Source organism: Shewanella kaireitica (genome assembly GCF_023284045.1).
Taxonomy (GTDB): domain Bacteria; phylum Pseudomonadota; class Gammaproteobacteria; order Enterobacterales; family Shewanellaceae; genus Shewanella; species Shewanella kaireitica.
The window spans coordinates 1-57,671 of the sequence record NZ_JAKIKQ010000007.1 but is presented as its reverse complement, the minus strand read 5'-3'; the positions used below and the strand labels follow the sequence as shown (position 1 = coordinate 57,671).

The 57,671-nt window shown below is 42.0% G+C and carries 43 protein-coding genes and 2 tRNA genes (1 of these 45 running past the window's edge); 34 read left to right on the top strand and 11 right to left on the bottom strand.

Translation table 11 applies throughout. The features are described 5' to 3' along the window. Both L2730_RS11015 and L2730_RS11010 read right to left on the bottom strand, forming a co-directional pair. Positions 1-1,359 carry the 5' portion of an acetolactate synthase 3 large subunit gene (locus L2730_RS11015; RefSeq protein ID WP_248974642.1) on the bottom strand. The gene continues 363 nt to the left of window position 1, outside the view, so only the first 1,359 of its 1,722 coding nucleotides appear in the window; the start codon lies at positions 1,357-1,359; its stop codon lies off the left edge, out of view. A 360-nt stretch (positions 1,360-1,719) separates the two neighbouring features. Continuing rightward, positions 1,720-2,931: a multidrug effflux MFS transporter gene (locus L2730_RS11010; protein WP_248974641.1), complete on the bottom strand. Its 1,212-nt coding sequence runs from the start codon at positions 2,929-2,931 to the stop codon at positions 1,720-1,722. Positions 2,932-3,340: 409 nt separating this feature from the next. On the opposite strand from L2730_RS11010, the gene L2730_RS11005 reads away from it, so the two are divergent. Then, positions 3,341-5,215 carry a choice-of-anchor I family protein gene (locus tag L2730_RS11005; RefSeq protein WP_248974640.1) on the top strand — a complete coding sequence of 625 codons (1,875 nt, stop codon included), beginning with the start codon at positions 3,341-3,343 and terminating at the stop codon, positions 5,213-5,215. Between the two features lie 176 nt (positions 5,216-5,391). On the opposite strand, the gene L2730_RS11000 is transcribed toward L2730_RS11005, so the two are convergent. Beyond that, entirely contained in the window at positions 5,392-5,733 is a 342-nt protein-coding gene (locus tag L2730_RS11000; RefSeq protein WP_248974639.1) for a hypothetical protein, read from the bottom strand. Between the two features lie 293 nt (positions 5,734-6,026). Between L2730_RS11000 and L2730_RS10995 the strand changes: the two genes are divergently transcribed. Beyond that, positions 6,027-6,779, top strand: a complete 753-nt coding sequence (locus L2730_RS10995; RefSeq protein ID WP_248974638.1) for a Nif3-like dinuclear metal center hexameric protein — start codon at positions 6,027-6,029, stop codon at positions 6,777-6,779. A gap of 89 nt (positions 6,780-6,868) precedes the next feature. Here the strand turns inward: L2730_RS10995 and metG are convergent, their stop codons facing one another. Beyond that, entirely contained in the window at positions 6,869-8,905 is a 2,037-nt protein-coding gene (metG, locus tag L2730_RS10990; RefSeq protein ID WP_248974637.1) for a methionine--tRNA ligase, read from the bottom strand. Between the two features lie 160 nt (positions 8,906-9,065). Here metG and apbC point away from each other — a divergent pair, with 160 nt between their 5' ends. The 8 genes from apbC to L2730_RS10950 all read left to right on the top strand — a co-directional run bounded on the left by apbC (position 9,066) and on the right by L2730_RS10950 (position 15,510). Beyond that, positions 9,066-10,181, top strand: coding sequence for an iron-sulfur cluster carrier protein ApbC (gene apbC / locus L2730_RS10985; RefSeq protein ID WP_248974636.1), 1,116 nt, complete (start codon positions 9,066-9,068; stop codon positions 10,179-10,181). 10 nt (positions 10,182-10,191) lie between these two features. Further along, positions 10,192-10,830, top strand: a complete 639-nt coding sequence (gene udk / locus L2730_RS10980; RefSeq protein ID WP_248974635.1) for a uridine kinase — start codon at positions 10,192-10,194, stop codon at positions 10,828-10,830. Positions 10,831-10,961: 131 nt separating this feature from the next. Continuing rightward, positions 10,962-11,780 carry an aminodeoxychorismate lyase gene (pabC, locus tag L2730_RS10975; RefSeq protein WP_248974634.1) on the top strand — a complete coding sequence of 273 codons (819 nt, stop codon included), beginning with the start codon at positions 10,962-10,964 and terminating at the stop codon, positions 11,778-11,780. After that, positions 11,777-12,787 (top strand): endolytic transglycosylase MltG, encoded by a 1,011-nt coding sequence (gene mltG, locus L2730_RS10970; RefSeq protein WP_248974633.1) that lies wholly within the window; start codon positions 11,777-11,779, stop codon positions 12,785-12,787. The genes pabC and mltG overlap by 4 nt, the downstream gene beginning before the upstream one ends. Beyond that, the gene (gene tmk, locus L2730_RS10965) at positions 12,784-13,428 is read left to right on the top strand and encodes a dTMP kinase (protein WP_248974632.1); all 645 of its coding nucleotides are present in this window, start codon (positions 12,784-12,786) and stop codon (positions 13,426-13,428) included. The genes mltG and tmk overlap by 4 nt, the downstream gene beginning before the upstream one ends. 1 nt (position 13,429) lies before the next feature. Beyond that, complete coding sequence (holB, locus tag L2730_RS10960; protein WP_248974631.1) at positions 13,430-14,347, top strand: DNA polymerase III subunit delta'; 918 nt, start codon at positions 13,430-13,432, stop codon at positions 14,345-14,347. Between the two features lie 6 nt (positions 14,348-14,353). After that, positions 14,354-14,680, top strand: a complete 327-nt coding sequence (locus tag L2730_RS10955; protein WP_248974630.1) for a PilZ domain-containing protein — start codon at positions 14,354-14,356, stop codon at positions 14,678-14,680. A gap of 41 nt (positions 14,681-14,721) precedes the next feature. Beyond that, entirely contained in the window at positions 14,722-15,510 is a 789-nt protein-coding gene (locus L2730_RS10950; protein ID WP_248974629.1) for a TatD family hydrolase, read from the top strand. A 256-nt stretch (positions 15,511-15,766) separates the two neighbouring features. On the opposite strand, the gene rsmF is transcribed toward L2730_RS10950, so the two are convergent. Next, a complete protein-coding gene (gene rsmF / locus L2730_RS10945) occupies positions 15,767-17,191 on the bottom strand; it encodes a 16S rRNA (cytosine(1407)-C(5))-methyltransferase RsmF (RefSeq protein ID WP_248974628.1) in 1,425 nt (474 codons plus the stop codon). 111 nt (positions 17,192-17,302) lie between these two features. Between rsmF and L2730_RS10940 the strand changes: the two genes are divergently transcribed. Then, positions 17,303-18,529 (top strand): nucleoside recognition domain-containing protein, encoded by a 1,227-nt coding sequence (locus tag L2730_RS10940; RefSeq protein WP_248974627.1) that lies wholly within the window; start codon positions 17,303-17,305, stop codon positions 18,527-18,529. A 79-nt stretch (positions 18,530-18,608) separates the two neighbouring features. On the opposite strand, the gene L2730_RS10935 is transcribed toward L2730_RS10940, so the two are convergent. Genes L2730_RS10935 through L2730_RS10925 form a run of 3 tightly spaced genes read right to left on the bottom strand, consistent with a single transcriptional unit; the run spans position 18,609 to position 22,474 of the window. Next, entirely contained in the window at positions 18,609-21,236 is a 2,628-nt protein-coding gene (locus L2730_RS10935) for a PqiB family protein (protein WP_248974626.1), read from the bottom strand. After that, positions 21,214-21,858, bottom strand: coding sequence for a paraquat-inducible protein A (locus tag L2730_RS10930; protein ID WP_020912903.1), 645 nt, complete (start codon positions 21,856-21,858; stop codon positions 21,214-21,216). Before L2730_RS10930 ends, L2730_RS10935 begins: the two co-directional genes overlap by 23 nt. After that, on the bottom strand, positions 21,848-22,474 hold the full coding sequence (locus L2730_RS10925) for a paraquat-inducible protein A (protein WP_248974739.1): 627 nt from the start codon (positions 22,472-22,474) through the stop codon (positions 21,848-21,850). The genes L2730_RS10930 and L2730_RS10925 overlap by 11 nt, the downstream gene beginning before the upstream one ends. A gap of 196 nt (positions 22,475-22,670) precedes the next feature. On the opposite strand from L2730_RS10925, the gene L2730_RS10920 reads away from it, so the two are divergent. The 13 genes from L2730_RS10920 to L2730_RS10860 all read left to right on the top strand — a co-directional run bounded on the left by L2730_RS10920 (position 22,671) and on the right by L2730_RS10860 (position 43,487). Next, positions 22,671-22,952: a YebG family protein gene (locus L2730_RS10920; RefSeq protein ID WP_248974625.1), complete on the top strand. Its 282-nt coding sequence runs from the start codon at positions 22,671-22,673 to the stop codon at positions 22,950-22,952. Between the two features lie 95 nt (positions 22,953-23,047). Beyond that, entirely contained in the window at positions 23,048-23,506 is a 459-nt protein-coding gene (locus L2730_RS10915; protein ID WP_248974624.1) for a GAF domain-containing protein, read from the top strand. 285 nt (positions 23,507-23,791) lie between these two features. After that, entirely contained in the window at positions 23,792-24,430 is a 639-nt protein-coding gene (proQ, locus tag L2730_RS10910) for an RNA chaperone ProQ (protein ID WP_248974623.1), read from the top strand. A 34-nt stretch (positions 24,431-24,464) separates the two neighbouring features. After that, on the top strand, positions 24,465-26,507 hold the full coding sequence (prc, locus tag L2730_RS10905) for a carboxy terminal-processing peptidase (protein WP_248974622.1): 2,043 nt from the start codon (positions 24,465-24,467) through the stop codon (positions 26,505-26,507). A 74-nt stretch (positions 26,508-26,581) separates the two neighbouring features. Further along, the gene (pepN, locus tag L2730_RS10900; RefSeq protein WP_248974621.1) at positions 26,582-29,143 is read left to right on the top strand and encodes an aminopeptidase N; all 2,562 of its coding nucleotides are present in this window, start codon (positions 26,582-26,584) and stop codon (positions 29,141-29,143) included. 85 nt (positions 29,144-29,228) lie between these two features. Beyond that, on the top strand, positions 29,229-29,459 hold the full coding sequence (locus L2730_RS10895; RefSeq protein WP_248974620.1) for a DUF2835 domain-containing protein: 231 nt from the start codon (positions 29,229-29,231) through the stop codon (positions 29,457-29,459). A gap of 318 nt (positions 29,460-29,777) precedes the next feature. Then, positions 29,778-31,826: a DUF1302 domain-containing protein gene (locus tag L2730_RS10890; RefSeq protein WP_020912895.1), complete on the top strand. Its 2,049-nt coding sequence runs from the start codon at positions 29,778-29,780 to the stop codon at positions 31,824-31,826. An 18-nt stretch (positions 31,827-31,844) separates the two neighbouring features. After that, a complete protein-coding gene (locus tag L2730_RS10885) occupies positions 31,845-33,209 on the top strand; it encodes a DUF1329 domain-containing protein (RefSeq protein ID WP_248974619.1) in 1,365 nt (454 codons plus the stop codon). 50 nt (positions 33,210-33,259) lie between these two features. Continuing rightward, positions 33,260-34,276, top strand: a complete 1,017-nt coding sequence (locus L2730_RS10880; RefSeq protein ID WP_248974618.1) for a WD40/YVTN/BNR-like repeat-containing protein — start codon at positions 33,260-33,262, stop codon at positions 34,274-34,276. Between the two features lie 13 nt (positions 34,277-34,289). Further along, on the top strand, positions 34,290-36,593 hold the full coding sequence (locus tag L2730_RS10875) for an efflux RND transporter permease subunit (protein WP_248974617.1): 2,304 nt from the start codon (positions 34,290-34,292) through the stop codon (positions 36,591-36,593). Between the two features lie 262 nt (positions 36,594-36,855). Further along, positions 36,856-41,700: an NAD-glutamate dehydrogenase gene (locus L2730_RS10870; protein ID WP_248974616.1), complete on the top strand. Its 4,845-nt coding sequence runs from the start codon at positions 36,856-36,858 to the stop codon at positions 41,698-41,700. A gap of 59 nt (positions 41,701-41,759) precedes the next feature. Continuing rightward, positions 41,760-42,779, top strand: a complete 1,020-nt coding sequence (gene pyrD / locus L2730_RS10865; protein WP_248974615.1) for a quinone-dependent dihydroorotate dehydrogenase — start codon at positions 41,760-41,762, stop codon at positions 42,777-42,779. A 174-nt stretch (positions 42,780-42,953) separates the two neighbouring features. Next, on the top strand, positions 42,954-43,487 hold the full coding sequence (locus L2730_RS10860; protein ID WP_248974614.1) for a cell division protein ZapC: 534 nt from the start codon (positions 42,954-42,956) through the stop codon (positions 43,485-43,487). 376 nt (positions 43,488-43,863) lie between these two features. Here L2730_RS10860 and L2730_RS10855 read toward each other — a convergent pair whose 3' ends face one another. Then, a complete protein-coding gene (locus tag L2730_RS10855) occupies positions 43,864-44,481 on the bottom strand; it encodes a peptidylprolyl isomerase (protein WP_248974613.1) in 618 nt (205 codons plus the stop codon). A 416-nt stretch (positions 44,482-44,897) separates the two neighbouring features. Between L2730_RS10855 and rlmKL the strand changes: the two genes are divergently transcribed. The 5 genes from rlmKL to rmf all read left to right on the top strand — a co-directional run bounded on the left by rlmKL (position 44,898) and on the right by rmf (position 51,450). After that, entirely contained in the window at positions 44,898-47,033 is a 2,136-nt protein-coding gene (rlmKL, locus tag L2730_RS10850; RefSeq protein ID WP_248974612.1) for a bifunctional 23S rRNA (guanine(2069)-N(7))-methyltransferase RlmK/23S rRNA (guanine(2445)-N(2))-methyltransferase RlmL, read from the top strand. Further along, on the top strand, positions 47,023-47,259 hold the full coding sequence (locus L2730_RS10845; protein WP_248974611.1) for a glutaredoxin family protein: 237 nt from the start codon (positions 47,023-47,025) through the stop codon (positions 47,257-47,259). Before rlmKL ends, L2730_RS10845 begins: the two co-directional genes overlap by 11 nt. 1 nt (position 47,260) lies before the next feature. Then, positions 47,261-49,171 (top strand): ABC transporter ATP-binding protein, encoded by a 1,911-nt coding sequence (locus tag L2730_RS10840; protein WP_248974610.1) that lies wholly within the window; start codon positions 47,261-47,263, stop codon positions 49,169-49,171. Positions 49,172-49,200: 29 nt separating this feature from the next. After that, on the top strand, positions 49,201-51,081 hold the full coding sequence (locus tag L2730_RS10835; RefSeq protein WP_248974609.1) for a DUF3466 family protein: 1,881 nt from the start codon (positions 49,201-49,203) through the stop codon (positions 51,079-51,081). A 192-nt stretch (positions 51,082-51,273) separates the two neighbouring features. After that, complete coding sequence (rmf, locus tag L2730_RS10830; protein WP_012155190.1) at positions 51,274-51,450, top strand: ribosome modulation factor; 177 nt, start codon at positions 51,274-51,276, stop codon at positions 51,448-51,450. A 60-nt stretch (positions 51,451-51,510) separates the two neighbouring features. Here rmf and fabA read toward each other — a convergent pair whose 3' ends face one another. Continuing rightward, positions 51,511-52,026, bottom strand: a complete 516-nt coding sequence (gene fabA, locus L2730_RS10825; RefSeq protein WP_020912882.1) for a bifunctional 3-hydroxydecanoyl-ACP dehydratase/trans-2-decenoyl-ACP isomerase — start codon at positions 52,024-52,026, stop codon at positions 51,511-51,513. A 67-nt stretch (positions 52,027-52,093) separates the two neighbouring features. Next, entirely contained in the window at positions 52,094-53,797 is a 1,704-nt protein-coding gene (locus L2730_RS10820) for a S16 family serine protease (protein ID WP_248974608.1), read from the bottom strand. Positions 53,798-54,028: 231 nt separating this feature from the next. Between L2730_RS10820 and L2730_RS10815 the strand changes: the two genes are divergently transcribed. From L2730_RS10815 to L2730_RS10795, 5 genes are all read left to right on the top strand, one after another. Next, positions 54,029-54,119, top strand: a tRNA-Ser gene (locus L2730_RS10815). A 199-nt stretch (positions 54,120-54,318) separates the two neighbouring features. Continuing rightward, the gene (gene uvrY / locus L2730_RS10810) at positions 54,319-54,963 is read left to right on the top strand and encodes a UvrY/SirA/GacA family response regulator transcription factor (RefSeq protein WP_220740379.1); all 645 of its coding nucleotides are present in this window, start codon (positions 54,319-54,321) and stop codon (positions 54,961-54,963) included. A 33-nt stretch (positions 54,964-54,996) separates the two neighbouring features. Next, positions 54,997-56,826 (top strand): excinuclease ABC subunit UvrC, encoded by a 1,830-nt coding sequence (gene uvrC / locus L2730_RS10805; RefSeq protein WP_248974607.1) that lies wholly within the window; start codon positions 54,997-54,999, stop codon positions 56,824-56,826. A gap of 47 nt (positions 56,827-56,873) precedes the next feature. Then, positions 56,874-57,422 carry a CDP-diacylglycerol--glycerol-3-phosphate 3-phosphatidyltransferase gene (pgsA, locus tag L2730_RS10800; protein WP_248974606.1) on the top strand — a complete coding sequence of 183 codons (549 nt, stop codon included), beginning with the start codon at positions 56,874-56,876 and terminating at the stop codon, positions 57,420-57,422. Between the two features lie 152 nt (positions 57,423-57,574). Then, positions 57,575-57,650 (top strand) — tRNA-Gly (locus L2730_RS10795). The last annotated feature ends 21 nt before the right edge of the window (positions 57,651-57,671 follow it).

The following is a 57,671-nucleotide window of genomic DNA, read 5'->3' as shown; positions in this document are numbered from 1 at the left end:
TTGTATAGAACCATCGCCTGTTACACAGATAACGGTTTCATCAGGTTTGGCAAGCTTTACACCCATAGCGGCCGGTAGACCAAAGCCCATGGTGCCGAGTCCGCCAGAGTTTATCCAACGACGTGGCTTATTAAACGGGTAATATAGTGCGGCAAACATCTGGTGCTGACCTACATCGGAAGCAACATATGCATCACCATTTGTGAGCTTATGCATCACTTCAATGACTTGTTGTGGCTTAATTTTCTCTTTAGATGTTTGGTAATCTAAACTTTTACGGCCACACCATTGTGCGATATCGCTCCACCAATGGTCGTTGGCTGCTGGATCACTAATGCCAAGACTATTAGCTTCTATTTGCGCAAGCATCTCGTCTAATACTTTATCGGCTGAGCCAACAATTGGGATATCAACTTTAATCGTTTTTGAAATTGAAGAGGGATCAATATCAATATGCAAGATGGTCGCGTTAGGGCAGTACTTTTCAACATTATTGGTCGTTCTATCGTCAAAACGAACGCCAATACCAAAAATAAGATCGCTATTGTGCATGGTCATGTTGGCTTCATAGCAGCCGTGCATGCCTAGCATACCTACGCTATTCGGGTGAGTGCCTGGAAATGCACCAAGCCCCATCAATGTGCTTACTACTGGGATCCCCAGCTTTTCTGATAGGGCTAAAATTTGGCTATCACAACCTGAAATAACAGCACCACCACCTACATAAAGAACCGGTTTCTTAGCTGCTAATAACGCTTTTAAGCCTCTACGGATCTGGCCTTTATGGCCTGTAGTAGTCGGGTTGTATGAGCGCATTGAGATATCTTCAGGATACTGATATTCATGCAGGATTTCAGGATTCATGCAATCTTTAGGCACATCTACAACCACTGGGCCTGGACGTCCGCTAGCTGCGATGAAAAACGCCTTTTTGATAATCGCAGGAATGTCTCGAGGATCTGTGACTAAAAAGCTGTGCTTAACAACGGGTCTTGAGATACCTATCATGTCGCACTCTTGGAATGCGTCATTACCAATTAGACTGCTGTGTACTTGACCTGAAATGACCACCATCGGAATCGAATCCATATAGGCCGTTGCGATTCCAGTAATGGTATTGGTAGCCCCTGGACCAGAGGTGACCAACACAACACCGACATCGCCGGTTGCACGTGCGTAACCATCTGCCATGTGTACAGCTGCTTGTTCGTGTCTTACAAGGATATGTTCGATGTTGGATTTTTCATGCAGAGCGTCATAAATATCTAAAACTGATCCGCCTGGATAGCCAAAAATATGTTTAACGCCTTCGTCGATAAGAGAACGGACAACCATACTGGCGCCTGATAGCTTCTCCATAATATTTCCTTTCTAAGTTACCGCTACGGTATGCAGTATCTAGCTACAGCGACGGTAATCGCTCTAATAATTAAGCTTGGACGGTGATCCTTGCTCTCGATAGGCTGTATTTTTCAAAAAGAAAAATTATCACAGGGTCTCTGTGCAGCACTGGCTTTTTAAGCCAAGTTCATCATATAAAATACCCATATGATTTCAAGCATAGAATGCGATTAAATCGTTCTAAATGAAGAATTTTCAATATCGTTTACAGAAAAGCAGGCAGAAAAGTAAAATAACTTGAGCGTGAAACAATAAAAAGTTGTACATGGAAGGATAAAAAGACTCGGTGGCTTAATCCAAGCTGAGTCTCAATGTCATTTACGCACTTGGTTCGCGCTTACTCAGTAGTTGGCATAAACCAACCAGAATAACAGCAGCGAGCATTAAGGCTGAAAATGGTACCGCAGTGCCAGTATAAAACAGCGCTAATAGCGGCCCAGCTAAAGCACCAAAACCGAATCTGAGAGTACCTATTACAGCTGTAGCTGTGCCGGTTTCTTGTTGAAACTTCATCAATACAATAGCGTCTGCATTGACAGACATTACACCTAAACATGCCATAAGTGGCAACAACATGATGACGGTAAACAGATAGTTAAGATCTAGCATATTAACCAACAGCAAGCCGCTTGCTGCGAAAACGCCCATGATGGTTGAGGCTCGCAGCATTCTTTTTGAACCGTAACGTCCAACTATCTTGCTGTTGATGACATTAGCAAGCATCAATGCGCCAACATTGGTGCTAAAAAGAATGGCAAACAGTGACTTATCTAAAGCAAAGACTTCCATATAGACAAATGGCGACGCCGTTAAGTAGCAGAAGAAGGCAAATGACGTTAGTACACCACAGGCAATATTGAGCTTAACGCCGGGCTTAGTAAAAACCGTCGCATAAGCACCAAAAAAGGATTTGCTACTGCGGCTCGTTGAGTCTGAGTCACTTGGCATTTTTAGTTTGAGAGATACTAATATCAATAATCCACAAGCATAGAAGGCCAGTATGAAGAAGATCAGGTGCCATTCCCCTAGCTCTAGTATTAGGCTACCAATGCTTGGAGCGATTAGCGGTGCTAACATCATTATCAAGCTCACATAAGACATGCCTTTGGCTGTATTATTGCCGTATACCTCTTTGATATAGCCAGGAACCACAACAGTCGCTGCTGCGCCAATAAAGGCTTGAAAGAACCTGAGTGTTAAAAAGGCTTCTATTGATTGCACAAATGCCAATGCAAGACTGGTTAGCATAAAGCCTGTCAGTCCTATAATGACCATTTTTCGGCGACCATATCTGTCTGCCAATGGGCCAAAACATAGCATTCCTAAAGCATAACCAGCTAGGTATAAACTGAGGGACTGCTGAACAAGAGTTATACCTGTATCAAAACTGCTGGCAAGTGTTGCCATAGCTGGCAGATACATATCGATAGCGAGCGGCGTAATCGCGACAATCGCTGCGAGCATAGGAATAAGCAGAGCTAAGTTCGGTATTTTAACGTGGCTAGTGTGCTTTTCAGGCGCGTTTTTCAATTCTACCTCTTTGATTTTGCGGGTTATACGATGATTAAAGCTGGAACAAACTTACTCGTAAGTCGATAAGATTAGACTGTATTAAAGACAAGAGTTGTCGGTGCTACTGGCTAGGATTATCCCTGCTTAAATCCATAGCTGGATAATAGAGCGGGTAACGTCATTATAGTATCGTTTTCAAAACATTTAACCAATCAAAAATCAGTGTTAATCGTTCTAAAAAGCGACTCTATTTGTAAGCATCTATTTAGAGATCAATAGTCGTATATATCTACAATTACGTTGTTACTCTCCAGTCATAAAACTGTTTTTTTTCTGTCATCTCAGCGACTTTATAAAGCCTTAAGTTGAGCACTTTTATAGGAACGTCTTAAAACGAAAGGCGTACAAAGGCTCGAAAGGGAAAGAGATGAATAATCAAAACAAACTGCTAATGCTAATAATATCTGCATTATTAATGTCAGCGTGTGCCGATGATGGTAACGAAGGAGCGACTGGTGACAATGGTAGTAATGCGCTTGTGAGTATTACTGCCTTAGAGATAGGCAATGATCAATGTGTTATGGGCGGTAAGCAACTAAATACCGGCTTGGATCTTAATGCCAATGGTGTACTAGATGAAAATGAGATTGATGATACTCAGTCACAAGTGATTTGTAATGGACAATCTTCGCAACTAAAACCACAGCTTGTTGGGCGCTATCAAAGTGGTATTTACGGATTAAGTGCAGCTGAAATTGTGGATTTTCATCCTCGTTCAAAACAGATTTTTGTCATTAACGCTAAAAGTGGCAGAGTGGACGTGTTAAATGTAGCCGACATTTCGCTTGATGATGCTGTCACCGGTAGTGGTGCAATAGCGTTAGATAATATAGCAAAAACTACCGATATCGATATAGTTACTGACGTTAATCTTACAGGTTTAGGTGGTGTTAATAGTCTAAGTATTTATCAAGATTTGTTAGCTGTAGCGATAGAGCGAGCAGATACTCTGGGTAATAGCAAACAAGGCAATGGCGTGGTTGCTTTTTATCGAATCAATAATGCTGGCGAAGCGCTGTATCTTCATGCTGTAGAAGTTGGTGCGCTGCCAGATAATCTAACTTTCAATAAAGATGGTTCGCTCTTGGTTGTTGCAAATGAGGGGGAACCCAACGGGGGTTATACAGTTGATCCAGAAGGTAGCTTGTCGTTGATAACAATCACAGACAGTGTACCTGCTACATCCTCAACTAATATAGACTTTGCTGACTTTAATCTTGATGGAATTCGAGCTAATGAACTTGATTCTAAGATTAAAATAAATGGGCCCAATGCATCGGTTGCTCAAGATCTGGAGCCTGAGTACATCGCAATAAGCGAAGATAATTTAAAAGCGTACGTATCATTACAAGAGAACAATGCCATTGCTGTGTTAGATCTTAATAGCAAGGAGATTACAGCCATTTTACCTCTTGGCCTTAAGGACTACGGTTTATATGAAAATCGAATTGATGCGAGTGATAAAGACGGCAAAGTTCACTTTAGTGCCTATGCTGAGGTTTACGGTATGTATCAACCTGACACCATTAGTAGTTATCAGTGGCAGAGTAGTAATTTTATCGTTACTGCAAATGAAGGTGATGCAAGAGACTATGATGGCTTTTCTGAAGAAGCGAGAGCACAAGACTTACTCTTGGATGCCGCACATCCACAGCTATTTGCAGCAAAGGACAAAACACAACTCGGTCGTTTAAAGGTAACGACAAGCATGGGTGACACTGATAAAGACGGCGATATTGATCAAATTATCAGTTATGGCGCCCGTTCATTTTCAATTTGGGATGAAAATGGCAACCAAGTTTTCGATAGCGGTTCCGATTTTTCACGGATCACAGCAGCAGTTCTGGGCACAAACTTCAACAATAATAACGACGAGAACAAAGGTGATAGCCGCAGTGACGATAAAGCGGGCGAGCCAGAAGCGCTAGCGATTGGCAAGATAGCTGAACAATATTATGCTTTTATTGGTTTGGAGCGTACTGGTGGAGTGATGATTTATAACATCACTAACCCCTTTGCTGTCAGCTTTGTCGACTATATCGTTAATCGTGATTTTAGCACCGATTTTGAAATTAATACTGATACTGGCGAAGTCGAAGGCGATGCCAGTCTGGCTGGCGATTTAGGCCCTGAAGGGATGAAGTTTATTAGTGCTGAAAATAGCCCAACGTCCGAACCGTTGTTGGTTATCGGAAATGAAGTCAGCGGCACGACAAGTGTTTATGCACTTAGTTTTAACTAGAGTGTATAACATCTCTGTTTAAGTTCGGATAATACAGGCTGTTAAAATAAAAAACTCCGCTACTATTTCAGTAACGGAGTTTTTAGTTTCGATATGTATGTTTATATGAGTGCTGAAGTTAGCGCTTATACAAACTAAGCAATAAACGAAGAATGCTAATTGCTTAAACGATTACCTTAGAAACCGCGAGGTAGTTGACCTTTACCGGCTAATTTTTCACGCCAAAGTTCTTTTGGTGTTTTGCCACCGCTCTTTGCTGCAGGTTTCGCAGCCTTTTTAGCTGGTGTTTTTTTAGCGGCAGGTTTCGCAACTACTTTTTTCTCGGCTTTAGCTGCTATTGGGGCACTATCGCCATCTATTTCAGCTAACATCGCTTCTAAATCGCTGAAGCGTAATGATTTACCGCCATCGATTTTGTACCAGCTACCTTTCTGTTCAATTTTAACAGCTTGGCCTTCTTGCTTTGCAAGTGCAGCCTCAAGTGTGCTGATAACCTCTTCTTTGGTCAGTTTTGACATAATAATAACCTGTTTGTTTTTGTGTGTTACATGAAGGTTTGATGTGATTTTATCGTTTAATGCACTAAAAAGTCCAATTTTCACCACAAATGGCTTCATTTATATGATGATTTAGACATTTAATAGCAATTAAGTGAGTCAAAATGGGTTCTATTTGGGAGAGCTGGATTATATTGTCAGCACTATTCTAGCTTTGTGTTGCTTCATACTCAGCGTTGGCAAACTTGTGTTGGCTTGTTTGAGAAGAAAAAGCGAGAATAGGGCGAGAATTTAATGATTGTTTAGGTGCACTAATGACACAAACAGAATTAAGCCAGTATTTGGCGGAGTATCTTCAAGTAGCAAATTTTAAGGATTACGCACCAAATGGGTTACAAGTTGAAGGTCGAAAAGAGATCGGTACTATCGTCACTGGAGTTACCGCTTGCCAAGCATTGATCGATGAAGCCATTAAGTTAGATGCCGATGCTATTTTGGTTCACCACGGATTCTTTTGGAAAAACGAACCTGAAATTATAGTTGGCATGAAGCAGAAACGGATCAAAGCCTTACTGACTAATGATATCAATCTATTTGGTTATCATCTGCCCTTAGATGCTCATCCGGAAGTGGGCAATAACGCACAACTTGGCAAAGTACTGGGTATTGATAATGCAAGAGTTATTGAGGGACAGGCTCAAGGATTGATCTGGCGTGGTGAGCTAAGTGTTCCCGTTATAGCGAAAGAGTTAACACAAGCAATATCACACACTTTATCGCGCGAATGCTTACACCTTGGTGATGAGTCAAGCTTGGTGGAAACAATTGCTTGGTGCACCGGGGGGGCTCAAGATTATATTGATGTGGCTGCATCTCTTGGCATTGATGCGTTCATTAGCGGTGAAGCGTCTGAGAGAACCTATCACTGCGCAGTAGAGCAGAATGTTCAGTATTATGGCGCAGGACATCATGCTACTGAACTTTATGGCATTCAGGCGTTAGGCAAGCATTTAGCCACTAAGTTTGGTTTAATCCATCACTTCGTTGATATCAATAACCCTGTTTAGTGGTTATTGATAAACACATTCTAGGACGAGCCAAGCAGATACAAAAAAGCCGCTCATTTTAGAGCGGCTTTTTAATGAGAGTGTGACAGCTACATCACTCGCATGCCAGGTTTAGCACCTGCATGTGGCTCTAGGATCCAGATATCTTTACCGCCAGGACCTGCGGCTAATACCATACCTTCTGATTCACCGAACTTCATCTTACGTGGCGCTAAGTTTGCCACCATCACGGTATGCTTACCAATCAAATCCTCTGGTGCATAAGCAGATTTTATGCCTGCGAAAACTTGTTTCGTTTCGCCGCCTAAATCTAGCTCTAAACGCAGTAGTTTGTTGGCTTTCTCAATATGCTCAGCTTTAGTAATAAGTGCTATTCGCAGATCAATTTTGGCAAAGTCATCAAAGCTAATCTCGGCAGCTAACGGCTCTTTTTCGAGTTCCGTTTGTTCAGCTTTTGGAGCTTCAGCTGCGGCCACTTGAAGGTTCTCAGTCGAAGCTTCAATAATCGCCTCAATGCTCTTCATCTCAATACGTTGCATAAGTGCTTTAAATTTAGCAATTTCGTGACCAGCTAAATCGGCATTGATGTTGTCCCAAGTCAGTTCCATTTTAAGGAATGTTTCAACATCTGCTGCAAGCTTAGGCAATACCGGCTTTAGGTAAGTGACTAAGATACGGAACAAGTTAAGCGCATTACTACACACTTGATGGGCTTCTTCTTGTTTAGCCTCGTCTTTAATTAGCTGCCAAGGCGCGGCATCAGCAACATAAGCGTTAGCCACATCGGCAAGTGCCATGATTTCACGCATCGCTTTACCGTATTCACGTGTCTCGTATAGGTTAGCAATAATTTCTTGTTTGGCGATAAAGCTATCACTTAAACTGCTATCGGAAACTTTAGCCAGCTTGCCGTCAAAGCGCTTACTGATGAAGCCCGCAGTACGTGAAGCAAGGTTAACCAATTTACCTACAAGATCGGAGTTAACCCGTTGAGCAAAGTCTTCTAGGTTGAGATCTAGGTCATCAATCCTACTGCTTAGCTTAGCTGCGTAGTAATAACGCAAGTATTCAGGGTCTAGGTTGTCAAGGTAAGTACGAGCTTTAATAAACGTCCCTTTAGACTTAGACATTTTTGCGCCGTTTACTGTGACATAACCATGGGCATAAACACTGGTAGGTTTACGCAGGCCTGCACCTTCTAGCATTGCTGGCCAGAATAAGCTGTGGAAGTAAACAATGTCTTTACCGATGAAGTGATACACTTCAGCAGTCGAGTCCTTACTCCAAAAATCATCGAAGTTTAAGTCATCGCGCTTATCACATAGATTCTTAAATGAGCCCATGTAACCGATGGGGGCATCTAACCATACATAGAAGAATTTACCTGGAGCATCCGGGATCTCGAAACCAAAGTAAGGAGCATCACGAGAGATATCCCACTGTTGCAAGCCTTGTTCAAACCATTCGCTAAGCTTGTTGGCCATCTCTTGCTGTAAAGAACCAGAGTTAATCCACTCTTTTAACATACCTTCAAAAGCGGGTAGGTCGAAAAAGAAGTGCTCGGTATCTTTCATCACTGGAGTCGCGCCAGAAACGGCAGAATACGGGTTTAATAGGTCTGTAGTACTGTATGTGGCACCACAGTTGTCGCAGTTATCGCCGTATTGATCTTCACTCTTACATTTCGGGCAAGTGCCTTTAACGAAACGATCTGGTAGGAACATCGATTTTTCAGGATCGAACAACTGTGAAATAGTTTTGGTTTTTATATAACCTGAATCACGTAACTTGACATAGATTTCACTGGCGAGCTCACGGTTTTCTTCGCTGTGAGTGCTATGGAAATTGTCAAATTGAATGTTGAAATCAGCAAAATCTTTTTCATGCTCTTTTTGAACTTGAGCAATCATCTCCTCTGGCGCAATGCCCATTTGCTGAGCTTTAAGCATAATAGGAGTGCCATGAGCATCATCGGCGCAGATATAGTGACATTCGTGTCCACGTAACTTTTGGAAGCGTGACCAAATATCGGTTTGAATGTACTCAAGCATATGGCCTAAATGAATTGGACCATTAGCATATGGAAGTGCACTAGTGACTAAGATTTTACGTTGTGAATTTGACATCTTTTCTCGAAATCGCTGGGAACCTAAATAGAATGGAATAGATACTAACCGATCCAATGCATAGTTTCATTAAATCCTAGCGTAACTGTGGTAAATCTAGACTAATGTTTGCTTTAATTTCTGGTACAATTGCGCAAATCATATTTAGGGGGTCTCCATTTTGTCTTCAACTCATCCAAACTATCATCTCAGTGATGATCTTCTCAGTCCTGTTTTAGCCATTCTTGATACGTTCCAAGATCCATATTTAAACAAAAGCTTTTTAAGCGCTGGCATGGTGACTAAGCTTGCGATTGAAGGCAAACGCCTGCAATTGGGCTTGTGCTATTCATACCCATGTCAAACGCAGTATCAAGACATTGTTATGGCAGTAACCAAAGAACTTGCAGTACTGGATGCAATTGATGAAGTTGAATGTGAAATTGATTTTCAACCTGAGACCGTTTCGGCAATCAGTGCGGTAGAGCCATTGCCGAATATTAGACAAATTATTGCAGTTGCTTCAGGCAAAGGCGGTGTGGGCAAGTCAACCACTGCAGTTAACCTTGCATTAGCACTGGCTGCTGAAGGGGCGCGTGTCGGTATTTTAGATGCTGATATTTACGGTCCATCAATTCCGATGATGTTAGGTGTTGAGGATTTCAAACCGGTTTCGCCTGATGGAAAGATAATGACGGCCGCAGATGCACATGGTATTGCAGCGCAGTCAATTGGTTTTATGTTAGATGGTGACCAAGCCGCGGTATGGCGTGGTCCAATGGCTGCAGGTGCTTTGGTACAGTTGCTTACTGAAACCGAGTGGCCAGAGCTTGATTACATGGTGATTGATATGCCACCAGGGACCGGTGATATTCAACTAACCTTATCGCAAAAAGTGCCTGTTAGTGGTGCTGTTATTGTGACTACCCCACAAGATATCGCGCTTGCTGATGCTAAAAAAGGTGTCAGCATGTTCCAGAAAGTTAATATCCCAGTATTGGGTATTGTCGAAAATATGAGTTTCCACCTGTGCCCAGAGTGCGGTCATAAAGACCACCCATTTGGTGCTGATGGCGGAGAAAAAATGGCAACCCGTTACAATGTTCCTTTATTAGGGCAGCTACCGCTACAATTGAATATCCGCGAAGACGTTGATAAGGGGACGCCAACTGTTATTGCAGATAGTGAATGCCAAGTTTCTAATATTTATCGAGAAATCGCTAGAAAAGTGGGCGCTCAACTTGCGTTATGCCAAGCGCAATCTAAAGTATCTATAAGCATATCTGACGACGAGTAAGGTTTTAAAAATGAATTCAAAACAATGTGTTGTTATCGGAATTGCGGGTGCGTCTGCGTCAGGTAAAAGCCTTATTGCTAAAACGATTTATGAAGAGCTATGTCGTGATCTTGGCACTGACCAAATCGGTGTGATTGCAGAAGATGCCTACTATCGTGACCAAGGCCACTTGTCGATGGACGAGCGAGTGCTAACCAATTACGATCATCCAAAAGCGCTAGACCATGAGCTTTTGTGTAAACATCTTCAAGCACTTAAAGATGGTAACCCGGTTGATATTCCTGTTTACAGTTACACAGAACATACCCGTACTGATGAAAAAGTAAACTTGACCCCGAAGAAAGTCATTATTCTTGAGGGGATCTTACTACTGACAGATCCAGCTCTTCGCGATCAAATGGATGCGAGTGTGTTTATGGATACACCGCTCGATATCTGTTTCATGCGCAGACTATCTCGCGATGTGGCAGAACGTGGCAGAACGATGGAATCTGTTATGTCTCAGTATACTGAAACTGTGCGTCCAATGTTTTTACAGTTCATTGAACCGTCTAAACAATATGCGGATATTATTGTTCCGCGTGGTGGTAAGAACCGTATCGCGACCGATATTCTTAAAGCGCGTATACAGCACCTGTTAGCAAAATAAGTTAACGATGGTTACTATGTGTTTAACGACAGTAGAGCAGCCTATTGAAAGCGGTTCTCTATCTAGGATGCATAGTGCCATTTCAAAAGTTCAACGAGTCGCCGAGCAGGCAAAATTAGTTAGGATAGCTAATGTCGACAATTTGGGTTAATGGACAACCTGATGGCACGATTAACCCTCTAGATAGGGGGTTAGCCTATGGTGATGGGCTATTTGCAACGATGCGAGTAAACAAAAGTGAGATTCAATTCGTTGAATCTCACTTTCTGCGATTAACTCAAGGCGCAGAGCGCTTGGGTTTTGACTGGCAGCCGTCCCAGAGTCTTCGTGCATTATTGTTAGAGTGTGCCCAACAAAATCCCCAGTCGTGCCTTAAAGTGTTGTTATCTCGTGGTGTTGGGGGGCGAGGATATACGCCACCCAATAGCAATCAATCTATTAATGAAGTTGTATCGGTTCATCCATTTCCTGATGTTTACCAAAGCTGGCAAAGCCAAGGGCTTAGCTTGCAATCTTCAGATGTTTTATTGGCAAGACAACCTCGTTTAGCCGGAATTAAACATTGTAATCGATTGGAGCAGGTACTGATAAAATCGGAGCCACTTGCTGATGGGTATGACGACTGGTTAGTACTCGATAGCAAGCGCAATATAATTGAATCATCGATGGCAAATCTGTTTTTTGAAACCGAGGTTGGCATAGTGACTCCAAAACTTGCTTATGCTGGTGTGGCTGGCATGATGAGAGAGCAGGTCATCTATCAACTACTGGAAATGAACTTAACGGTTTCAATCACTGAGATGAATCTGAGTAATCTGTTTAATGTTAAACATGCATTTATGACCAACAGTTTACTTGGCGTTGTTGATATCAATTTAATAGACCAGCATATTTTGCAAAAAGCACCTTTTACATCCCTATTAAGAGAGCGACTTAATCTGACATTATGAAGAAATTTTTAATTGGTTTTTTAGCGACGGGTTTTACGCTACTTACTATTGCTGCGCTTGGGGGATACTGGGGTTACCAAACGTTAACTCAGTTTGCCCAATCACCGCTAAAGATAGACGCAACTCAGGAGTTAGAGATCCAAAGAGGCACCTCATTTAACCAGTTTAGTCAGCTTCTTAGGCAGCAAAGTATTATTGAAGATGATGGTTGGAAGCTAAAATGGTTAGTACGATTTAATCCTGAGTTAGCACAGATAAAATCTGGACTCTATGATGTTAAGCCTGAGGATACGGTGACTAGCTTACTGGAAAAAATTGTCTCAGGGAGGGAGAAATCTTTTGCGCTTACCTTACTAGAAGGGCAAACGGTCAAAGAGTGGCAACAGCTGTTACTAGAGCAACCCAAGCTTAGATTTGATGAAGGGCTGTTTGCGCAAATATTGCTTGATAATGGCGATAATTCAGGATTAGTTGAAGGTAAGTTTTTCCCCGACACTTATCATTACAGAGCGAATAATTCAGCCTTGTCATTATTGCAAGAAAGTTATCGGAAAATGCAAGTTGAATTGGAGAATGCTTGGAATAATCGTCAAGAAGGGCTGCCTTTAAAATCTTCATATGAATTACTGATCCTAGCATCAATAATTGAAAAGGAGACAGGTAAAGCAAGCGAACGTCCTTGGATTTCCGCTGTATTTATTAATCGACTAAATGAAGGCATGCGTTTACAAACAGATCCTACTGTTATTTACGGCATGGGTGAACGCTATGAAGGCAATATTACCCGCAAAGATCTAAGAGAAAAAACAGCATTTAATACATATCGAATTAATGGCTTACCACCTACGCCCATCGCGGCGCCGAGTCTTGCAGCAATTCAAGCCGCAGCAAACCCAGCGGATGTGGATTATTTTTATTTTGTCTCTCGAAATGATGGCAGCCATGTATTTTCAAGAACATTGCAAGAACATAATCGAGCAGTGAACAAATATCAGAGAAATCGATGACTATAGAATCAACCAAGGTTAGAAACTCAAAATTCATTGTTATAGAGGGTTTAGAGGGAGCGGGTAAATCGAGCGCCATAGCATTAGTTCGTGATTTTATTGAAAAGCATACAGGGCAAGCGCCTGTATGTACCCGTGAACCCGGTGGCACACCACTCGCGGAGCAGATGCGTGACTTAGTGAAGGTTGCCAATGAATCTGATCCATTGTGTGATGAAGCAGAATGTTTAATTTTCTATGCAGCTAGAGCGCAGTTAGTCGCCAATGTGATTAAGCCATCACTTGCAGAAGGTAAATGGGTTTTAGGTGATAGACATAATTTGTCGTCACTAGCCTACCAAGGTGGAGGCCGTGGGCTAATGCCGCTCGTTTCATCAATTAGCGAAGCGACCCTAAAAGGATTCAAACCTGATTTGACACTTTACCTCGATATTGACCCAAAGCTGGGCTTAGCACGAGCGGCGAATCGTGGTGAGCTAGACCGTATTGAGCAACAAGAGTTAGCATTCTTTAATCGCACCCGTGCGACATTTTTGTCATACGCAGATAATGATGATTCAATCATGATCATCGATGCAAGCCAAAGTATGGCTGCTGTGCATAAAGATATTATCGCCGTTTTACAAGATCAGGCTTGGTAGCATGCAACAGTTACCTTGGTTGCAAAGTGCGAGTGATACATTTAATGCACAGTTAAAGCGACAACAAGTTGCACATGCTTATCTTATCGGCTTAGATGCTGGTTATGGCGGTGAAATTCTCGCTCTGGATCTGGCAAAAGCGGCACTATGTAGCCAGGTTGGCCAAGCAGGTGCCTGCGGTTTTTGTAAAGCATGTCAGCTAGTAGAGGCTAATAGTCATCCAGACTTTTATCAAATAGAGGCTGATGGCGCGCAGATAAAAGTCGATCAGATAAGAGCCTTGTGCCAGAAACTAACCACGACTGCTCAGCAGGGCGGTCGACGTGTCGCTGTGATATTAAATTGTGAGCGACTCAATCAGGCTTCAGCGAATGCCTTACTTAAAACACTTGAAGAACCAGGTAAAGAAACGATATTGCTGTTGCAAGCTAACTCGCCAAGCCGATTGATGGCAACGATAAGTAGTCGCTGCCAGCGAGTCCAGGTGAAACTTCCAACTAGAATTGAAGTAAAGGCTTGGCTCAACGATGAATTAAAAACATCTACGGATTATAGCTGGAGCTTGCCAGTCGTTGGTGGACCGCTAGCCATTGTGTCGGCTATTGAGACTGACCGCTACCAAAGCCTCCTAGCGTTTAGAAAAGGTTGGATTGAAAGTTTGTCGTCAAAGCAGCTCTGTGCTAGTTTACAAAATGTAAATGAAAAGCAAGTTTCTGACGCGATTAAAGTTTTATATCTCGTACTGCATAGAAAATTGGTTACAGACTGCACTATTGAGCCGTTAAAACGCTCATCGATTGTCACATTTGCCGCTAAAATCATGCAGCAAGAAACACGGCTTTCAGTAATGCCAACAATTAATGTACTCGGCTTATTTGAAAGCATTGTGCTGGAATATACTCAATTAATGGAGCGCTAATTTTCTATGACAAATCTTGTTGTTAATTTTGACACTTTGCACCAGCTATATCGGGCTTATATGCCTTTTATTAAGCCAGCGGGGTTATTTATTGGCAGCACTGATAGCTTTGTTTTAGGGCAATCATTGTCAGTGGTTTATCGATTGCCTGGAACGACTGAAAAGATGCAGTTTGAGGGCTCTGTTGTTTGGATAAACCCTCTCGGTGCTCCTGGTGGCCGCCCGGCTGGCATAGGCGTTAAAATTGTTTCTGAACCTGATATGCATAAACACCATATCGAACAGTTATTGTCACATGAACTATCCTCTTCAGATTTGACCTGCACTATGTAGCTCGGTAGACTTGCTCTCCTTTTTGCTTGTTGGACTTACCCGTGCTTATCGATTCACATTGCCATCTAGATCGCCTTAAAACGGCGCCAGATCAAGACTCACTAAAAAATATCATAAGTGCTGCCAAAGCACGTGATATTGCTTACTTCCTTTGCGTAAACGTTAGGCAACAAGGCTTTATTGAGATGAAGCAGAAAATGGCGTCGTTTGACGAAGTTTTTCTATCAGCAGGCGTGCACCCATTAGATGTCCAAGATGGCCTTAATGTTGAAGAAATAGAGCAATTCGCCCGTGATGAAAAGGTGGTTGCTATTGGTGAAACCGGGCTTGATTATTTTTATGCCAATGAGACAAAAGCATTGCAGCAATCTTGTTTTGAACAGCAAATTGATTTGGCCGTTAAAGTGAAAAAGCCTCTAATCATTCATACCCGTGATGCTCGAGAAGATACGCTTAACTTTTTAAAGCGCGGCAATGCGGATAGCGTTGGTGGCGTATTACACTGTTTTACCGAAAGCTGGGAAATGGCGAAAGCTGCTATTGATATGGGGTTTTATATTTCAGTTTCAGGCATTGTGACGTTTAAGAATGCTGGCGAACTACGTAGTGTGATTAGAAAGGTCCCAAAAGATAGATTGCTGGTTGAAACCGACTCACCCTATTTAGCACCTGTTCCCCATCGTGGTAAAGAGAACCAGCCTGCATTTGTTCGTGATGTCGCCGAGTTTGTTGCAGAGCTTCGAGGTGAAAAATACCCTGATGTGGCTGAGTATACAACTGAAAACTTCTTCAACTTGTTCAAAGATGCTGCACACCTAGCCGGTAGATAATGCTTATTTATCCGTTATAGCTTTGGAAGTTGTAACCTAGTAAAAAACAGGCAAAAAAAGACCCAAAACTATTCCAATTGTTCTGGGTCTAGGGGAATGGCTCTCAAGGAGCCGTGCGCTACTGGTGTTAACCACTTAAGGTTAAAATCTGCTAATTGCTCAATCTCTGTTCAAACTAGTGTTATTGAGTGTAGTAGAGCTTTCCCATTTAGGCCTAATTTTTTTTAATTACGTCCAGTCTATATGTAACTAAAGATTACGGCTGTTTGTAGCGCGCAATCTTATCTTTAACTAAGTCTCTGGGAAGATTGTTTTTTAACTTATTGCCTAGGTGTTTAACCACTCCCAAAGATACTCCCGCATAACTGACAATGGTCTCACCTTGAGGTTTCACTTTTTTACTCAAGGTAATATCTCTACCCATTAAAAATACTTGTGCCTCATCATCGGTGAGCTCGATAGTATCCGGTGACGCTAACGCCAATACCGCTTCATGCTTGACTTTAAACCCTTTTTTAAGCACATCAGCTAATTTCATTCCAATACGTTGAAAACGCATTTTACCGATGAGTTTATGGAAGGCTTCAGGGAAAAGCCAAACTTCTGTGTCTCGAACGTAGATATCGTTTTCACTTGGTAACACGATATCAAATGATGTTTTTAGATATTCGACTATCTCGGCAATTTTTTTAGCAGACGCCTTTTCAAATGGAAAATTCTTTTGTTTTTTGGGTTCAGGCAATGCTCGCTCTATCGAAGTGACTTTCTTAATTTTGGCAACAAAGAAACCTTCGCTGTCATATATTTGTGGCCACACATGCAAGAAACCCTCTTCGGTACAAGACTTATCTGCGCCAGGAAACAGTGAAGATAGATTCACGAACTCTACAGCATCGGGGTAGCGTTGCTTTAAATAGTCACAAACATTCTGGTTCTCTTGTCGGCTTAGTGCACAGGTTGAATAAACCAGTTCACCGCCAGTTTTTAATGATTGAAAAGCTGAGTCAATGAGCGCCTTTTGGGTATCAACAATTCCCTTTACATCATTATTGTCCCAATTCTTTAATGCGTCAGGATCTTTTCTTATGGTGCCTTCACCGCTACAAGGCGCATCGAGCAATATAGAATCAAATATTTCGAACATATACTCGCCAAATACACGAGCATCAAAGTGTGTTAGCGCACAGTTTGCTACGCCCATGCGGGCGATATTTGCATGTAGCACTTTAATGCGACTGGCGGAGTATTCGTTTGCTACAAGTAAGCCTTTATTGGCCATTAAAGCGGCAATTTGTGTCGTCTTAGAACCGGGGGCCGACGCCATGTCTAACACACAGTGCTGAGTACCAGTTTGCTCTATTGAAAGGAGTGCAGTTGGCGGTAACATTGAGCTGGCTTCTTGAATATAAAACAGTCCTTGTAGGTGCTCTATGGTATTACCGAGTTGGACATCTTGGTCTAATTCAATCCAGTAACCATTTTCACACCAAGGAACGGGATCAAAATGCCAACCTTTAGGCGCCATTAGCTTGATAAAATCATTGCTTGAAATCTTTAGTGTATTTACACGTATAGAGGGTCGCAGCGGCTTACTGCTAAAGCAGATAAAATCTTCCATAGAGAGGTGAGAAGGAAGATCTTGTTCGATGCTATTGATAAAATTTTGATTAAAATGAGCCATATGCTGAAGGTAATGCGATAAAGTAATCTGATTATATACTGAAATATAGATATAGTGGGAGCACATGTATGGAAGAGTGCAGCGTTGCACTAGATCGCGAGAGGGAAGTGAGTGTTAAATAAGATTTGGTTTAGTTTTTTTGCCGTTGCATTGTCTGCCATCTTTATACAACTCCTAAGTGGCAACTTTGACGTACTAAGCGAAAGTGTTGCAGCCATTTTTTCCAGTGCTAAATTAGCCGCAGAGATAGCGTTAGGCCTTATTGGTGTACTTTGTTTGTGGATGGGGCTTATGCGGGTCGGCGAAAAGGCTGGGGTCGTTGCGTTCTTTTCCCGTGCTTTTGAGCCGTTATTATCACGTCTGATGCCCGAGGTGCCAAGAGGGCACCCCGCCTACGGCAGTGTTACCATGAACCTAACCGCTAATATGCTAGGTTTAGACAATGCAGCCACTCCGCTTGGCTTAAAAGCGATGCAAGACCTACAGTCTTTAAATCCAGTAAAGCACACCGCGACTAATGCGCAAATTTTGTTTTTAGTCCTCAATACCTCTTCTATTACGTTGGTGCCAGTTACTGTATTTCTTTATCGTGCACAGCAAGGAGCGGCAGCGCCTGCTGATATATTTCTACCTATCTTATTGGCTACGTCAGCATCGACGTTAGCGGGCGTACTGGCCGTGGCTATTGTGCAGCGTTTATCAGTTTTAAATACGGTGGTCATGGCTTATGCTGCCGGAGTTATGGTTACGTTAACGGCTTTGATGTTCTACTTGTCTACCCTTACAGTGGCAGCAATCGGTGATGTGAGTACCGCAATGGGGAACGGTATTCTATTGTTACTCATTTTCAGCTTTGTACTGGTTGCCGGCCTGCGTAAAATTGCTGTGTATGATGAGTTTATTGAAGGAGCGAAAGAGGGCTTTGCCCAATCCATAAAGCTTATCCCTTATCTTCTTGCTATGTTATTAGCTATTGCGTTGCTGCGTGCTTCCGGTGCGCTTGATTATCTACTAAATATATTGGCGGGTGTTGTCGCATTTGCAGGCGGCGACACTCGCTTCGTTGATGCCATGCCTACCGCTATTATGAAACCATTTAGTGGCTCTGGTGCAAGAGCGATGATGCTTGAGACTATGCAATACTATGGCGTTGATTCTTTTGCTGGACGTCTTGCGGCAATATTGCAAGGCAGTACAGAAACGACGTTTTATGTGTTGGCGGTGTATTTTGGTGCCGTTGGAATACGCAATGGTAGGCATGCTCTTGCTTGCGGTTTATTTGCAGATCTAGCGGGTATAGTGGCCGCGATCCTGGTGTGTTACCATTTTTATGGTTAATGCATGATCTTATTGCTATGAAAAAGGCGATAACTTAGGTATTTAAGCAATCGCCCCTTATGGAACTTTAAATAGGAAATCAGTCAGTCGCAGATTGCTTTGGTGCCCAGTCTAACCAAATAGGGTCGACAGCAGCGTTAAGCGGGAATTTATGTTGAGGGGCAATCATATTTTCTACTGACGTTACCTCTTTGGTCGCGAGGCCAATTCCTCCACTAAGAATAGTTTCAAGTGAGCCGGTTTCAATCTGCGCACCAGAAAATAGTCCTACATCAACTTTAACACCCGAAAGATCCCAAAGTACACTAGAGCTATTCACTAGATGTTTATATCGGCTCTCAATGTGAGCGGTCATTTCTACACCGGTACCATCAGAAATCAACTGGTAACTATCTACTTGACCGACTTTTATACCGCGAAAGAAGATAGCAGTGCCTTTATTGATAGAACCTAAGTTATTATTAGTGATGATAAAGGTAAGAGCGTTATCTAGGTTATAAAATGGTTTGTCTATTAAACCGACAAAGCGCGAAGCTGTCTGTGTACTGATCCCTGGAACGACTGAAATATAAGGTCCAGTAATCAGAGTTTCAGGCGCTTCAATTCCTGACAGTGAAACTTTTGCGTCCACAATGGAAAAGCTAGCGTCTTGTTGATTGAAGTTAGCGGCGTAGTCGCCATAAAGGTAAGCCGACACATCTAGCTCAGTCAGATCTTTGCTCAGTACAACTGACTCCACTTCACCCACTTTATGACCCAAATAGCGGATAGGGGCCTTCTTAGCCAATTTTACGCTGGCGGGGAAGGTCATCGTTATCGCCGTTGATTGGCTTAACGCAAGGAATTTAGAATCATATAGTTGGTTTTCTCGTCCTTGTGCTGGATGCTCAAGGAGTCCTAAAGTGATCCCACCTTTAATCGCGCCTTGTAGTGGCGACATTTCGACTTCAATACCACTTAAACTGGCATTGATTGCTAACGCGCTATTGCGCCAAAAAACGGTTTTGTCAGTTAACAGTGATGCAAATGTTTTTTGGATACTGATATCAATTATAAAATCGTTACTCTTTCGTTGCCAATCAACCTTGTTAACTTGACCAATCTGCATTTTTTTATAGTAAATCGGCGAGCCCTCAACCACATTAGCGGCATCATTGCTGAAAAGTTGTCGAGTTATTAGGCTCGAATTCTCAAAGTAGTTGTCTGCTTCGTTACTGCTAGCAAATACTTTTAGCGATGCACCGTTAGTTAACTGCTGGTTGCTAGCACCTTTTACCAAACTTAATGCACCATTAGTAAATGTGTTGAGTTCGCGAGCCTTTACCGCAACGCCGTCTAAGTTGGCTTCCATTGAAAGTACGGATTCGGCGACAAAATAGCTGCCTTTGGTGAGTAAACTACTGAAATCCGCATCGACTTCGATATCATACTCAACTTTAGTTAGCGCTTTATTTAACTTGCTGGACAGTACTGTACCTATTTTTATCTGTTTGAAACGTAATTCCGCGCCGGCCGAAACGCCAGGATTGGTATCAGAGTCCAGCGTTAACGCAAGCTTGTTACTATTTTTTGGTTCTGGTTTAGTTGTTAGCAAGGGATATTGCTGCAGCGGATCGCCAGAACCCGCAATAAAGTTAATTACACTGCCAGTAAGTAGTCGCTCTGGATGATTGATGCCACTTAGAGATATATCTGCGCCTTCTAACCAAAATGATGATGTTCCTGCTAACAGCTCGGCATATTTACTGTCGATTTTAGCCTCTAAAGATATACCGTTATCAGTTAGGATTTTATTGGTAACCCGGCCTATATTAATGCCACGAAAAACAATGGCGGTATTGTTGGCCACTGACTCTGTGCCGTTAGCTGTTAATGTAAACTCAATACCACCAAAGGCTTGCTTCTCGCTATCATACAAGGCAAATTCGTGTCTATTTTCTGCTGAGGGAGACTTATCATTTGAACTAAAGCTAATGCCGCCTGCAAGAATCGCCGCTAAACTTTCGCTGCGAACTTCAATACCGGCAAGAGAAGCGTCAACACTAATACCAGACACATTCCAAAACTGTGAATCAACTTTGACTAACTTTGCATATTGCTGCTGGATAAAGGCTGTAACTATGATTTTATTACTGCTATCTAGACGGTAACCAACAACTTGCCCCACTGGGATCTGTCGATAGAATAACGGAGAGCCAACATCTAACGAACCTAACTTTTCAGAGGTGATGTTAACGATTAGGCCTTCGTTACCTGGTGTAATCACTGGTGCACTGATCTCTGCTTCAAAAAAAGAAGCTGATTCACCCTCACCTGGCAAAATCCCAATATAATTACCTGAAAATAAGGTATCTAATCCTTCAACGCCGGTAATTGAAGCCTTAGGTTTAACCAGCCAAAACTTGGTCTCTTTGTTGAGAAATGGTGAGGAACGGTAATCCATTAAAACATCAACATTTACACCTTGAAGGTCATCGTCGATACTGATATCAACAACTTTACCAACTGTAAGGCCTTGATACTTCACCAAGGTTTTACCAATATCCATACCAGTGGCACTTGGAAAGTGTATTCTGACCTCTACGCCAGACTCGCGAATACTTTTAACTCCTAACCACGCTCCGAGCGCCAATGCGATAATCGGTAGTAGCCAAATAGGAGAGAAGAGCTTTTTCTTTACTACTTTAGGTGTCTGTACTTGAGTCATTTTTTATTTCCAATCTGTCCCAGAGTAAACGTGTGTCAATTACTTTTGCTGCGAGTTGTGTCAGCAGAATAACTAAGGCAAATGCAGTGGCGGCAGGTGCCGGTTTTGCATCTAAAAGTTGCCCCATATTAACGACCGCAACAGTGAGAGAAATGACAAACAAATCTAACATCGACCACCTGCCAATCCATTCGATAATATGAAAGCCCATCATTAGCTTTTTCTTAGATATAGGTAACTTAAAGCTAATTGCTGTTAAATATATAGTTAACCCCACTATTTTAAGCACCGGTACCAATATGCTCGCTGTAAACAGAATAATAGCGATAGGGATCATGTCTGTTTTTACCAGATGAGCAATCCCAGAAAAAATAGTGTCTTGGGTGACTTGGCCTTGGTTCGTCAGTGTTGTTATTGGGTATAGGTTGGCAGGGATCAGCAAAATAGCAGCCGTGATCAATAAAGCCCAACTCTTTTGTAGGCTGTCATAATCTCTAACTATAAGCTTGGCGTCACAGCGGCTACAACAAGCTGAATTAGCGCAGGTGACTTTATTGCAGGTTGGGCAGCAAGTTAGACCTACTTCCTTTCCTAATGTGCAGCTTGTCTGATTATCGTTCAAGGAAACTCCACATATGTTCTAAATCGTACTCTCTTAAAAGAAATAAATGCATAACAAACAGCATTGTAAAGCAGAAAGTTCCAAAACCGAAAGAAACAGTAGCAAAATCCGCAAGGTTAAAAGCGGCAACCAAAAAACTAATAACATAGATTTCGAGCATCGTTAGCTGGGTAAGCAACCCTTGTAACTTTAATGCCTGTTTTAATATTGACCTTAATAAAGCCGATTGCAGTCCGTATTTAATGATCAGGATCTGTACCAATATTGAAGTAAGCAAGATGCCTGGGGCGATGACCGCTGCCGTCATTACGGCGATAGCAACAACCCAATAGCCTTGCTGATAGACAGCTGCAGCCCCTTCAAAAACGGTCGTCGTGCGCATACTCCCTAAAAACTCAAGCTCAAGCACTGGAAATAAGTTTGCAGGGAAAAAAAAGATAATAGCAGTCATGCATAAAGCCAACATGCCGTTAACTGAACAGTACGGCGTGTCATATAACTGTGTGTGGCACCGTGGGCAAATCGCTCTTACGCCTGTTGGCAAGGCACGCTTTCTTATGACCAAATCACATGACGGACATAAAGTAACACTATTGTCTAGCGTATCCGATGGCATAGGAAATAAAGCCTCAAATAAAACGTTAAGGAATAAAGCAAACATATTGCTAAAAACGTGAACTCAAATAATCGTATGCATTTGATTATTACAGAGTCCTTATCGCTATAAGCGTATCAGGTTTTCAAGAAAACTTGCATAAGAACTTCAATATGTGAGACTCTTTACTGTATATAAAAACAGTGCGAGATTGATTATGGCCGTTGTAACCAAATTTGTCGTAGTTAGAGAAGGGGTTGAAAAGATGACTTTCACATCGAAAAAGGAGGCTGATGCCTACGATAAGATGCTTGATATCGCTGACAACTTAATCCCTTTTTTGACTAACCCAGAACTAGGGTTGGAAGATAATGATATTGAAAAGATTGGGTTTTTCTTAGCGCAGCACAAAGATGAACTTCAATCCTTACTTAAAGGCGGGGCAGCCGTCAGTAAAGCTCCAGCTAAGAAAGTGTCGAAAAAGACTAATTTAGACTAAAAAAAACAGAGGATCAGTCTTCTAAATATGTTTCATCTTGATAAGATGCTGCAAATTTACTTAGATTTATCGATGATTTTGTTTAGGGGATGTATATGACCGCGTCATTTTATGACACGTTGAACCGTCAAGTAATTGCTTTATTGAGCGGTGAAGATGACCAAATAGCGGCCTTAGCCAATTTTTCAGCGCTATTAAATGATAATTTGACTGACTTAAATTGGGTAGGCTTTTATCTATTAAAGAATGAGCAACTTGTATTAGGCCCTTTCCAAGGGAAAGTTGCTTGTACTCGGATACCGATAGGAAAAGGCGTATGTGGTACAGCAGTTGAAAAAAATGCAACACAGCGTATCGCAGATGTTCATCAATTTGTGGGTCACATAGCGTGTGATTCAGCGAGCGTTTCTGAATTGGTTGTTCCGCTTCGACGCAATGGTGATGTTATCGGAGTACTGGATATTGATAGCCCATCGTTATCAAGATTTGATGAAATCGATCAACAAGGCGTAGAAACTTTGGTGAAAAGTCTCGAAAATTGCCTATTTGGTTAATCATCGACCAATTTTTGCTAATTGATGGTCGCAATCATCTCATGCATCCCTATAATAAGCGGTTTGAGCAATGAAATCTCAAATCGCGATTATTCGGTAAAGCGAATCAATAGCGTTTATGATAGGTTGTTGCTAAGGTAGGTTTGATTTTGACGCTAAAAACATAAGTTAATCATTATTAATTTGTTCTTTAGGTCATAATCAGACAAATATAAACGACACTTAAATCGATGAGAGGTAGAAACTCTTTTGGTAGTGTCCCTTTTTTAAACTGTGGAAGTAAAGATGGAATCAACAGAAAAGTTGACCGATACCAACGCTATTCTTGCGTACTTATATGAAACATTTCCTTTATGCTTTATTGCTGAAGGTGAAACGAAGCCATTAAAAATCGGATTGTTTCAAGATTTAGCGGAAAGGTTAGCTGATGATTCTAAAGTCAGTAAGACTCAACTAAGAATCGCTTTAAGAAGATATACAAGCAGCTGGCGTTACCTTAAGTGTGTTAAAGCCGGTGCGCATCGTATCGATTTAGATGGTAATTGCTGTGGTGAGCTAGAACAAGAGCACGTTGACCATGCTCAAGCTACACTTAAAGAAAGTCAGGAAAAAGCGAAAGCAAAAAGAATAGCTAAAGCAGGGAAATCGTCAGCACCTGCAGCTAATGCTAAGAAACCCGTTAAAAAACCGGTTGCTAGAAGACCGAAAGCGGCACCAAGCGCAAAACCTGTTAAAGAAAAAGTAGCTGAAGTAGTTTTAACGCCTGCGGTACTGACTGAGTTGAAGAAAAATCAACGTGTAAACGTCAAACTAGGTAAGGCGCCAGTAGCAGGTGTTATTTTGGATATCAAAAAAGAAGATGTTCAAGTTCAGCTAGATTCTGGTTTAACGATTAAAGTTAAAGCTGAATACATACTGCTGTAATGGTTTAAAAAGCATGTAAAGGAGTAACTTGTTGATGCGGAAAATGTCTCTGGCTGTATCTATCGCCAGTATTTTTGTAGGATTCTCGGCGTGGGCTGTTAGCCCTACTATTCAATTCAGCGAGTTACCTGCTTTAAAGCAGGAACCCCAACATAAAGTGGCGAGTAAACGCGTCACTGGTTTGTTCACCCGTTCCCATTACCATCGTTTTGAAATGGACGATGCGTTTTCAAAGCAAGTGTTCGAACGATACCTGAAACAATTGGATTATCGTAAGAACGTGCTGCTGCAGTCTGACGTTGACAGCTTTATGGCCTATTCCACTCAATTTGACGATATGTTGAAAAGTGGCGATCTGCAGCAAGCTTACTCAATGTTCGAAGTTATCCAAAAACGCCGCTATGAGCGATTCGCCTATGCACTCTCTTTGCTTGATGAAGAGATGAAGTTTGATGTGGCTGGCGATGCTTATGAATTCGACCGTAAGGACGCAGCTTGGCCTAAAACTGAAGCTGAGTTAAACGAACTTTGGCGTCAGCGCGTAAAGTACGATGCGTTAAACTTAACGTTGACGGGGAAAAAATGGGATGAAATCGTCACTATTTTGTCCAAGCGTTACAACAACTCGATCAAGCGTCTAAGTCAAACTCACAGTGAAGACGTTTTCCAAGGTGTAATGAACGCATTTGCACGAACAGTCGAGCCACATACTAGCTATTTATCGCCACGAAATGCAGAGCGTTTCCAGATGGAGATGAATTTAAGTCTTGAGGGCATTGGCGCAGTACTCCAAGTTGATGACGATTACACGGTAATTAAAAGCCTAGTTGCTGGCGGTCCTGCAGCAACCAGTGAGAAGCTGTCGCCTGAAGACAAAATTGTTGGCGTAGGCCAAGAAGGCGAGAAAATTGTTGATGTTATCGGTTGGCGTTTAGACGATGTTGTCGAGTTAATTAAAGGCCCTAAAGGCAGTAAAGTAGTCTTAGAGATCTTGCCTAATAAAGGTGGTTCCAGTGCTAAACCTTTTGAACTGACCATTGTTCGAGACAAAATACGTCTAGAAGATCGTGCTGCTACATCAAAGGTTGTTGAACCATCAGAGGGACCATACGCTAACCGCAAGGTCGGTGTTATTCAAATTCCAGGTTTCTATATGAACCTTTCAAAAGACGTTTCCAAGGAGCTTGCGGAGCTTAAAGAAGCAAAAGTTGAAGGTATCATTATCGATTTACGTGGCAATGGTGGTGGTGCGCTTACTGAAGCGACATTACTTACAGGATTGTTTATTGAGCAAGGTCCAGTAGTACAAATTCGTGATGCTAATGGTCGAGTTTCTCAAAATAGAGATAATGATGGCCGCGTCACCTATGACGGCCCATTAACGGTGATGGTTGATCGCTATAGTGCTTCTGCATCAGAGATTTTTGCCGCAGCATTGCAAGATTATGATCGTGCTCTGATTGTAGGTGAATCTACATTTGGTAAAGGCACCGTGCAACAGCATAAGAGCCTTGGTCGAATCTACGATATGTATGAGAAACCAATTGGGCATGTACAGTACACTATCGCAAAGTTCTATCGTATTAATGGTGGCAGTACTCAGCTAAAAGGCGTGACACCGGATATTCCATTTCCAAGTGCTCTAGAACCTGGTGAGTACGGTGAAGCAGAAGAAGAGAATGCACTGCCATGGGACAAGGTGCCAGTGGCTCAGTACGGTACGTTAAGTGAGATCTATCCACAGTTGATTCAAAATCTTGATGGTAAGCATCAACAGCGAATTAAGACAGACGTTGAATTCGGCTATATCTTCCAAGATATCGAAGAGTTTAAAGCTAACCATAACGACAAAACGGTATCGTTAGTAGAAAGTGAACGTCTTGCTGAGCGTGATGAGAACGATAAGAAGCAACTCGATCGTGAAAACGAAAGACGAGTGCGTGAAGGCCTTGAAGTGGTTAAATCGTTAGATGATTTAGAAGACGATGCTGACAAGACCGATGCATTTCTCGATGAAACGGCATACATCACTCTCGATTTAGTTGATATTGAGAAAGTGGCTAAAAATCAAAAATAGTCGCTCACTGCAGATTATAAAACGCGCTTTTAGCGCGTTTTTTTTAACTTAAAAATGGAATTAGTAGGCCTACAATGACACAACCACAAGCTAAGTACCTAAAAGACTACCAAGCACCACTTTTTCAAATCACGCACTTGGATTTGGATATCTCTTTAGCGGGTGAGAATTCTGTAATTCAAGCGACTAGCTCAATCGAAAGAGTGGGTGAACACCAGCAGCCATTAAGGCTAGATGGCGAAGATATTAACTTAAAGTCAGTTAAAGTAAACGGTGTTGAGAGCGCATATACAGAGAAAAACGGTCAACTGATTATCGATACTGCAGAGCAAACCTTTGAGTTGGAAATAGTCTCAGTCGTTGACCCTGAGTCAAACACCAGCCTAGAAGGCTTGTACATGTCTGATGGCGCTTACTGCACACAGTGCGAAGCTGAAGGTTTTAGGCGTATTACTTACTTTCTTGATAGACCAGACGTACTTGCGATTTATACCGTCCGCATAGAAGCAAACAAAACTGCATTTCCATTTTTGTTAAGTAACGGCAATCTTGTTGAAAGTGGTGATTTGGAAGGCGGCTTACATTACGTTAAATGGCATGATCCGTTTCCCAAACCTGCTTATCTTTTTGCATTAGTTGCAGGTGATTTTGACCTATTAGAAGATGAGTATATAACCCGCAGCGATAGAGCCGTTAAGCTGCAGGTTTTTGTCGATAAAGGCAATCTTCATAAAGCTCACCATGCTATTGCATCATTAAAGAAATCAATGAAATGGGATGAAACACGTTTTAATCTTGAATACGATCTCGATATTTATATGATAGTAGCCGTTGATTTTTTCAATATGGGTGCGATGGAAAATAAGGGGCTGAATGTATTTAATACCAAATATGTGTTGGCAGATAAGGCCTCTGCAACCGATGATGATTACCATGGTATCGAGTCTGTAGTTGGTCATGAGTATTTTCATAATTGGACCGGTAACAGAGTAACTTGTCGTGATTGGTTCCAATTAAGCTTAAAAGAGGGCTTAACCGTATTCCGAGATCAGGAGTTTAGTTCTGATGTTGGTTCTCGAGCTGTTAATCGTATTCATGCTATTAAAGTGATGAAAAACCAGCAGTTTGCTGAAGACTCTGGCCCAATGGCTCACCCTATACGGCCGGAATCAGTAATAGAAATGAATAATTTCTATACTGTTACTGTGTATAACAAGGGGGCTGAAGTGATTCGAATGATGCATACCTTGTTAGGGGAAGATAAGTTCCAAGCAGGGATGGCGTTGTACTTTAAGAGGCATGACGGCCAAGCTGTCACTTGTGATGACTTTGTCGCGGCGATGGAAGATGCAAGTCAAGTTGATTTAGGTCAGTTCCGTCGCTGGTATAGCCAAGCCGGAACTCCTCAAGTCACCGCGACAGAATCTTATGATGATTCAACTAATAGCTATAGCTTAACATTATCTCAAGAAACACCAGATACTCCAGGTCAAGCGGAAAAATTACCACAGCATATTCCATTTGATATCGAGCTGATTGATAGCGAGGGTAACAGTCTTGTTAATGAGGTATTGGATTTTAAACAGCAAACCCAAAAGTTTGTTTTTGAGAACATTAAAACCAGACCCGTTGCTTCATTATTACAAGACTTCTCGGCGCCGGTAAAATTGGAATTTGATTACTCAATTGAGCAGTTATTGCATTTAATGCGTTTCGCTAACAGCGAAGTGGCAAAGTGGGAGGCTTCTGTATCCTTGTTTAGCCAGTCAATCTGGCAATGTGTAGATAATTTGCAAAATGGCAAAGCGATGCATATAGATAGCCGACTGGTTGATGGATTCAAAGGTGTACTTTTATCTGAATCGTTAAATGAAGCGCTAATGGCTGAAATTCTTAACCTGACGAGTGCCAGTTCGCTGATAGAGCAGACAGAGAGTGTCGACCTAGATAGCCTTGCTATCGCGCGTCAGTTTGCAGTCAATGAAATTGCACAAGGTTGTGAAGATGAACTGCTTGCAAAAGTTAGGCAGTTACAGAACATCGATAGTGCCGATGCTCGCGCTCTTAAAAATACCTGCCTAAGCTTATTGCTCAAGGTTGATGATCGTCACCGCTATATTGCAGAGCAACAGTTTGGAACTACCGATAACATGACTGACACTTTAGGTGCGCTAACCGCGTTGAATAGTGACAGCTCAAGTGAACGAACAGCATTAATGGCTGCATATGAATCTCGCTGGTTAGAAACGCCATTAGCAATGGACAAGTGGTTTAGCTTACATGCTACATTTGCCAATGAGGGTTGTATTGAGCAACTTGAAAAGCTGTTGCAACATGAAGGTTTTTCCATGTCTAATCCAAACCGAGTGCGCTCTTTGATAGGCGTGTTTGCAGCAGCCAATACCTTTGAATTTCATCGTAAAGATGCAAAAGGATATGACTTTTTGACTAAAGCGATTATCAAGCTCAATAAAGTGAATCCGCAGGTTGCAGCTAGGATTATTACACCGCTTATACAATTTAAAAAGTTTGATTTAGAAAGGCAGGCGTTAATGCGTAAGTCTTTAGAGAGTATTTTGGCAATAGATGAATTGTCTAAAGACCTTTATGAGAAGGTGACCAAAGCACTTTCATAATGATATAAGAAAAAGTAAAATCTCAGCTTATCCAGGGCAATAGCCCTGTTTAAGCTGGCATTAAATAAATATTCGAGAATTCTACGTGCAACAATCAAATCAAGTTTTCCAGTTCCCTCTTAATATTAGTTATGAAGATTTTTTACCTTACTACCGCGGCCAAGTCACTAAAGTGGAGGTTGTCGATTTAGCAGGAAGAACTTTGTGGATAAGCGCAAGACATTTTAGACCGTTTTTTACTCGCTCGGGTATAAAAGCATACTTCGAAATGGTGGTAGATGCTCAAGGAAACTTGATCCAACTGAATAAGATTTAGAGTAATTACTTAAAACGGTCGATTGCTTTAAACGCAGTGCTTTAGCTATCTGTTAATTTAGATAAGGTATTGTTATTAAATAATATATATTAACTAAATACCTATCTCTTTACATTATCTAAATCTGATTTAAATACACTCCTCAAACCACCTTGCTAAATCCTTGTAAAATAGCGGAATCTTTTGAAGATTTTCACTATTTCATCCTTGCTCACTACGTATAAATGCTGTAACAATGGTGTTACCTGTAAGCTAACAGTATGTTGGTTATCAATTCCTATAACAAAAGAATCCAGCAGGTTACGGAGAGAAGCTAAAATGAAAAAGGTTAAGAACGGCTTTAATAAGTCGACGCTCGCTTTGGGGATAGTCGCGGCGCTCGGTTTTGGCATGTCAACAAGTGCCAATGCAGTCTCATTTAATTGGGGCGAAGTAGAAGGAACATTTGATTCAACCTGGACTGCTGGTGCGAGTTGGCGAGTAGAAGGGCGAGATTGGGAAAATCAAATTGGTAAGGTGAATCAGCCTCAGTTTGACTGGTCAGGTTATTCTGCATTTGGCAACACCAAATACAGTTCAGCAGAAATTTGGGCGCAGCCTGGTTCCTACTCAAGTAACGGTGATTTAAGTAACTTACTTTATTCACAAGGCGATACGACTTCTGAAATATTTAAAGGTTTGCACGAATTATCTTTAAAATATCAGAACTTTGGTGTGTTTGCCCGTGCTATGTATTTTTACGATCGTAAGCTAAACGATGGCAGTTATGACTTTAACGACCCTCTTACGGGTAAAGAGTTTGACCCATGTGAAGATAGCAAGGCATCGGAAGTTCAATGTAAAGATATTCGATTACTCGATGCATTCGTCTATGCTGACTTTGATTTTAATGATGGCGCAAACCCTCTATCTGTTCGCGTTGGTAATCAAGTGGTTTCATGGGGTGAGAGTACCCTTATTGCCCACGGTATAAGCTCTATTAACGCCGTTGATTTGAATATCTTGAATGCACCAGGTGCAGAACTAAAAGAAGCGTTCCGTCCGCAAGGCATGGTTTGGGCGTCTTTTGGGATCACTGACGACCTGTCTGTAGAAGGTTTCTACCAATACGATTGGCAGCCAGTTTGGGTTCCAACGCCAGGCTCTATATTTTCTACCAATGATTTTGCCGGTTACGGTGGTTACAATCAGAATGCACAGTTAGGTTTTAACGCTAACCCAGATATGAATCTAGATTTCCTACTTTCTGAATACAACGCATTAGTTGGGATGGTGGGTTCTGGTCAAGTGGATGGTGCGACATTAGCGCAACTTGCACTCGCTTATCCAACAAAAGCCACGTTAGTGGAAGATGATGCGTCAGCAAGTGATGACGGTCAATGGGGTGTGAAAGTCGGTTATTACGCGCCGCAACTTGGTGAAACTGAGTTTGGCTTGTACTACATGAACTACCATAGCCGTCGTCCATTAATTAGTGGTACTACTGCAAACTTTACTCAAGAAGCGATTGGTCGAGATCTACAACGCCTAGGCGGTAAAGCGCAGTCTGGCGAAGCCATGACTCGAGAGGACCTGTTAGCATTAGAGACTTTCTCTAAGGCGCAAATTGTTTATCCTGAAGATATTCAGTTAATGGGCTTTAGTTTTAACACATTGCTTGGTGATACCTCTTTTGCTGGTGAAGTTGCACATCGTTTAGATGAGCCGCTGCAGATTGATGATGTTGAGCTGCTTTTTGCCGCTATGCCACAACAATTGGCTAATGCGGGTCTTCGCCCAGATCTCGATGGTATTTCACAAGTCGAAAACTATGGTCCTGGTGAATATGCTGAAGGTTTCATTCGTTTAGATACCACTCAAGCTCAAACCACATTCACACATTTATTCGGTCCAACATTAGGTACAGATAACCTCACTATGTTGGCTGAGATTGGTGGTGTTTGGATCCATGATATGCCGAGCTTTGACGAGCTTCGCCTTAACGGGCCTGGCACTGCACGTTCAGGTGGTAACCCTGATATGCCGGGCATTATCGAAGCGCTGCATAATGGCCCTGAAACCAACCCATTCCCAACTGATTTTGCTTGGGGTTATCGTCTAGTTGCTAAAGCGGACTATAACAACGTATGGGGTGGGGTGAATGTCGCACCACGAGTTATTTTCTCTCACGATGTTGACGGAATTACGCCGGATCCAATGTTCCTGTTTACTGAAGGTAAGAAATCCGTCGCCTTAGGCGTCGCTTTTGATTACCAAAGCAAATGGGGTGCAGATATCTCTTACAACACTTTCTTTGGTGGTGTAGGAACAACGAATGCTATGGCTGATCGAGACTATGTGTCGTTCAACATTAAGTACTCAATCTAAATCACAAGGACAATAATAATGAAGAATCTTGCGATATTGTCTGCCGCAGTCATGATGGCTTTAGGCGCTTCAAGTGCTGTTGCTAAAGTTTCTGACGCAGATGCTGCCAAATTAGGCACAGAACTAACACCGCTAGGGGCTGTAAAAGCTGGTAATGCTGATGGTTCAATCCCAGCATGGGATGGCGGCATCACAAAGCCTGTTGCAGGTTACAGTAAAGGTATGCATCACCCGGATCCATTTCCTGGTGACAAAATTGAATTTACTATTACTAATGCCAACAAAGACAAATACAAAGAGTTTCTCAGTGACGGCCAGGTAAAACTGTTTGAACTATACCCTGAAACTTTCAAGATGAATGTCTATGAAACTCGTCGCTCAGCGTCAGTTCCTCAATTTGTCTATGATGCAACTAAAGCCAATGCAACTCGTGCAGAGCTGATTGATGGCGGTAATGGTTTAACTGGTGCATCTATCGGTGTACCGTTTCCAATGCCTGAGAATGGCTTAGAAGTGATATGGAACCACATACTTCGCTTCCGTGGTGTTGATATCAAAACTTCTCGTAGCCAAGCAGCACCGACGGCCGGCGGTAGTTATACACTAGTTGAAACAGCAGAAGAGATCCGCTTCCAATACTCACGCCCAGAGATGACGCTTGATAAACTAGCAAAAGAGAATACCTTGTTCTTCTTTAAGCAAGTTGTAACCCAGCCAGCTCGTTTGGCTGGCACAGCACTACTTGTTAAAGAGACCATGGATCAAGAAAAACTGCCTCGCCAAGCGTGGACATATAACACTGGTCAACGCCGTGTTCGTAAAGCGCCAAACGTCGCCTTTGACACGCCTGGCACAGTATCTGATGGCCTAAGAACAACCGATGATTTTGATATGTTTAACGGCTCGCCAGTGCGTTATAACTGGGAATTGGTCGGTAAGCAGGAGCTTTATATTCCTTATAATGATTATAAACTCCATTCCGATAAACTTTCCTATGAGCAAATTGTCACTCCTGGTCACATCAACCCTGAGTATGTTCGTTATGAAAAGCATCGTGTGTGGGTTGTGAAAGCAACGCTTAAAGAAGGGATGCGTCATATCTACAAAGCGCGTACTTTCTACATTGATGAAGACTCTTGGCAAGTATCGGTTGCTGACCTATATGACAACCGTGACGAACTATACCGTGTGGCCATAGCTCATGGTTTGAACTACTACGAAGTGCCAACTCAATGGAGCACGTTAGAAGTGTTCCATGATCTACAGTCTCGTCGTTATATCGCAATGGGGCTTGATAATGAAGGCCGTATGTACGATTTTGACGCAAAGTTGAGTGAAGGTAACTTCACTCCAGCAGCGTTAAGACGTGCTGGTATTCGTTAACCCACTTAGAGAGGGGCGTTATGCCCCTCTTATTTTGAAAGGAAGTCTGTATGTCGTTTAGCATGCTTCGGTTTATCTCTGTCTTGAGTGTCGCCAGTATCTTTAATTCTTCTGCTGTATTGGCTCAAGAAAACAAATTAGAACAACAAATACAACCTCTTGCTGCTCATTCTCTTGTGCTAGATATCGCGCAATCTGGTCATACACTCGTAGCGGTTGGAGAACGCGGTCACGCATTTATCTATGATAATCAATGGCAACAAGTTGCTACACCGACAGTCGCCCAATTAACCAAAGCATTCTTTATCTCTGAAACCAAAGGCTGGGCTGTGGGGCATGACGCCACGATATTGCATACCGAAGACGGTGGTAAAACCTGGCAGCTGCAGATGCAATCTGCAGAGGTTGATAAACCCTTTTTAGATCTATTATTTTTCGATGAGAATAATGGCATTGCTATTGGCGCTTATGGTTTGTTCTACCGCACAACCGATGGTGGTAATAACTGGATAAGTGAGTATCACCAAGAGTTACTCTTTGAAGAAGATGTCGCTTATTTAGAAGAGCTTAAAGCTGAAGATGAAGCTCTGTATCTATCTGAACGTAGTACTTTGCTGCCGCATTTTAATCGTGTCATCCCTCTTACTAACGGTCAGCTAATTATGGTTGGCGAACTCGGACTTGTCGCCGTTTCCAGTGATAAAGGCCATCATTGGCAAAAGCAAAATTTTCCTTATGAAGGCTCTTTATTTAATGCAAGTGAAGTTGGTGACATTGTTTATGTTATGGGCCTACGTGGACACCTCTTTAAGTCACAAATCCAATTGGCTCAATGGCAAGAGGTTATGTTACCCGTCGATTCAACGATAAATGCAGGCGTAGCCATCGATGACTCGACATTACGCATTGTTGGCAACGCTGGGGTGGTTATTGATGTCACTGCGCAAGGTAACGCAACATTGGTTGAGCAAAGACAGGGCGAAAATTTAGTCGCTATTGCTAAAGACACTGCTGGTGCGCTCTGGGTCGCCGGTAATAAAGGTCTCATCAAGTTAGAACAAAAATAATAGGACCTGACGTATGTTAGATAAATTTGTAAATGGCATTGAAACCTATTTGTTTAGGCACCGCGCTTTCGTAATCTTTTTATTTATTCTTACCACGTTTTTTTTAGGTTTACAGGCAAGTAACCTAAAAATGGACGCAGCGTTTGTAAAAAATATTCCTCTTAATCACAGTTACATGAAGACCTATTTAAAACATCAAAAGCAGTTTGGTGGTGCGAATAGCATTATGGTTGCGGTTGAGGACACAAGCGGCAATATCTTCAATGCTAACTTTTTTGATTCACTTAAAAATGTTCATGATCAGCTGTTTTTCATTCCTGGTGTAGATAGAGCGCAAGTTAAGTCACTGTTTTCTCCTTCAACTCGCTTTACTGAAGTTGTCGAAGATGGTTTTGCCGGCGGACCAGTGATCCCCGCAGACTTCACCACTACCGAGCAAGGGTTATCAATTGTTCGCGGTAATATTGAAAAAGCCGGTATTGTGGGCCGCTTGATTGCTGAAGATTATTCGGCTGCGATGGTGAGTGCGCAGTTAATGGATTTTGATCCACAAACGGGTGAAGCGCTAGACACACTTGCCTTTGCTGAACAATTAGAACAAGAACTACGCGCTCAGTATGAAACTGATGATATAAAAATTCATATCATTGGCTTTGCTAAAATGGCTGGTGATGTTGCTGAAGGTGCAAAAGGAGTACTGCTATTTTTCTTAATTGCGATCCTTGTAACTGCAGTAATGGTTTACTTTTTCTCTAAATCAATCGTGCTTACCATTTTACCTTTGGTGTGCAGTTTAACAGCAGTTATCTGGCAACTAGGTCTATTAACCGTTGTTGGTTTTGGTTTAGATCCCATGTCCATCTTGATCCCGTTTTTGGTGTTCGCGATTGGTGTCAGCCATAGCGTACAGATGATCAATGCGGTCAAACGAAGAGTGACTGATGGGCAAAGCACAAAAGCCGCTGCGGCGTTAGCATTTCGAAGCTTGTTGATCCCAGGTGGCGTAGCGTTACTTTCAGATACTATCGGTTTTATGACGCTCTTGGCGATTGACATTGGTATTATTCGTGAGCTCGCTATATCAGCTTCTCTTGGTGTTGCGGTTATCATTTTAACTAACCTAGTTTTGTTGCCACTTGTTATCTCTTACACGCAAGTGCAGCCACAAAAGAACACGGCACCTGTAAAAGAAAATAATATTTGGGTCAAGCTGTCAAAGTTTGCAACGCCTAAATATGCAATTTGGGTTTTGCTCATTACCGCAGGTTTATATGCTGTTGGTTTGCAGCAAGCTAATCAGATGAAAATAGGCGATTTGCAAGGCGGAGCGCCAGCACTACATCTTGATTCTAGGTATAACCAAGATACTTTTTTCATTACGGATAAGTTTTCTATTACTACCGATGTGATGACCATTATTGTTGAAGCTTTCCCTGAAGCTTGTACTTACCATTCAGTGTTAACTCAGATTGATGAATTTGAATGGCAGGTCAGCAATACCGAGGGGGTTGAGTCTACGGCTAGTCTTGCCTCTGTCGCTAAGAGAGTCAACGCTGGCTTTAATGAAGGTAACCCCAAGTGGCAAGTCTTGCCTAGAAACACTGCGAGCCTTGTACAGGCCGTGGGGCGTGTTCCAACGACGTCAGGCTTATTGAACAGTGATTGTTCAGTGATGCCAGTATATCTGTTCCTTAAAGATCATAAAGCTGAAACCATTGAAGTTGTTATCGACAAAGTTAATGAACTGCAGCAACAGATGAATAATGAACAGCTTACTTTTAAGCTTGCATCTGGACCTGTTGGCGTTATGGCTGCAACTAATGAAGCGGTTGCAGAAGCACAACTACCGATGATGCTGTATGTTTATGGGGCAGTGTTTGTACTGTGTTTGATTAGCTTCCGTTCATTGCGAGCAACCATTGCGGTTATCTTGCCGTTATATGTGGTTTCTACACTAGCCCAAGCATTGATGACCCAGCTGGATATAGGTCTTGCAGTTAGCACACTGCCAGTTATCGCATTAGGGGTCGGTATTGGCGTTGATTATGGTATCTATATTTTGTCTACTATGGCGGTCAGACTGAGAGATGGTATGCCGGTCCAGCAAGCGTATTATGAAGCGTTAGTTGAGCGTGGTAGTGCGGTGATATTTACCGGTTTAACACTGGCCATTGGCGTGAGTACTTGGTTCTTCTCGGCGCTTAAGTTCCAAATGGACATGGGAATATTACTAACCTTTATGTTTTTGGTAAATATGCTCGGGGCAATAATTATCCTACCAGCCATTACCGCAGTATTTTGGCGACAACCCAAGTAAATAGGCGAAAAAGAGAAGCATAAGCTTCTCTTTTTTTTTGCATAAAAACACGCTATCAGCGATTGTTATTTCATCACAAAGCAATAAATGTTGCCTAGCATTCTTTTTAGGAGGCTCTACCACTAAAATAGTTCTCGAATTATGGCAGATTTAGTAATAGACTTCGCGCTATGACCTAGGTCACAGAAATAGGCTCAGGTCAGATTTTGAAGCATCCATAAAAATTAAAAGCGCTGCCATAGCCCCCTAAGGAAACAGCAACATGGCCTTGAAAGATGCAATGCCTTCAGTACTACTAGAAAATGTAGTCAACCTTATTCACACTAAAGTTCCGAATTCACAAGCAAAACAAGTAGAACAGTTTGCTACTTGCCTATACGCGCATATGTCGAAAGACGACCTCAATGCTCGTAATGACAGCGACCTTTATGGCGCAGTTTTGAGTCAGTGGAACGCCCTAAACAAAACTTCCGTCGGCGAAGGCCACATACGTGTGTTTAACCCAAGCCAATCCAAGCATGGTTGGGAGTCTAGCCATTCCATTATCGAAATTATCCAGCCGGATATGCCTTTCTTAGTTGATTCTGTCGGTATGGCAATCAATCGATTAGGGATCACCGCGCACATGATGTTGCATACGCCAATGGCGATTGAGCGTAAAGATGGCTCGGTAACGCATGTCAGTTATAGCGCTGAAGACAAAGCTGGTGTCGACAAAGTCGCCGTCTTTTTAATTGAAATCGACCGTCAAAGCAGTGATAGCGATATTAAAATTTTGACTAAAGAGATTGAGTCAATCATCGCCGATGTTGCTGCGTCAGTTCAAGACTGGGACGCAATGTCTGCAAAGCTTGGTGAGACTATTTCTGAGCTCGCGACCAGACCATATCCAGGTACAAAAGAAGAGCTTAGCGAAGCCACTAATTTTCTCCAGTATCTCAATAACCACCACTTTACCTTATTAGGTTACAGACGTTACGATTTACGTAAAGTGGAAGGTGATTTAGAGCTTGTTGCAGATAAAACGACAAGCCTAGGCTTGATGACCAAGTCAGCGAAAGCAAAGACTGAAACCGGTTTGATGTTATCTGATTTTTCAGAAAGTGCCCGTAAAGAAGCACTAGATACTAGCTTACTAGTATTAACGAAAAGCAGTGAAAAGAGCCGAGTCCACCGTCCTGCATACGTAGATTATATTGGTGTTAAGCGCTTTGATGACAAAGGTAATGTAGTTGGCGAAGATCGCTTTATCGGTTTGTATGCATCTAACCTTTATAATCGCAGTCCGCGTGAGATCCCACTGTTGTCTGAGAAGGTTCAGCGAGTGCTTGACAACTCTGGCCTAACGCCACGTTCTCATGATTATAAAGCGTTAATGCATATTCTTGAGACGCTGCCACGTGATGAGTTGATCCAAGCTAATGTTGAAGAGCTTGCACGTATTGCTCACGGCGTACTTGAGATGCAAGACCGTGACAAACTTAAATTGTTTGTTAGAAAAGACGGTTTTGGTCGATTCTTGTCTTGCTTAGTGTATGTATCGAAAGATCGCTATAACACTAAGCTGCGTGAAGATACGCAAAGAATTCTGGCGCAGCACTTTAATAGTAGTGAAGATGTTGAGTTTACAACATATTTTTCTGAGTCTACCTTGGCTCGAACTCACTACATTATCAAAGTAGATAACAATAATATGGATGTCGATGTGGCCGCGATAGAGAATAATTTAACTGAAGCTGCGCGTTCTTGGGAAGATAAGCTAGGGAGTGCATTAATCAGCACCCAAGGTGAAGAAGTCGGAACAAGCCTTGTTAAGCGTTACGTAAACGCATTCCCTCGCAGCTATAAAGAAGATGTATTACCAAGCTCCTCCGTTGTTGATGTACAGCATCTTGAAGCATTGGATGACGACCATAAACTTGGGATGCTGTTCTATCAGCCCCAAGAAACAGCGCTTAAAAATAGTAAAGTGCGTTTAAAGTTATTCCATAAAGACGAGCCAATTCATCTGTCCGATGTCTTGCCTATGCTAGAAAACTTCGGTTTGCGCGTTATTAATGAACGTCCTTATGAGGTGATTACAGCTGATGGGCATACATATTGGATCCTAGATTTCTTGATGACAACACAAGGTGTTGCAACGGATGATTTAGCTGATAGCCAAGAACGTTTCCAAACCGCCTTATCTCAAGTTTGGAAGAAAGAACTAGAAGATGATGGCTTTAACCGTCTGGTGCTATCAACGGGTCTAACAGGTCGTGAAGTTTCTGTTTTACGTGCTTACGCTAAATATATGCGTCAAATTGACTCAACGTTTAGCCAAGCATACATCGAAGAGACTTTTTCAAGTTATCCACAGATAGCCGATCTGCTCGTTAAAATGTACATACGTAAATTCAATCCTAAGTTGAAAACTCGTACTTTAAACAAATTTATCGAGCAAATTGATATTCGTTTGGAAGATGTATCAAGTTTGGATGACGATCGAATTATTCGTCGTTACCTTGATTTGATCAACGCGACCAACCGTACCAATTTCTACCAAGTTGCTGACTCTGGTGAGTCTAAATCATATATCTCGTTCAAATTTGAGCCAGAATTGATCCCTGAAATGCCAAAGCCTTTACCTAAGTACGAAATTTTTGTTTACTCTCCGCGTGTTGAAGGTGTGCATCTTCGTGGCGGGAAAGTTGCTCGTGGTGGCTTACGTTGGTCTGACAGACGCGAAGATTTCCGAACTGAAGTACTCGGTTTGGTAAAAGCGCAGCAAGTTAAAAACACTGTGATTGTTCCTGTTGGAGCAAAAGGTGGTTTTGTTTGTAAGCAGTTGCCGACAGAGGGAGGCCGTGAAGCTTTCTTTGCTGAAGGGCAAGAGTGTTACCGTTTGTTTATTCGTGGTCTTTTAGACATTAGCGATAACATTATTAATGGCGAAGTGGTTGCTCCAGACAATGTGGTAAGACACGACGAAGACGATGCTTATTTGGTTGTCGCCGCCGATAAAGGCACCGCGACATTCTCTGATATCGCTAACGCAATCGCTGAAGAGTACAACTTCTGGCTTGGCGATGCATTCGCATCAGGTGGTAGTAACGGTTACGACCATAAGAAAATGGGCATTACTGCACGTGGTGCATGGGAGTCAGTTAAACGCCATTTCCGTGAGATGGGCGTTAACTGTCAAACAACAGACTTCAGCTGTTTAGCCGTTGGGGATATGGCCGGTGATGTGTTTGGTAATGGCATGTTGTTGTCTAAGCATACTCGCTTAGTTGCAGCATTTAACCATATGCATATCTTCATTGACCCTAATCCAGATGCGGCGACTAGCTATGTTGAACGTGAACGTCTATTTGCACTGCCGCGTTCTAGCTGGGAAGACTACAATAAAGAATTGATATCTAAAGGCGGCGGCATCTTCCTTCGCTCAGCTAAATCAATTCCTTTGTCTGCAGAGATGAAGAAGATGCTAGGTAGCCAAAAGACGTCAATGCCGCCTCTAGAACTTTTGAAAGAGTTGCTTAAGATGCAGGTCGACTTGATCTGGAATGGTGGTATCGGCACTTATGTTAAGGCGACTAGCGAATCACACGCTGAAGTAGGCGACCGAGCTAACGACTCAATCCGAGTCAATGGTGATGAAGTTAAAGCTAAAATAATCGGTGAAGGCGGCAACTTAGGCTGTACTCAGTTAGGACGTATCGAATACTGCGCCAATGGCGGCCGCATGAATACCGACTTTGTTGATAACGTCGGCGGCGTTGATTGTTCAGATAACGAAGTTAACATTAAGATTTTGCTTAATGCCTTAGTGGCAGACGGTGAAATGACTGTTAAGCAACGTAACCGTTTACTCGAAGAGATGACGGATGAAGTAAGCCGTATTGTCCTGCAAGACTGTAAAGATCAGACTCGCACAATTTCTGTTACTCAGGTGCGCGGCGCTGAGCAGCTTAAAGAACAGATCCGCTTTATTCATTACCTTGAGAAAGAGGGCAAACTCGATAGAGCGCTCGAATTCTTACCAAATGAAGACGAGCTTGCTGACCGTTTAGTGAATGGTAAATCATTAACTCGACCTGAACTTTCTGTACTCGTCGCTTACGCTAAGATGGTCTTAAAAGAGCAGCTATTGACGTCAGAAATAACTGAAGATAGCTTCTTGAGCCAACTACTTGTCCAGTATTTCCCTAAGCAACTGCAAGAGAAGTACATCGTAAACATGGCTGCGCATCCACTACGCGGTGAAATTATTGCCACTTCATTAGCGAATGAACTCGTTAATGATATGGGACTTAATTTTGTGCAACGTATGCAAGATGAGACAGGTGCCTCAGTTGCCGAAGCTGCTATTTGTTACACTATGGCCCGCGAAGTATTTGGTTTAGCTGATTTAACTAAATCGATTACCGACCTGAACGGTATTATTCCAGCAGTTGTGCAGTGTGAGATGTTGCATCAACTACGACGCAATATTCGTCGTGCTAGTCGCTGGTTCTTGCGTCATCGCAATCGTAATCTTAATATTGAACAGACTATTGAGTTCTTTACTCCAGTTTTTGACGAACTTAAAGCGAACGTTCATCAGTATATGGATAACGATGAAGTTGCCGGCATCCGTGCCGAATCAGATGCACTGATTAAAGAAGGTGTACCTGAAGATGTAGCCATGGTTGTTGCTAATGTGAGCACCTTGTTCTCTGCGTTAGATATTGCACAAATCTGTGATCTTGAAGCTAAACCTGTACCGTTAGTTGCAGAGACTTACTTTAAGTTAGGTGCAAGTGTTGACTTGCATTGGTTCCTTGAGCAGATAAGTGCTCAACCAGTATCAAACCATTGGCAAGCACTGGCAAGAGCGGCGTTTAGAGAAGAGCTTGATTGGCAGCAGCGTTCACTGAGTTCTGTGGTATTAAGAACATGCACTGAAAGCTGTGATGCTAGCAAGATCATATCGGAATGGATTGAATCAAATCAAAGCTTGTTGGAGCGTTGGTTCCATATGCTGGCTGATTTCAAGACTTCGCAAAGCCATGAGTTTGCAAAGTTCTCAGTTGCCCTACGTGAACTTAACCTTTTGATCCTTCACTGCGAAGGTCAAAAGTAATCTGATTAAAATCAGAAGCCCTGGCAATTGCCGGGGCTTTTTTCGGTCTAGGAGAAAACATGTTTTATAAAATCGCACAAAAGTTCATGTTTCAGATGGATCCAGAACTGGCGCATAATTTTGCTATCGGCAGTTTAAAGTCTACTGGTAATTCACCACTAAACTGCTTTTATGCACAAAAAATTAAACCAGCCCCAGTAACAATGATGGGACTGACTTTTCCAAACCCTGTCGGTTTAGCTGCTGGTATGGATAAAGACGGTGAATGTATTGATGCTTTTCATGCGATGGGTTTTGGCCACGTCGAAGTTGGTACTGTTACACCGCGTCCACAACCTGGCAACGAACAACCAAGGTTGTTTAGACTTAAGCCTGCTAAAGCGATTATCAACCGCATGGGATTCAACAATAAAGGTGTAGATAGCCTGGTTGAAAATCTTAAAGCTGTTAAATCTGATGCTATGGTTGGCGTCAACATTGGTAAGAATAAAGACACGCCAGTAGAGCTTGGTAAAGATGATTACTTAATCTGTATGGACAAGGTTTATCAATATGCTGCATACATAGCTGTCAATATTTCATCTCCTAATACGCCGGGTTTACGATCGCTACAGTACGGTGATCTGCTTGATGATCTTTTAGGATCATTAAAGCAAAAACAAAAAGATCTTACTGAAAAGCATGGTAAATACGTACCCATCGCGTTAAAGATTGCACCAGATCTTTCAAGTGAAGAGATTGAAAAGATTGCAGATTCACTTATTCGTAATGAGTTTGATGCAGCGATTGCCACTAATACGACTTTGACTCGCGATGGTGTGAGTGGTTTGCTCAATGCTAATGAAGCTGGCGGATTGAGTGGTAAGCCATTGAATTCATTGTCAACAGTTGTGATAAAACAACTTGCAGACTGCCTTAAAGGTCAAATACCAATAATAGGTGTTGGCGGAATTAACACTGCTGCAGATGCACTAGACAAAATTGATGCGGGCGCTCAAATGGTGCAAATTTACTCTGGTTTTATTTATCAAGGTCCTCAATTAATAAAAGATATTATTGAAGCCTATCGTATAAAATAAAAGCTAAGCGATCGTATTTTTTAATATAGATCACAAAACGATCATTAAGATCTAATATTGGATCGAGATGATCGTTTTTTATTTTATAGGATCTGAAAAAACGTTTTAAATTTATTTTGATATTGATGAAATTATCATCTATTATCCATTTGTATCTTAATAAAGGTAAACGATATGTTATTAATGCCAAAAAGGGATTGGCAATGGGGATATAATGAAACACATGGTGTATTAACTGTTTCGTTAGGAAGTGATATGGAATTTCTATCACCTTTTAAATTAAAGTCCCTAATACCAGATGCCAAAATCACAACTGAATTTAGTGTTGAACACGCTAAGTTCTATATTGCTTTGGTTGATCGTTTACAAAAGACACTTTCCCTCAACGATGCTCTCATTGTACAAATAGCGTTAAACGCAACCGCTGCGCACTTTTTATTAAAGCCACAGATGCCAAAGTCATGGTTTTTCGATGTGTCTCATGAGTGTGTATACAGCGATATTGGCAAGATTTTTCAGCTAAGAACGACTGAGCATAGTGTATCTGCTATGGTCATTGAGTCAGGCTTACAAGCATCACTTGTTATGATTTTATCCCAAGAATGCCGATTAACGGAAACTAAAAAGCTAGCTCAGTTTGAAACGATTAAAGTGATGCATAATCGCTTAGCACCATTAACAGTAGAAAAGAAAGTTAATGTTGCTTAAGTTTAATTTTTGAACAAATGATATAAAGACGAAATAAAAACGGGAGCAGATATTTAACTGCTCCCGTTTTTATTTAAAGACTTTTATAATCTATTTATACCAATTGCATTAAGTATTTGACCAGTTCAGAGCCCCTCAGCCTTTTCAATTCAAAGCGCATTGGTAAAGAAATGGTTATTCCCTTTTAAGCCAATGCAAAGCAGAAGTGGAAAGACTGAGGGGCTCACGTAGTGCGGCTGAGGTTAAACAAATTGGCAAAACGCTGTATGCTTCGCTATGGGATTTGGATATAGAATAACTATTAGCTCAAATTCCACTACTTGCCTACAGCGTTTTGAATTTCCGCTGAATGGTCAAACTTTTAATGCAATTGGTATTAATTAGCTGGGCAGTTAGTTTCAGTAAGTGAATTAATTACAATTTCGTCAACAGGAACATCTGAACGGCCACCCGTTGTATGGGTTGCGACAATACTGATTTGGTCGGCGATATCCATTCCTGCAACAACCTGACCAAATACAGCATACCCATCATTAGAAGCACTAGCGTCCAATTGTGGATTATCTAATACATTAATAAAAAATTGTGAAGTCGCGGAATTTGGATCATTAGTTCGTGCCATTGCTATAGTACCGCGTGAGTTGCTTATACCGACACTGGCTTCGTTAATGATTGGATCATTACCAGGCTTCGATACTAGCCCTGTCGTTAAGCCTCCACCTTGAACCATAAAGTTGCTGATAGTGCGATGAAAGAGTGTCTCTTGATAAAAACCACTATCGGCATAAGTTTTAAAATTCTGTCCAGTGACGGGCACATTGGTTAAATCTATTGCTAGCGTCATGTCCCCTTTAGTGGTTGCCATCAAATAACAGATATCAGCTTTTAGCTCTGGAGCTTCGACTGGAGGAGTAGGTGGTGTTGGTGAATCAGCGCTATCAGATCCACACGCAGCGATAGACAAACAAGTTAATAGAGGCAACAGCTTCTTCATATTTAAACCTTTATATTATTTATAACCAACATTCAAAGCTGACAAATCATCCAATGAATGTAATGTTTTTTGTTTTTATTTGTGGGGTATTTGTTGCCGTGAGTTTACATGTTGTGGATTAGCTCGCAATAGTTCACTTGCCAAAGTTACAAAATGTCGCAGTTCAACTTTTACAATCGTATGTTAAGAATGGGTGTTATCAAGTCACAAATGGTCAACTATTCCTGCTTGTGTCGCTGGATTGCTTGCAAAATAAATCCACAGCCCCTTTGTCCATTTGGGCTCAAAAGCAGCAAATTGGAATGATTTTCTAACCGAGTAATGAAATTATCAGCTATTAGGTAATATCTTTTTATCATTTGCGGGCGCTTACGGGTATAATAACCAACTAATTTTTATTCAGTGTCTATCTATCGATGTTAAATTTTTTTGCTGCTGCTCCTCGGGGCTACGAATACGCGTTATCGCTTGAATTAGCGGAGCTTGGCGCTTCAGATATCAAAGAAAGTGTAGCGGGAGTTTATTTTACTGCTTCTCTAGAACTTGGTTATCGGATCACCCTTTGGTCGCGACTAGCCAGCAGAATCATTTTAGTGATCCATAAAGGACCTTGTGAGTCACCTGAGCAGCTTTATAACGCCGCTTACGGTATTGACTGGCAGATGCAGTTTTCTAATCGTAGTACTTTTAGTGTTGATTTTCATGGCATGGGTGGCTTCATTAACAACACTCAATTTGGTGCATTGAAAATTAAAGATGCGATAGTCGATCGCTTTCGTGATGATGATTTTTCCCGTCCGAACGTCGCTAAAATCGATGCCGATTACAAAATTGATGCTCACTATCGTCGAGGTGAAATCACCATTGGCATTAATTTTTCTGGCCCAGCATTACACAAGCGTGGTTATCGCTCTACAACGGGTGAAGCACCGCTAAAAGAAAACTTAGCAGCGAACATGCTGGTACGTAGTGGCTGGAAGAAGTCACCAGTCACCTTATTAGACCCTTTTTGTGGTAGCGGAACCATACTCATTGAAGCTGCAATGTTAGCTTGCGATATTGCTCCGGGTATTCATCGTGAACGCTTTGGCTTTGAAAAATGGTTGCCTCACAACGATAAAGTTTGGCAAGAACTGCTAAATGAAGCTCATGCTAGAGCATCGATTGGTAAGACTCGCTGTGAAATAAAATTCTATGGGTCTGACATTGATTCAAGATTGGTAGCCCTGGCAAAACGCAATGCCGAAAACGCAGGCGTACTTGAGTTTATCGATTTTAACGTCAGTAACGCGCTTAACATCAGCGTACCAGCAGCGACTGGCTATTTGATTTCAAATCCTCCTTACGGTGAGCGTTTGGGCAACATGACCTCGTTACTGCAACTTTATTATCAGCTAGGTGATAAGTTCAAAGCAGAGTTCGGTGGCTGGAACTTGGCGATACTCAATAGTGATGCAGAGCTATTGTCAGCATTAAAGCTAAAAGCTGACAAACAGATGAAGATGAATAACGGCGCTCTTGAGTGTGCATTTAATCTGTATACAGTTCATGCAGAAAACACTCGTCGTGTCGATCCTGCAAATATCAAAGTTGACGGGGATGTGAGTGACATCGCAGTGCCTTTCGCTAACCGTATTAAGAAGAACTTTAAACAGTTACAAAAGTGGGCGAAGAAAGAAGGCATTGATAGTTACCGCCTTTATGATGCCGACTTGCCTGACTATAATGTAGCGATTGATAAATACCTCGATCATGTTGTTGTTTATGAATATGCAGCTCCCGCAGAGATCCCTGAATCGGTGTCCAAACGTCGCTTAACAGACGTATTGATTGCGTTGCCACATGCTATTGGAATTGATCCAAACAATATTGTATTGAAGACCCGTGAGCGTAAAAAGGGCATTTCACAGTATGAAAAGATGCAAGCTAATAAGCTTGAACTTATTACGACTGAGTACGGCGCTAAATTTAAGCTTAACCTTAAAGAGTATTTAGATACGGGGTTGTTTTTAGACCATCGCTTAACCCGAAAAATGGTGGGTGAAAAGTCAAAAGGCCGCAGTGTGTGTAACCTATTTGCTTATACAGGTACTGCGTCGGTGCATGCTGCTATCGGCGGTGCAACCTCTGTTACGACGGTAGATATGTCGAATACCTACATTAATTGGGCGAAAGAAAACTTTGCGCTTAATGGTTTAAACGATGATAAGTATCAATTTGTCCAAGCGAACTGTTTACAGTGGATAAAGCGTACCCATGATAGATTCGATCTTATCTTTATCGATCCGCCAACCTTCTCAAATTCAAAGCGTATGGAAGACTCTTTCGACGTGCTGCGCGATCATGTGCCTCTTTTGAGCAACTTGATAAAGTTGCTTAATCCAGGTGGAGAGATTATTTTCTCCAACAACAAGCGTAAATTTAAGATGGAAATTGAGCAATTAGAAGCTGCTGGCATGTCGATTAAAAATATCGATAACCAAACATTACCATTGGATTATAAGCGTAACCCGCAAATTCATAATACTTGGCTTATCACTCATGCCGAGTAAAGCTAACGCTGTTGTTTTATATCACACAGATGCTTGTCATCTGTGTGAACTCGCAGCGGACTTGTTACAACAAGCACAAGTTGTTTTTGTTGCCGAAGATATTTGCGATAACGAGTTATTAGCTGAAAATTACGCGACACGGATCCCAGTGGTAAAAACAACAGATAATCGCGAGCTAGGCTGGCCATTTGACCTCAAAGCATTACAAGAATTTTTAGGAGCGTAAGTTGAGTTTAGTACGTATTAATAACGGCTCTTTAGCCTATGGTTATACCCCGTTATTGCAAAAAGCAGATTTCACCATAGAACCTGGTGAGCGGGTTTGTATAGTAGGCCGCAATGGTGCAGGTAAATCTAGCCTGATGAAAGTACTAAGCGGTGATGTTCTGCTTGATGAAGGTGAGTTCAATATTGCAACCGACGTTAAAGTCAGTCGATTGCAGCAAGATCCCCCAAAGGCTGAACAAGGAACTGTTTATGCTTATATTGCCGCTGGCTTGCAGGAAGTTGGCGAAAAGTTAGAGCGATATCATCAACTTTCCCATGACGTAGCAACCGCTAATCCAGATGAAATGGAGCGTATGCTGAAGCAAATGGAAAGGCTACAAGGCGATATCGATCATTTGAATGGATGGCAACTTGATAATCGTATTAACCAGAACTGTGAGTTACTTGGTTTGGATGCTGACGCACCATTATCTGAGTTATCAGGTGGCTGGCAACGTAAAGTGGCTTTAGCTCGCTCTTTGGTTAGCGATCCTGATCTGCTGTTACTCGATGAGCCGACTAACCACCTCGACATTGATACTATTGAATGGTTAGAACAATTCCTACTAAGCTACCGAGGCGCGATTGTGTTTGTCAGTCACGATAGGGGCTTCATTGATAGAATGGCAACCCGGATTGTTGATTTGGATCGTGGTATTGCAACCTCTTGGCCTGGAAGCTACCAAGCTTACTTAACAGGTAAAGCAGAATGGTTACGGGTAGAAGCGGAGCAAAATGCTCACTTTGATAAAAAGCTAGCCGAAGAAGAAGCATGGATCCGCCAAGGCGTTAAGGCTCGTCGTACGCGTAACGAAGGCAGAGTACGTGCGCTTAAAGATTTACGCGTAGAGCGCATGGCACGCCTTAATCGTCAAGGCGGCGCTAAAATGTCTGTTGCCGATACGGATCGCTCAGGTAAGCTAGTGTTTGATATTGAGAACCTTGAATATAACCTGCCAGATAAAAACCTGGTTAAGAACTTCAGTTCAACAGTCATGCGTGGCGATAGAATAGCATTGATAGGCCCTAATGGTTGTGGTAAATCAACCTTGGTTAAATTGCTTATCGGTCAACTTGAAGCGCAATCTGGTAGCGTAAAAGTAGGGACTAAACTTGAAATTGCTTACTTCGACCAGTACCGAGAAGCACTTGATCCTGAAAAAACAGTGGAAGATAACGTAGGTGAAGGTAAGAAAACCGTTACCATTAATGGCCAAGACCGCCATATATTGAGCTATCTTCAAGACTTTTTATTTTCACCTTTAAGGGCTAGAACTCCGGTTAAAGCTCTATCAGGTGGTGAAAAGAACCGTCTGTTGCTAGCGCGCTTATTGCTTCGTCCTGCAAATCTTATTATTCTCGATGAGCCAACAAACGATCTAGATATTGAAACTTTAGAGCTGCTTGAGTCTTTACTCGCAGATTATAAGGGGACTTTACTACTTGTTAGCCACGATAGAGCGTTTATCGATAATACGGTTACCAGTAGTTGGTGGTTTACTGGCAATGGTGGTTGGAGTGAATATGTTGGAGGCTACCAAGATGCGGTGTCTCAAGGCGCTAAATTTTATTCTGAGGAACCTCAGGAGCAAAAGAGTGTCCAACCTCCAGTTGTTGAAAAAAAGCCGGCTGTAGCAGCCAAACCGACTAAAAAATTATCGTTTAAGCTACAAAGAGAATTAGAGTCTTTACCTGCATTGATGGAACAGTTAGAGCAGGATATTGAAGCATTGCAAAGTATTATTAGTGCTCCTGATTTTTATGCTCAGGAACAAAAAACAGTTAACGAAAAGCTAAAGACTCTGTCCGATAAGGAAGGTCTACTTGAGAGTTACTTTGAGCGATGGGAAGAGCTCGAGTCATTGAAGTAAGCTAAAAAATAAAAAATGGGAAGTAATTCATGAAGTTTAAGTTGGAAAAGACCCTATCCTTAGTCGCCGTGGGTGTATTAAGTGTCCTTCATGGTGCACAGGCTGCACCTGTTTATGAAATTAAAAATCTCGATACCGAGACATTTAACTTAAACGGTACGATTGCCAATACTCGTAACGGTTATGGTATGGCAGTCAACAACAACGACGAAGCGGTTGGTGCAGCCAAAGGTAAAAAGAAACTAAACGTTGATGAAGGTGACAATGGCGTCATTGATATCGAAGATGGCGTGTCCGATGCTGAAACTATTACTTATTCAGTAAACTTACCGATTATTGCCAATAACTTCACTTTCACTTCAATCGAAAATGATCCTGTCACCCCTTGGTTACCAACTTTTGAGAGTGTAAATGGCACCACAGCGCCAACATTTCCTGAAGATGAGGATACGGTTAATTCAGTCGATACTTTTTACTACGGCATTAATGATGCAAAAGTAAAAGTCGGTGCGATGACAGCTGTTGAGCAAACCGTTCCTTATTCTGGTAGCAGTGAAACGCAAGAGTTTTGGTACTACCGTGAATATGAGCAACGCGGCTTTGTTAAGGATGATACCAATACTGAAATCGCTTTGACGCCACCTTATACTGAGTATGTTTCAGAGCAAGATGATGGTGACGTGACAGTGACCGTTGGCGGTTTCTCAAGTGGTACAGCCGTTAATAGCAATAATCTGATTACCGGTTATGCCAGTACTGATATCAGTAAAAACAGTGCCAGTATTATCGACTCATGCGTGTCGAATAATAGTGAGACTGCACCCACTGATATTTGTGTGCAAAATAGACAGTATCCGAATAGCAATGGCTTTAGAGATATTCAATATCAGACTCGTGGCTATGTCTGGAAGTATGAAGCTGGCGCTGTCACAGAGAGCTTTGAGCTTCCTCTTGGCTTAGAAGTGACTAATGATGGTGTTTACACCGGACAAGGTCTTGGGATTAATGCCGAAGGCGTTGTTGCTGGTCGCTCACATGTTTATCGTGACGGTAATAAGGACAGATTGTATTTCGATGCTGCTTATTGGAAACAAGATGCCCAAGGAGCTTACCAATATAACTGGGTTGATGTTGATACGGTTAAAGATGTGCGTTCATCTATCGCTTACGATATTAACGACAGCGGTATTTTGATTGGTAGTTACAGTAAATACATTGAAGGTTATATCCGAGATAAGTTTTTCTATATCGATACTACAGATGAGAACGCAGAGGTTGTTACACCCAATGATTTCTACAACAATCTATCCGATCTTGGTAGTCGTGGTAGAGGGATCAATAACAATGGCCAAGTCGTTGGTTATATTGAAACCACCCATGATAAAGAAAAACCAAGACCTAAAGCTGGCTTCTTGTATAACATCGCTGAAGATGAATTTTCGAACCTTAATGATCTACTGACTTGTCAATCAAAAGGGTTTGTAAAGGATGACTCAGATAAGTGGGTTCGTAATAAAGTTGCAGTCGAAGATGGCTCAGGAAAGACACTGACCTATAATAGTGAGATCAAGATTGTAGAAGCAAACAGTATTAGTGACAGTGGCACTATTGTTGGTACTGCCTTTATTCGTAAGCCATCTTATCAGTTTGATACTGACGGTAACCTGATTATTGGCGATAACGGTTTACCGTTTTTTGAACTTAATGGCTATGGCGATCCAGTCACTTCATTTTTACCGCGTATGATGGTTATCCAAACAACAGGTGAACAAGTTACTGATGAATGGAAAGCCGCTAACAACTGTGTTGACGATAATGAAGAGAACGGTAACTATGAGCGTAAGGGTGCTGCAAGCCTCGGGTGGCTGTTAATGTTGCCGTTAGTTTGGTTACGACGCAGAAGAAAGTAGCGTACTAGACGAGTAGACTAAATCGAGGCAATTTGCCTCGATTTTTTTTATTTTTATTTTTATGACATAACTCAATAGCTTAATATTTAACCTGTAAAATGTCGGTTTTTTTTGATTGATCTCTGGAGCAAAAAGTTTTATTCATAGTCTTGAAGCATTAGCTTCTACCATTATGGAAGAGAGGACGCTTGCATGAAGAGACAAAAACGAGATCGATTGGATAGAGCTTTTTCGAAAGGTTTTCAGGCTGGGATAGGGGGCCGTTCTAAAGAGATTTGTCCATATTCGACACTTGACTCTAAGTCACAATGGCTAGGAGGTTGGCGAGAAGGTATTGATGGTAGGTTAAGCGGTTTATTTAATAAATGAACGTGTATAACAAAAACGCCCTCTATTAGGAGGGCGTTGTCATAAGTCATTTTTGCAAACTTAGAAGCTAGAGGTATCCGTAAAAATACCTACTTTTAGATCTTTCGCGCTGTAGATTTCGCGTCCATCAACTTCCATAGTCGCATCAGCAATGCCCATAACCAGTTTACGGTATACCTTACGCTTTATAGTAAGCTTGTAGGTAACCTTTTTAGCTTCTGGAAGTACTTGGCCAGTAAATTTCACTTCGCCAACGCCAAGTGCACGTCCTTTTCCTTCAGCGCCTTCCCAACCTAAGAAAAAGCCAACAAGTTGCCACATAGCATCTAAGCCAAGGCAACCTGGCATAACAGGATCTGCGGCAAAGTGGCAGTCAAAAAACCAAAGATCTGGATTGATATCGAGTTCAGCAACAATTTCACCTTTACCAAATTCACCGCCATCAGCATTAATCTTAAGTACGCGGTCGATCATTAACATGTTGTCTTTCGGTAATCTCGGAGAGTTAGGTCCGAAAAGGTTGCCAAGTCCGCAGGCAACAAGGTCTTCTTTTGTAAAACTGTTAGCATTACTCATTATTTTTGGTTCTCCAGCAATTTGAACCGCCAAGGTTAGCGAACACGTGTACGCTAAACAACTCCGATCAGCTAGAAAATGACAGTTTTTCTCGCAGCCTCACAAAAAAAGACTTTTCCTCCTCTTGATAACCCGCTAAACCTTCTAATCTTGCTTGCACTAAGCCGTAAAGGGAGTCATTTGGAAACTGATTGTCTTGATCTGCCGTTCCTGCGGGAGTTTGCATTAATATCTCAGCCGCTTCATCGATGTGCTTTACTTGATATAGTGTAAATTGCCCTTCGTTAACAGCATCAATAACAGATTGGTGCAAGTTTAGTTGCTGCATATTAGAACAAGGAATAATGACACCTTGATGACCTGTCAGTCCGCGGCGTTGACATAATTTGAAAAAACCTTCGATTTTTTCATTAACTCCGCCAATGGCTTGCACATTACCAAATTGGTCAATTGCCCCGGTAGCGGCGATACTTTGCTTAATGGGCTTTTCTGATATAGCAGATATTAAGCTGCAATATTCTGCTAAAGAGGCGCTGTCGCCATCGATCTCTTGGTATGATTGCTCAAATACGATATTGGCATTGAGGTGCAATGGCGCGTCTTTACCAAATATACGATATAAGCAAGAGGACAGGATCATCATGCCTTTCGCGTGAATGTTACCGCCAAGCTCTGACTTACGCTCAATATCAGCAACTTCCCCATCTCCATAATGCACAGACGCTGTTATTCTCGCGGGTTCGCCATAGCTATACTCAGCATTTTCAATAACGGTTAGGCCGTTGATTTGACCTACGATTTCATCTTGTGTTGGAAGGTTGATAAACAAGTCATCGAAGTTTTGCTCCGACAGTTTTTCAGAAGCGTTATGACGTTGATTGAACATATCGATGCTGAGTTGAAACGCTTTGCTATCAATGTGTGATTGCTGCGCATATACGCTGGCTTGGACTAACAGTTGTTCGATGTTATTGGACATCAAGCTTAGTCGTTGCTGATGATCGGCAAGCCTTGCACTGTATTCAAGTAATGCCAATCTTGCAGGGTTATCTATGGTTATATTGTTGTCGTCTAAAATACAATCCAACCAATGATTATACTGTGTAAGTGAGACCTCATTTAAGTCAACTTCATTTAACAGCTCACCTAATAGCGGGAATAGATTGGAAAAACTGGGTTCACCGAGCCAGCAATGGCCATATTGATTACTCGAGCCTATAAGTACGACCTTACAGTTGAGTGCTAAAGGTGGAAGGCTGGAATGTACTTGATATTCTTTTTTATCAAGGATCTCTAACAGTAACTCCCACAACGTTTCTCTTTTCCAAATGGAATCAGCACAGATAAATAAGTAATGGCAGTTGGCAAGCGCACCGGCTTTATACTGTTTCGTACGCTCATCATATCGACCGATTAGGTCATGCTTTTTAATCGTACCAGAAAGATACTGATGTGTTGTTTGTTTAGCTGCGAGGAGCTGTTGCTTATCAGTTCGCTCACACCAAACCGTACTATTACCACTTAACACCAGACTCCTATCGACTAAAATTCCATCCGCTTCGACGAGGGCTCGGATAATATTTTTGCGATTACAACCGGAGTAATCGGCTAAATACATATGTTGGTCGTGAGTATTACTCAATAATTTGAAAGCATCGCGAACACGAGATTGGCCAATTAAACGGGCTTCTGAGGGACTATTGTCTGCGGCCGTTGCCATTAGGGTAAACTGTGGTTTGAGTGCAGAAGCAGGAATAATGTTTGAGTTCATATATATCTGTTAAGTTTTTCAATTAGAGAGATATTAACATAGTATTGCCGTTAGCCTTTAATCTGTCAGTGATAGATGTTCAGCTGACACCTTTTAGAGTAATAGGTTTGAACGATAAGAGTAAACAATCATCAATTTGATTGTAAGATCACCACTTGATTGCTGTTAGCAAAATTTTCATCTATTTAGTATTTACAACATGGATGTAAACGCCTAGTATTTACCTCGTTCGGAGAGATGGCAGAGTGGTCGAATGCACCGGTCTTGAAAACCGGCATGGGTTTGTAGCCCATCTAGGGTTCAAATCCCTATCTCTCCGCCACATTAAAGAAGGCAGCCTAAATGGCTGCCTTTTTGCTTTTTAATTAAGTCTTTGTTATTTAATGTTATATTACATAATACCAGTATTGGTCTAAGTGAGATTTAACTTTCTAAATTTTCTTTTATGGGCTAAATTAGACTGAATAAGATAGCTTGATACACGTGTAGAGCAAGCAGGATTAATTTGGGGTAGGGCAGCTTTGATTTCAGTATATTTAGTCGATGACCATGAGCTGGTACGTACTGGTATTCGGCGTATTCTAGAAGATGAACGCGGAATAAAGGTTGTTGGTGAAGCCGGTGACGGTGAGACCGCAGTTCAATGGTGCCGGAAAAATGAAGCCGATGTCATTTTAATGGACATGAACATGCCGGGAATTGGTGGCTTAGAAGCGACCCGCAAAATTCTAAGGTTTCAAGCCCATGCAAAAATAATCGTGCTGACTATACATACTGAAGACCCATTCCCTACAAAAGTTATGCAAGCTGGTGCTTCTGGCTATTTAACTAAAGGCGCAACCTCTCCGGAGGTGTTACAAGCTATTCGTCAAGTTGCACATGGTCAACGCTATTTATCCCCAGAGATTGCGCAACAGATGGCCTTGAGTCAGTTTAACCAGTCTGAAGATAATCCATTTAAATCGCTGTCAGAGCGAGAATTACAGATCATGCTAATGATCACCAATGGTGAGAAAGTCAGTGATATTTCTGAACAATTGAATCTTAGCCCTAAAACAGTGAATAGCTACCGATATAGGCTATTTGCCAAGTTAGGGATCGGTGGAGATGTGGAGCTGACTCGATTGGCGATTAGGTATAAGATGCTTGATACTGGTCAGTTTTAAATCAACATTAGCGATTAGGTGATCTAACGCCGCATGAGTGAAACGTTCAATTCTAGCGAATTTTTGAAAACGGTAACATCATCTCCCGGTGTATACCGTATGTATGATGTTGATAATATCGTTATCTACGTCGGAAAGGCTAAAGATCTAAAAAAGCGTTTATCTTCCTATTTTCGTAAAAACCTCACTAATGTAAAAACACAAGCATTAGTCGCGAGAATTGCCAATATCGATGTCACGATTACTCATAGTGAAACCGATGCGCTAATCCTTGAAAATGATTACATAAAACAGTACATGCCTAAGTACAATGTGCTGCTTAGGGATGATAAGTCTTACCCCTATATACTATTAAGTAATCATAAGCATCCACGACTTTCATACCATCGTGGACCGAAAAGAGCAAAAGGCCAATATTTTGGGCCGTACCCCAATGGCGGAGCTGTTCGCGAAAGCCTACATCTACTGCAAAAAATCTTTCCGATTCGGCAATGTGATGATTTGTACTATAAAGCGAGATCTCGTCCGTGCTTACAGTATCAAATTGGTCGATGCAGTGCGCCATGTGTTGATAAGGTTTCCCTAAAAGATTATCAAGAACAGGTTGCGTTGGCATCGTTGTTTCTGAAGGGCAAAGATCAGCAAGTGACTAAAGCGCTTGTTGAGAAGATGGAACAAGCTGCTGTTGAATTGAATTATGAGCAAGCGGCTCGTTATCGCGATCAAATCACGGCCCTAAGACGTGTTGCAGAACAACAGGAAGTCTCTCACTCATCTGGAGACATGGATGTTATTGGGGCGCATTTTGCATCTGGCGTGGCATGTTTTCATTTATTGTTTATTCGAGAAGGCAAAATATTTGGCAGTCGCAGCTATTACCCAAAAGTACCCGTTGATACCGAACTCTCCGAAGTTTTACGAGCTTTTATGTTTCAGTTCTATCTCAACTCTGACAGCCAAAGAGTGACGCCTAAAGAGATTTTAGTCAGCGATACCTTTGAAGAACAAGCTGAGCTTGCTAGTGCGATAAATACAGCGCAGCAGAGGAAAGTAGAAATAAAGAGTCAAGTGCGTGGCGAGCGAGCACAATTTTTACGTTTAGCGCTCACTAATGCTACTAATGCGGTTAATACTAGGCTGGCGCATCGAAATACTGTTGAACAACGTTTCTTATTATTAGAAGAGGCGATAGAAGTTAGTTATAAGATCCAGCGAATGGAGTGTTTCGATATTAGTCATACAATGGGTGAAAGTACGGTTGCATCCTGTGTTGTATTTAATCGTGAAGGCCCTAATAAAGCCGATTATCGGCGTTATAATATTGAGGGTATTACGCCAGGTGATGACTATGCTGCTATGAAGCAAGCTATCAGTCGGCGATTTGATAAAGTTGCTAAAGGCGGTAAGACCCCAGATATTCTCTTTATTGATGGCGGAATAGGCCAGTTACGTATTGCTCAGCAGATAGTGGATGAAAAGTTTGTAACATTAGATCATGCGCCAACATTGATTGGTGTTGCAAAAGGCGAGGGGCGTAAACCTGGTCTTGAAACCCTTATTTACGGTGAGAATGAAGAATCTTTCACTTTACCTGCGGATTCGGGAGCATTACACCTTATTCAACAAATACGAGATGAATCTCATCGCTTTGCAATTACAGGTCACCGCAATAAAAGGCAGAAAACCCGCAACACCTCTTCACTTGAATCCATCGAGGGAGTGGGTCCAAAGCGAAGAAAAGCGCTATTACAACATTTAGGTGGATTGCAGGAAGTTAAGAGCGCAAGTGTGACAGAATTGGTAAAAGTACCAGGGATCAGCCTAGAAATGGCACAAACAATACATGATGCATTGCGAGGGTAGTAAAATTAAGGCAAGATTGGCGCTGCTTTTGAATTTTAGGTTTTATGATGCCGTTTAACATTCCTATCGCGTTAACACTTTTCAGACTTTTACTGTTACCAGTATTCGTTGTTCTTTTCTACATGCCTGACAGTTGGGCACTTTTCGCTGCGGCTTTTGTTTTTTGGTTAGCCGCTGTAACTGATGCTCTCGATGGTTATGCTGCACGAAAACTTAAGCAATCTACCCGTTTTGGCGCCTTTCTCGATCCCGTCGCGGATAAAATAATGGTAACGACAGCATTAGTGCTGCTCGTCGCTCAATACCAAAGTGTCTGGCTGACTTTACCGGCACTATTTATGATAGGCCGTGAGATTGTCATCTCTGCGTTAAGAGAGTGGATGGCTGAAATAGGTAAGCGCGGAGCAGTAGCTGTCTCTTGGATCGGTAAATATAAAACCGCAGCACAAATGACTGCAATAACAGGGTTAATCTGGCAACCAAACGATTTTGTAATATATAGTGCATTTGGGTTATTTTACGTTGCTGCGATACTGACCTTTTGGTCAATGATGAGCTACATAATCGCCGCATGGGGCGATTTAACCGCCGAGTAGCTCGTTTTAAAACCGATAAGATTAATTAGTGCGCAAGCAGTTATTAATCTACAAATATAGCGTTGACTCTTCGACATAAATCGGTAGAATGCCATTCCGTAGTCAAGGGGAAGCGAACTAAGCAAGAACTTGATTACGGATTAAATTGAAATGCGACATTAGCTCAGTTGGTAGAGCGATACCTTGCCAAGGTATAGGTCATCGGTTCGAACCCGATATGTCGCTCCAATTTAATATGGCGCGATGGCA

Coding starts and splice junctions, on each gene's coding strand:
- L2730_RS10995 (WP_248974638.1), top strand. CDS start 6,027: ATGACACAAACAGAATTAAGCCAGTATTTGGCGGAGTATCTTCAAGTA.
- pgsA (WP_248974606.1), top strand. CDS start 56,874: ATGCCGTTTAACATTCCTATCGCGTTAACACTTTTCAGACTTTTACTG.
- prc (WP_248974622.1), top strand. CDS start 24,465: ATGCGGAAAATGTCTCTGGCTGTATCTATCGCCAGTATTTTTGTAGGA.
- mltG (WP_248974633.1), top strand. CDS start 11,777: ATGAAGAAATTTTTAATTGGTTTTTTAGCGACGGGTTTTACGCTACTT.
- L2730_RS10935 (WP_248974626.1), bottom strand. CDS start 21,236: ATGACTCAAGTACAGACACCTAAAGTAGTAAAGAAAAAGCTCTTCTCT.
- rlmKL (WP_248974612.1), top strand. CDS start 44,898: ATGTTAAATTTTTTTGCTGCTGCTCCTCGGGGCTACGAATACGCGTTA.
- rsmF (WP_248974628.1), bottom strand. CDS start 17,191: ATGGCTCATTTTAATCAAAATTTTATCAATAGCATCGAACAAGATCTT.
- L2730_RS11005 (WP_248974640.1), top strand. CDS start 3,341: ATGAATAATCAAAACAAACTGCTAATGCTAATAATATCTGCATTATTA.
- L2730_RS10860 (WP_248974614.1), top strand. CDS start 42,954: ATGTTATTAATGCCAAAAAGGGATTGGCAATGGGGATATAATGAAACA.
- L2730_RS10955 (WP_248974630.1), top strand. CDS start 14,354: ATGACAAATCTTGTTGTTAATTTTGACACTTTGCACCAGCTATATCGG.
- L2730_RS10870 (WP_248974616.1), top strand. CDS start 36,856: ATGGCCTTGAAAGATGCAATGCCTTCAGTACTACTAGAAAATGTAGTC.
- fabA (WP_020912882.1), bottom strand. CDS start 52,026: ATGAGTAATGCTAACAGTTTTACAAAAGAAGACCTTGTTGCCTGCGGA.
- L2730_RS10875 (WP_248974617.1), top strand. CDS start 34,290: ATGTTAGATAAATTTGTAAATGGCATTGAAACCTATTTGTTTAGGCAC.
- L2730_RS10835 (WP_248974609.1), top strand. CDS start 49,201: ATGAAGTTTAAGTTGGAAAAGACCCTATCCTTAGTCGCCGTGGGTGTA.
- L2730_RS10855 (WP_248974613.1), bottom strand. CDS start 44,481: ATGAAGAAGCTGTTGCCTCTATTAACTTGTTTGTCTATCGCTGCGTGT.
- udk (WP_248974635.1), top strand. CDS start 10,192: ATGAATTCAAAACAATGTGTTGTTATCGGAATTGCGGGTGCGTCTGCG.
- L2730_RS10925 (WP_248974739.1), bottom strand. CDS start 22,474: ATGCCATCGGATACGCTAGACAATAGTGTTACTTTATGTCCGTCATGT.
- holB (WP_248974631.1), top strand. CDS start 13,430: ATGCAACAGTTACCTTGGTTGCAAAGTGCGAGTGATACATTTAATGCA.
- L2730_RS11000 (WP_248974639.1), bottom strand. CDS start 5,733: ATGTCAAAACTGACCAAAGAAGAGGTTATCAGCACACTTGAGGCTGCA.
- rmf (WP_012155190.1), top strand. CDS start 51,274: ATGAAGAGACAAAAACGAGATCGATTGGATAGAGCTTTTTCGAAAGGT.
- uvrC (WP_248974607.1), top strand. CDS start 54,997: ATGAGTGAAACGTTCAATTCTAGCGAATTTTTGAAAACGGTAACATCA.
- L2730_RS10885 (WP_248974619.1), top strand. CDS start 31,845: ATGAAGAATCTTGCGATATTGTCTGCCGCAGTCATGATGGCTTTAGGC.
- L2730_RS10880 (WP_248974618.1), top strand. CDS start 33,260: ATGTCGTTTAGCATGCTTCGGTTTATCTCTGTCTTGAGTGTCGCCAGT.
- L2730_RS10920 (WP_248974625.1), top strand. CDS start 22,671: ATGGCCGTTGTAACCAAATTTGTCGTAGTTAGAGAAGGGGTTGAAAAG.
- L2730_RS10890 (WP_020912895.1), top strand. CDS start 29,778: ATGAAAAAGGTTAAGAACGGCTTTAATAAGTCGACGCTCGCTTTGGGG.
- proQ (WP_248974623.1), top strand. CDS start 23,792: ATGGAATCAACAGAAAAGTTGACCGATACCAACGCTATTCTTGCGTAC.
- metG (WP_248974637.1), bottom strand. CDS start 8,905: ATGTCAAATTCACAACGTAAAATCTTAGTCACTAGTGCACTTCCATAT.
- tmk (WP_248974632.1), top strand. CDS start 12,784: ATGACTATAGAATCAACCAAGGTTAGAAACTCAAAATTCATTGTTATA.
- pepN (WP_248974621.1), top strand. CDS start 26,582: ATGACACAACCACAAGCTAAGTACCTAAAAGACTACCAAGCACCACTT.
- L2730_RS10915 (WP_248974624.1), top strand. CDS start 23,048: ATGACCGCGTCATTTTATGACACGTTGAACCGTCAAGTAATTGCTTTA.
- L2730_RS10845 (WP_248974611.1), top strand. CDS start 47,023: ATGCCGAGTAAAGCTAACGCTGTTGTTTTATATCACACAGATGCTTGT.
- pabC (WP_248974634.1), top strand. CDS start 10,962: ATGTCGACAATTTGGGTTAATGGACAACCTGATGGCACGATTAACCCT.
- pyrD (WP_248974615.1), top strand. CDS start 41,760: ATGTTTTATAAAATCGCACAAAAGTTCATGTTTCAGATGGATCCAGAA.
- L2730_RS10820 (WP_248974608.1), bottom strand. CDS start 53,797: ATGAACTCAAACATTATTCCTGCTTCTGCACTCAAACCACAGTTTACC.